This window comes from Amycolatopsis albidoflavus (assembly GCF_039525725.1).
Taxonomy (GTDB): domain Bacteria; phylum Actinomycetota; class Actinomycetes; order Mycobacteriales; family Pseudonocardiaceae; genus Amycolatopsis; species Amycolatopsis albidoflava.
Genome location: NZ_BAAAHV010000007.1, coordinates 171,162 through 221,773 on the forward strand (window position 1 = coordinate 171,162; position 50,612 = coordinate 221,773).

Consider the following 50,612-nt stretch of genomic DNA (forward strand, 5'->3'; position numbering starts at 1 on the left):
TCGCCGTGCACGGTGACGAGCAGCTTGTGCGAGGCGGACATCAGCGTCCCGGGGCGGCTCGCGAACTGGCCGCTGGGCAGCATCGACGAGAAGACGTGCAGCCCGTACGCGGCGTCAACGCGTCGGCCAGCAGCGTCGAGCACACCTTCCTTCAGCATCACGCCCGCGCCGTCCCAGCCTTCTTCGCCGGGCTGGAACATCAGGACGACGTCGCCGTTGATCCGGTCGCGATGTGTGTGCAGCAGCCGGGCCGCACCGACCAGCGACGTCGTGTGCAGGTCGTGGCCGCACGCGTGCATCGCGCCGTTGGTAGCGGCGAAGTCGAGCCCGGTCGCCTCCTGCACCGGGAGCGCGTCCATGTCGGCGCGCAACAGGACCGTGCGCGGCTGAGCCGAATCACGGGCCGAGCCTTCGCCGCGAAGCACCGCAGTCACCGACGTCGTGCCGGTTCCGGTGGAGATCTCCAGACCGAGACCGTCGAGTTCGCGCAGCACGCGTTCCTGGGTGCGCGGCAGGTCGAGGCCGATCTCGGGCTCGCGGTGCAGGTCGCTGCGCAGCCGGGCCAGGTCGTCCTGCTGGCTGCGGGCGTCTTCGTGGAGGTCCACCGGCTCGGCTCCTCTTCGTTGGGGAACGGGCGTCTTGGTGGTCGAGTGTGCGAACTGACGCCCGATATCGGGTTAGAGTTGTCGGAATCGCTCGCCGGATGGCCCTCTGGAGAAGAAACAATGATCGACTCACTGGAGGAGGAAGACTTTTCGCTCATCCACGCACTGCAACTTCGCCCCCGCGCCACCTGGACGCAACTGGCCGCGGCGCTCGACTCCTCCCCGGTGACGCTGGCGCGGCGCTGGGAACGGCTGCGCGACGGGGGAGCGGCCTGGGTGACGGCGTATCCGCACGTGCCCGGGCTGTACCAGGTGCAGGCCGCGTACGTGGAAATCCGCTGCGCGAGCGGCCAGGTGCGCGAGCTGATCCGGGAACTGTCGACGTGGCCCTCGGTGGCCAGCATCGAGGAGGCTTCGCGCGAGTACAGCCTCGTGCTGACGGTCTTCGGTCTCGGCCTGCGCGACCTGTCCGCCCTGCTGCTGGACGCGATCCCGAGCCTGCCCGGCGTGCTGAACACCCGCTCGCACCTGGCGTCGCGGCTGCACGTCGAAGGCAGTTCGTGGCGAGTAGGCGCGCTGGACCGGCGTCGCGTGCAGGCACTGTCGCAACTACCGTCCATCGGCGGCGGGCGGCTGGCCAAGCTGCAGCCGTGGGAAGAGCCTTACGCCCCGCTGACCGTCGCCCTGGGCGAGGACGGCCGGCGCAGCGCCGCGGACCTGGCGCGGATCACCGGACGCCCCGTGTCGACTGTCCGGCGTCAGCTCGGACACCTGCTGAGCGCCGACGCGCTGACGTTCCGCTGCGAGATCGCACAGGGGCTGACGCCGTCGCCGATTGTCGTGAACTGGTGGTGCCAGGTGCCGGTGGCGCACGTGTCGACGTGCGTGGATCGGTTGCGGGCCAACCCGACTGTGCGGCAGATGGCGAGTTTGCCCGGCCCGGCGAATCTTTTGGTGACCACGTGGATGCGCTCGATCGAGGAGTCGATGCGGATGCAGGAGCATCTGGAGCAGGATCTGGCGCCGCTGTCGGTGGTGGATTCGGCGTTGATCCTGCGGACGGTCAAGCGGATGGGCTGGCTGCTGGACGATTTGGGGCGGAGTACGGGGTTTGTGGTGACTATGCCTGCTCCAGCTCGGAGGGAAGCGCCTTAGGCCAGCCGGAACGTCGCGCGGTATTCGGACGGTGAGACGCCGAGTGCGTCGCGGAAGTGGCGGCGGAGGGTGGCGGCGCTGCCCATCCCGCAGCTGGCGGCGATCTGCTCGACCGGGGAGTCGGTGCGTTCGAGCAGTTCCTGTGCGCGGGCGAGGCGTTGCCGGTGCAGCCAGTTCAGCGGAGCGGACCCGAATTCGGCGCGCATCCGGCGGGCGAGCTGCCGGGAACTCAGACCGGCGTGGCGCGCGAGATCGGCAACCGTCAGCGGTTGGTCCAGCCGGGACCGTGCCCACTCCGCGGTGCGTGCCAGGCCGGAACCGTCCGGAGACGGCGGAGGGGACACGAATTGCGCCTGGCCGCCGTGCCGGTGCGGCGGAACGACCAAGCGGCGGCCGAGATCGTTGGCGACTGCGGCACCCAGGTCGCGGCGCACCAGGTGCAGGCACAGGTCCAGTGCGGCCGTCTTGCCCGCGGAGGTCAGGATGTCGCCCTCGTCGACGTAGAGCACGTCGGCGCGCACTTTCACGCGCGGATAGCGGCGGGCCAGATCGTCGGCGTGCATCCAGTGGGTGGTCGCGATCCGGCCGTCCAGCAGTCCGGCCTCGGCCAGGACGAACGAGCCGGTGCACAGGGCCGCGATCCGGACGCCGTTCGCGTGCGCCTCCCGGAGAGCGGCCGCGAGCGCCGGATCGATTTCCTCGCCGGGCGAATCCGTGGAGGGGACCACGATCAGGTCGGCGGCGGCTTCGCCGATCTCCGAGACGCCGATCGCGGGCAGATGCGGCAACCAGTGTCGCGGCGACCGCTCCGGGCAGGCGACGACGACGTCGTACCAGGCACCGCCGGGGGAGAGCTCCGATCGGTCGACGCCGAAGACTTCGGCCGCGATCGCGACCTCGTACAGCATCGCGTGCTCATGCAGGACGAGCGCCAGTCGAGGCATGTCCGATACTGTACGCAACTCGTCCTTTCAGACACTCACCAGCGGCACGCGAGAGTGTCCAGAATCAGCCTCATGGCAGATTCCCAGCGTGTCCTGGTCTACGGTGCCAGCGGCCACACCGGAAAGTTCGTGGTCGACGAGTTGCTGCGACGCGGTCTTCAGCCGATCGTCGCGGGGCGCAGCCTCTCGCGGCTCACTCAGTTCGCGGAGCTGGACCGGCGCGCGGCAAGCATCGACGACGGCCCCGGTTTGCGGGCGCTCCTCAACGACGCGGCGGTGGTGATCAACTGCGCCGGCCCGTTCCTGGACACCGCGCTCCCGCTCGCGACGGCAGCCGTCGAAACCGGTGCTCACTACTTGGACGTCACCGCTGAACAGCCCGCCGTCCAGCAGCTCTACCGGGAACTCGACGCATCCGCCCGCTCGGCCGGGACAGTCGTAGTGCCCGCCATGGCGTTCTACGGCGGGCTGGCCGATTTGCTCCTCACCGCGGTGCTCGGCCCCGAGACGTCCGCTGACGAGGTCGAGATCGCCATCGGACTGGACCGGTGGTGGCCCACGGAGGGAACCCGGGTCACCGGCGCCCGCAACACCGCGACCCGGCTGGTCATCCGCGACGGCGCCCTCGTCCCGATCTCCGACCCGGCGACCGGCGAATGGGACTTCCCGGAACCGATCGGCGCACAGTCCACTGTGGAGCTGCCGTTCTCCGAGGTCGTCACGATCGACCGGCATCTCAAGGTGGGAACCCTGCGCTCCTGGCTGAACACCGCCCCGCTCGACGACCTCCACGATCCGGACACCCCGGCCCCGCAAGCCCACGACGAGCACGGACGTTCGGCGCAACGCTTCGCTGTCGAAGTCACCGCCGGCTCAGGTTCGCGGACTCGCCGCGGCACCGCGACCGGGCGCGACATCTACGCCACGACCGCACCGATCCTGGTCGAAGCCACTGCCCGGCTCCTCGACGGCCGGTACCAAGGCGCGGGCGCGCTGGCACCAGGCGAGGCATTCGCCGCTGCCGACTTCCTGACGGCGATACCGGACGCCGATTTCACTGCCGTGTGGCGATAGACGGTTAAACGGACGGGCCGAGCGAGCCGGTGAACTCTTCGAGGCGGACGTCGGTGCCGCGGAGCTGACGGAGGAATTCGACTGCTTCAGCCAGCAACACGCGGCCGGAGATGGTGAGGGCGGCCAACTGGGGGAGGCGGTTGCCGGAGGCGAGGAGGCGGGTGAGCTGGCTGGCGTCGAGGGTGAGGACGCGGAGGCCTTTTAGGCGGGCGAGCTGGTCGATCGCCGGGATGTCCAGGCCGTTGACGGTGAGCCGGGTGAGGTTCGGGAGAGTGGCCAGCGGGGTCAGGTCGACGGGGTGGGCGAGACCGCTGAGGGTGAGGTCCCACAGGGTCGGATGCCCGGAGAGCGCATTGAGGTCGGTCTGTTCGGCGGTGATGGTGAGGGATTCCAGGAGCGGCAGCCCGGCGACGTTCGGGACGACGGTTTTCATGCGATGGGCACCGACCTCGCGCAGCCCGTCCAGCCGTTCGAGCACGGCCAGATCGACGTCGATGCCGTCGCTGAGATGGCAGGATTGGATCGCTTCCGGATCCTCGGCGCCGATCTCGGCGGTCAGGTCCAGTTTCGCGACATCGCGGACGAGAAGCACGTGGTTCTTGTAGGGGACGTCGTGGAATGCCGCTTGGACTTCGAGCCGGGGATCGCCTTCGTGCCGGGTGAATCTGCCCGCGCGAAGGGCGGTCACGACGTCGGTGAGCATTTCGGTGACCGACGACGCGATCAGCTGAGCCACCTCATCGCCGTGTTCGATCACTTGCCCGGACCGGCCGCCCTCGGCGGGATCGAGATCGACCGCGATCCACTGGTCGCTGTGATTCCCGCCGAAGGAAACCCACCAGTCGTTGCGGGAGACGCGTTTGATCCGCCCCGGTGGCACTGCCTCGAACACCACGCCCGCTCTGTACTGCGGTTCGTCGCAGGCGGCTCCGCGGTAGGCGCCGGGCCAGCTGTAGTGGTAGTCCTCGACCACCGTGTCGAGGGAGTCGTGGGCGAAGTAGCCGAGCAGCCCGGTTTCGCCGGAGTCCCGGCCGATCAGCCGGTAGAGCGCTCGCAGGTCTTCCGGCAGCCGCGCTTGGATCCGCGCCTCGGCGGCCGCGATCTCCTCCTCGCTCCGCCCCGGTTCCCAGTCCGGCGCGTGGCCGGTGATCGCGGTGTACCGCTCGGCGAATTCCGCGACAAGCGCACTGACTTCCCGCAGCACCGCCGGGTCGGTCGGCGCACTGGTCGGTTCGGCTCCCGCCGGTCGCGGCATCCCCGGAGACGGGCGTTGCGGGCAGCGGAAATCCGGATCGAACACGCGCCGGGCCGGGGACAGGCGGTCGACGTCGGGGCTGGTCGTGAAACGGTAGGCGCCGTCGGCGCGCAGCCGCACCTCGTACACCGCCGGAGGATGGTCTCGCGGGTAGGCCCCGTGCATCGCATCGAGGAGATCGCGCCCATTGCCTCGATCCGATCCGTCAGTCCACGCCTCGACGGACCCCCAGGCGCCCATCGAAATCTGCAACACCGCTTCGGACCAGCCGTCGCCTGCCCAGTCTCGGAGCCGTTCTGCCAGAGTCCGCCCGATCTCCCCCAGATCCATGCCGTCAGCGTAGCGAGAAACCCGTACGCACAGCACGAAATCGGATCAAGCGCGCAACCCGTCGAACGCCATCTTGCACACCGCGTCCGCCAGTTCCTCCGGAGACGACCCTCGCCGCGGCCGGTACCACTCGATCAGCGAGTTCACCGTGCCGAAGAGCAATCGCGCCGCGATCGCCGGGTCGATGTCCGGCCGGACATCTCCCTCCGCCTCGGCCTGTTTCACCAGATCCGTCACCAGATGATCGAACTCGCGCCGCCGCGCCAAAGCCGCCCGCTCGGCCTTCGTATTGCCTCGCACCCGCAGCAGCAACGTCACGAACGGCAGCCGATCCGCCAGCACCAGCACACTTCCGCGCACCAGATGCTCCAAGCGGTCGATCGCGCGCCCGTCGAGCGCCTCCGTCGACTCCGCGACCTCGAACAGTCCGTCCAAGGCCCGGCCGACTGCCAGCCGCAGCAGTTCTTCCTTGCTCGGCACGTGGTGGTAGATCGCGGATTTCGTGATGCCGAGCTTGCGCGACAGGTCCTCCATGCTGGTCCCGTCGTAGCCGCGGTCGTTGAACAGCTTGACCGCGACCTGGAGAAGCGACTCCAGGTCGTAGCCGGGACGGCCGCGGCGGGCGGGGGTTGTCACGAGCGTTCGTCCAGCACGCGGCGCATTTTACCGAGCGAGCGTTCCAGCGTGTCCGGGTCGACGATCTCCACCGAAACGCTTACGCCGACGCCGTCCTTCACCCCGGCGGCAACCGCGGAGGCCGCCGAAGACCGGCCCTCGGCAGTCGTGTCCGCGCGGGCTTCGACGCGCACGGTGAGGTGGTCCAGGCGGCCGCGGGTCGAGCGGACCAGCTGGAAGTGCGGGCTCAATCCCTCGGTGCGCAGCACGATTTCCTCGATCTGCGTGGGGAAAACATTGACGCCGCGCAAAATAATCAGATCGTCGCTGCGGCCGGTCACCTTCTCCATCCGGCGGAAAGCCGGACGCGCGGTGCCGGGCAGCAGGCGGGTCAGGTCGCGGGTGCGATAGCGGATGATCGGCAGCGCCTGCTTGGTCAGCGACGTGAACAGCAGCTCGCCGCGTTCGCCCTCGGGCAGCACCTGGTCGGTGAACGGGTCGATCACCTCGGGGAAGAAGTGGTCCTCCCAGATGTGCAGGCCGTCCTTGGTTTCCGCGCATTCCTGCGCGACGCCGGGGCCCATCACCTCGGACAGGCCGTAGATGTCGACCGCGTCCAGCGCGAAGCGTTCTTCGATCTCGGACCGCATCTGCTCGGTCCACGGCTCCGCGCCGAAAATGCCCACCTTCAGCGAACTGGCGCGCGGGTCCACGCCCTGGCGCTCGAATTCGTCGAGCAGCGTCAGCATGTACGACGGCGTGATCATGATGATCTCCGGCTTGAAGTCGGTGATCAGCTGGACCTGCCGGGCGGTCATCCCGCCGGACGCCGGAATCACCGTGCAGCCGAGCTTTTCCGCGCCGTAGTGCGCGCCGAGCCCGCCGGTGAACAGGCCGTAGCCGTAGGCCACGTGCACCTTGTGCCCAGGACGGCCGCCCGCCGCGTGGATCGAGCGCGCCATCACGGTGGCCCAGGTGTCGAGGTCGTCCTCGGTGTAGCCGACGACGGTCGGCTTCCCGGTGGTGCCGCTGGAGGCGTGCAGCCGGCGGATCTGGTCCTGCGGCACGGCGAACATGCCGAACGGGTAGTTGTCGCGCAGGTCGGCCTTGGTGGTGAAGGGGAACTTCGCCAGGTCGCCCAGCTCGCGGCAGTCGTCGGGATGCACGCCGGCTTCCGCGAACTTCTTGCGGTATAGCGGGACGTTCTCGTACGCGTGCCGCAGGGTCCACTGCAGCCGTTCCAGCTGGAGCGCGGCCAGCTCGTCGGCGCTGACGTTTTCGGCGAGGTCTGCAGTCACTGTGTTTCCCGGGTCTTCTCGATGACGCGGCTGCGGCCGCGGAATTCGGCGACGACCTCGGGCCCGCCGGGGGTTTCCCGGTGCACGGTGACGTCGTAGATGCCGTTGCGGCCGTAGCGGGTGCGCTCGGCGGCCGTCGCGACGAGATGGTCGCCCAGTTTTCCGGCGGCGACGAACGAGATCTCCGCGCCCGCGGCGACGGTGACCGGCCCGTACGTGTTGCAGGCGAGGGCGAAAGTGGTGTCGGCGAGCAGGAACACGTAACCGCCGTGGGCGATGTCGTGGCCGTTGACCATCGTCTCGGTGACCTTCATCGTGGCCACCGCGCGGCCGTCGGCCGCCTCGACGAGTTCGATGCCGAGCGAACGGGACGCCTCGTCGGTGTCGAACATGGCGTGCGCGGCGTTGCGGGTCACGAGTTCGCCCTCCGGAATGGTGACTTACTGACCGAACGGCCGGTAATCCTGGCTGGAGCCCAGTAAAGGCCGCGCCTGGCGCGGTGTCAAGCAACGCGGGGGTTCCGATCAGCGGGGAGAACGGCTATCCTGCGAATTACTGAACGTCCGGTTGGTAATTCGGCGAGAGGGTCGGCATGGTTCTGCTCCGCAGCTACGTCTCCGGGGGATGGCACACGGCGCCGGGCGAGGGCGCCCCGCTGCACGACGCGGCGACCGGGGAGGAAGTGGCCCGGATTTCGTCGGAGGGGATCGACTTCGCCGCCGCGCTCGACTACGGCCGCACTGTCGGCGGTCCGGCGCTGCGGAAGCTGACGTTCCATCAGCGGGCGGCGCTGCTGAAGGCGCTCGCCTCGCACCTGCGCGAGCACCGCGAAGAGCTGTACGCGCTGTCGGCGCGCACGGGCGCGACGCTCGGCGACTCGAAGTTCGACATCGACGGCGGCATCGGCGTCCTGTTCAGCTACGGCTCGAAGGGCAAGCGCGAACTGCCGAACGACACCGTGTACGTCGACGGCGCGGTCGAGCCGCTGAGCCGCGGCGGCACGTTCGTCGCGCAGCACATCGCCACGCCGCTGCAGGGCGTCGCGGTCCAGATCAACGCCTTCAACTTCCCGGTGTGGGGTCCGCTGGAGAAGTTCGCGCCCGCGTTCCTCGCCGGGGTGCCGAGTTTGATCAAGCCGGCCAGCCAGACCGCCTACTTGACCGCGCGGCTCGTCGAGCTGATCGTCGAATCCGGCATCCTGCCCGAGGGCACAGTGCAGTTCGTCGCGGGCAGCGTCGGCGACCTGCTCGACCACGTCACGGCGCAGGACCTGGTGTCGTTCACCGGTTCCGCGTCCACCGCGCAGAAGCTGCGCGCGCACCCGGCGATCGTGCGGAACTCCGTGCGGTTCAACGCCGAGGCCGACTCGCTGAACTGCTCGATCCTCGCCCCGGACGCCCGGCCGTCCACGCCGGAGTTCGACCTCTTCGTCAAGCAGCTGACCACCGAGATGACGGTGAAGGCGGGCCAGAAGTGCACCGCGATCCGGCGCGCGTTCGTCCCGGCGGAAATGCTGGACGACGTCGCCGAAGCGGTCAGTGCCAGGCTCGCCAAGGTGACTGTCGGCAACCCAAACGCTGAGGGTGTCCGCATGGGCGCGCTGGCCAGCCTGGAGCAGCGCGAGGAGGTACGCCGTTCGCTGAAGGCGCTGCTCGACGCGGGCAGCATCGTCTTCGGCGACCCGGAGCACGTCGACGTCGTGGACGGCGACGAGGCGACCGGCGCGTTCATCTCGCCGATCCTGCTCAAGGCCGACCCGGAGCGCGCGGAGCCGCACGAGGTCGAGGCATTCGGCCCGGTGTCCACGCTGATGCCGTACACGTCGGTCAAGCAGGTCATCGAGTTCGCGGCGCGCGGCGGCGGCAGCCTGGCCGGCTCGGTCGTGACTGGTGACCCGGTGTTCGCGCGCGAGATCGTGCTGGGCGTCGCGCCGTATCACGGTCGGCTGCTGGTGCTGGACAGCGAAGACGCGAAGGAATCCACCGGACACGGTTCGCCGATGCCGCAGCTGGTGCACGGCGGCCCGGGTCGCGCGGGCGGCGGCGAGGAAATGGGCGGTATCCGCGGCGTGCTGCACCACATGCAGCGCACGGCCGTGCAGGGCAGCCCGACAGTGCTCGGCGCGGTCACCGGCCGGTGGGTCGAGGGCGGCCCGCGGATCGAGGACGACGTGCATCCGTTCCGGAAGTCGCTGGCTGAACTGAAGGTCGGCGACTCGGTGGTGGCTGGCCCGCGCACCGTCACGCGCGCCGACATCGACCACTTCGCCGATTTCACCGGCGACACCTTCTACGCGCACACCGACGAAGCGGCCGCTGCGGCGAACCCGCTGTTCGGCGGCATCGTGGCGCACGGCTACCTGGTCGTCTCGTTCGCCGCGGGCCTGTTCGTGTCGCCCGAGCCGGGTCCGGTGCTGGCCAACTACGGCCTGGAGAACCTGCGCTTCCTCACGCCGGTCAAGGTCGACGACGCGCTGACGGTCACCTTGACGGCCAAGCAGATCACGCCGCGGATCGACCAGGAGTACGGCGAAGTCCGCTGGGACGCCGACGTCACCAACCAGGACGGCGACTCGGTCGCGAAGTACGACGTGCTCACCCTCGTCTCGAAGGAGCAGCCGTGACCGCTGCGGCAGAGCCTGAATTGGAAGCCCTGTTCGAGCACACCATCGAACGGGACCAGCGCATCGAACCGCGCGACTGGATTCCCGAGGGCTACCGCAAGACGATGATCCGCCAGATCGCGCAGCACGCGCATTCGGAGATCATCGGAATGCAGCCCGAAGGCAACTGGATCACCCGCGCGCCTTCCTTGCGGCGCAAGGCGATCCTGCTCGCGAAGGTGCAGGACGAGGCCGGGCACGGGCTGTACCTGTACTCCGCGGCGGCGACGCTCGGCGCGGACCGCGCGGACCTCACCGACAAGCTCATCACTGGCCGGCAGAAGTACTCGTCGATCTTCAACTACCCGACGCTGACCTTCGCCGACGTCGGCGTGATCGGCTGGCTGGTGGACGGCGCGGCGATCTGCAACCAGGTGCCGCTGTGCCGGTCGTCGTACGGGCCGTACGCGCGGGCGATGATCCGGATCTGCAAGGAGGAGTCCTTCCACCAGCGGCAGGGCTACGAGCTGCTGATGACCATGATGCGGGGCACCTCTCAGCAGCAAGAGATGGTGCAGGAGGCGGTGAACCGCTGGTGGTGGCCGTCGCTGATGATGTTCGGCCCGCCGGACGCGGATTCGCCGAACACCGCGCAGTCGATGGCGTGGAAGATCAAGCGGCACACCAACGACGAGCTGCGGCAGCGCTTTGTCGACATGTCCGTGCCGCAGGCCGAGGCGCTCGGCGTGACTTTCCCGGACCCGGAGCTGAAGTGGAACGCTTCGCGCGAGCACTACGACTTCGGTGCCGTCGACTGGGACGAGTTCAAGAACGTGCTCAAGGGCAACGGCCCGTGCAACGCGGACCGGATCGCCCATCGGCGGCGCGCCCACGATGATGGCGCTTGGGTTAGGGAAGCCGCTGCGGCGCACGCGGCCAAGAAAGAGGTTTCGGCATGAAGCACGATTGGCCGTTGTACGAGGTTTTCGTCCGCGGGAAGCGGGGGTTGAACCACGTGCACGTGGGTTCGCTGCACGCGGCGGACGACGAGATGGCGCTGCACCACGCGCGCGATCTCTACACGCGTCGCAACGAGGGTGTGTCGATCTGGGTCGTTCGCGCCTCGGACATCACGGCGTCGTCGCCGGACGAGAAGGACCCGTTCTTCGCGCCCAGCGGGGACAAGGTGTACCGGCACCCGACGTTCTACGACATTCCCGACAACGTTCCCCACATGTAAGGGATGTCTTGCTGTGTCCTTCGATAACGTCTACGAAGCCATCACCGAGGACAACGACGCGCGGTGGGCCTTCGGCACCGGATTCGCTGACCCGCTGTCCGGTGTGGACACTTCTGTTCCGTCCGGAGTGGACGGTGCGCAGCTGGCCGCGTACTGCCTGATGCTGGGCGACGACGCGCTGATCTTCTCGCACCGGCTGCAGGAGTGGGTCAGCAACGCGCCGGAACTGGAGGACGAGGTCGCGATCGCGAACGTCGGCCTCGATCTGCTCGGCCAGGCGCGGTTGCTGCTGGCTCGGTCCGGCAAGGCTGACGGTACTGATCGGTCCGAGGACTCGTTCGCGTTCTTGCGCGCCGAGAACGAATTCCGGAACGTTCGGTTGGCGGAGCTGGGTGGCGGGCACTTCGGGCATCTGATCGCGCAGCTGTTCTTGTTCTCGACTTGGCGGCTCGCGTTGTTCCAGCAGTTGGAGTCCAGTGTGGACCCGGTGCTGGCGGCCATTGCGGCCAAGGGTGTCAAGGAATTGGCTTATCACCGGGATTACGCCGCGCAGTGGTTGGTGCGGCTGGGCGACGGGACACCGTTGTCGCGGGAGCGGATGGCCGAGGGGCTGGCTGCGGCTTGGCCCTATGTCGAGGAGTTGTTCTCGACGCATCCGGTTGAGCTGGTGGATGCTGCTTCGTTGCGGCCGGAGTTCGACGCTGTGGTGGATGAGGCGTTGGCCGCGGCGACCTTGGAGCGGCCAGAGATCGGGGCTATTGCCGGGGTTTCCGGTCGGACCGGGCGCGACGGTGTCCACACTGAACAGATGGGCTTCCTGCTGGCTGAGCTGCAGAGTGTGGCTCGGGCGATGCCTGGGGCGTCGTGGTGACCGCGGTCGCGGTGGCCTCGACGGTCACTGATCCGGAGCTGCCGATGCTGACACTCGCGGATCTGGGTGTGTTGCGCGAGGTGTCCGAAGAGGACGGTCGGGTTACGGTTTCTATTACGCCGACTTACACCGGTTGTCCGGCCATGGACACTATGCGGGACGACCTGGAGCATGCCTTGCGTGGTGCGGGGTATGTCGAGATTGACATTCGCACTGTGCTGGAACCGGCTTGGACTTCGGACTGGATCAGCGAGGACGGGCGGCGGAAGCTTGCTGAGGCTGGGATCGCTCCGCCGGGGTCTGCTCCTCAGCGGGCGGCTGGGCCGATTCCGTTGACACTGGGGCCTTCTGTGCGGCGGGTGGCTTGTCCGCATTGCGGGTCTTTGGATACGGAGGAGCAGTCTCGGTTCAGTGCCACCGCGTGCAAAGCGTTGCGGCGGTGCCGGTCTTGCTGGGAGCCGTTCGAACACGTCAAGGAGATTTGAGTGACTGCCACCGTTTCCCGTCGTACCGGGTTCCATCCGTTGCGGGTGGCTGAGGTTGAGCGGCTTTGTGATGACGCTGTGGCCGTTACCTTCGACGTGCCTTCTGAGCTTGCGTCGGTTTATGCCTTCGCGCCTGGGCAGTCGCTCACGCTGCGGCGGATGGTGGACGGGCGGGATGAGCGTCGCTCGTACTCCATCTGTGCTGCGGTGGGGGAGCGGCCGCGGGTCGGGGTGCGTCTCGTGCCGGACGGTGTCTTTTCGACGTGGCTGGTCAATGAGGTCCAGCCTGGGGACACTGTTGAGGTTTCCGCGCCGACTGGGTCGTTCACACCGGATCTCGCCGGTGGCGGTCACCATGTTCTGATCGCTGCTGGTTCCGGTATCACGCCGGTGTTGTCTATTGCGGCCTCGCTGCTGGCTACTCCGGATGCTTCGGTCACCGTGCTGTATGGGAATCGTCGGACTGACACGGTGATGTTCGCTGATGATCTGGCTGATTTGAAGGATCGGTATCCGGCTCGGCTGGAACTCGTGCATGTGTTGTCTCGGGAGCCTCGTGAGGCTGAGTTGTTCACTGGGCGGTTGGATGCGGACAAGCTGAGTGCGTTGTTCGGGTCGATTGTGCCGGTGGACGAGGTGGATCACTTTTGGCTTTGCGGGCCGTTTGGGATGGTCACCTCTGCGCAGGATCTTCTTGGTTCGCTGGGGGTTCCTGGGGAGCGGATTCATCAGGAACTGTTCTATGTGGACGATGTGCCGCCGGAGCCGGTTAAGCATGTTGATCCTGCGGTGGCTGGTGCTTCGTCTGAGGTGACTCTGGTTCTTGACGGTCGGTCTACGACTATGAATTTGCCGCGTGAGTCTTCGGTGTTGGATGGGGCGCAGCGGTTTCGGCCGGATTTGCCGTTTGCTTGCAAGGGCGGGGTTTGCGGGACTTGCCGGGCGCGGGTGACTGAGGGTTCTGTTGATATGCGGCGGAATTTCGCGTTGGAGAAGGCGGAGGTGGAGGCTGGGTTTGTGCTGACTTGTCAGTCTCATCCGGTTTCTGAGCGGGTTACTGTGGATTTTGATGCTTGATTGCTCGTCGCCTGGCGGCAACATCGCTGGTGGTTGCGTGGGGCACCCCGAAGCTTGATTGTGCTGACGGTCTGGGGGTGCTTGTCAAGGCGGGAAAGATGCCTTGACAAGCACCCCCAGACCGCAGGAGAGCTTCGTATCGGGGTGCGGGGGAGGGGCTGGGTGCCTCGAAGGTTGGGTGCACCGGTGCGGTTTGGGGGCGGGGTGCCTCGAACGTTGGGTGCAGTGGTGCCGGTGTGGGGCTGGGTGCCTCGATAGTTGGGTGCACTGGCGCGAGGGTGGGGGCTGGGTGCCTCGTGCGTTGGGTGTGTCGGCGGCGGTTGGTGGGTGGGGCTAGCGCCCCAATGTGGCGTTGGGTGCATGCGACGCAACCAATGCCGCATTGGGTGCGTGGGATGCACCGAATGCCACATTGGGTGCATCGCGGGGGTGGGGGCGGTCCGTGAAGGGCCCCTTGAGGGAATCTAAGTCCGTGAAGGGGTCCCTCACGGACCGCCGCTGGTCGTGAGGGGAACCCTGAGGGAATCAGAGTCCGTGAGGGTTCCCCTCACGGACGTTTAGCGGCGTCGGCGGCGTTTGCGTGGAGCAGCGGGGGGCGGGAAGTCGTCTTGCTCCGGGGTTTCGGGTGGAGTGGGGTCGCCTAGGCCTAGCATCTCCGCCGCCAGTTGCTGGGAAGACGCGAAGCGGCCGGTGGGTTTGTCCTTCGCCCGCCGTAGCGCCGATGGGCGCAGGCGGTTGTAGCCGCGTACTGCGATGGGGCGTCTGGTGCGTAGGTCGAATTCCGGCAGCGACTCCAGCTGCCCGGCCAGTTCTCGGTCTACCAGCACGGTTCCGGGGCGGGCGGCTGACGTGAGGCGGGCGGCCAGGTTCACCACGGAGCCATAGACATCCCCGAAGCGGGAGAGGACCCGGCCCGACGCCATTCCGGCTCGGACTGCGGGTAGGTCGCCGTCTTCGCCGGTTCGTTCGGCTAGCGTCAGGGCGATTTCCGCGCCGTCGGCGGGGGAGTCGGTGACGAAGAGGACTTCGTCGCCGATCATCTTCACCACTCGGCCGTGGTGTTCTGCGATGACTTCGGTGGCCAGGGATTCGAAGCCGTCCAGGACCTGGGTTAGTTCTTCCTCGTCGGCTTCTCTCGTGAAGCGGGTGTAGCCGACCATGTCCACGAAGCCGACGACTAGCGCGCGCGTTTCCAGGTCCTCGTCTGGGCTGGCGAAGGCGCGGCCGGCGAAGGCGGCCAGGTGGCGGCGCCAGACGTAGTTTTGTACTTGCTCCAGTTCCGGGAGCAGGCGTTCCACCAGGCGAGTCACTTGGCGGTCGTTGCGGGCCAGTTCCGGGTTTTCGGTGATCAGTGCCCACAGCATGTGGACCTGCCACTCGGCCAGCCGGGAAAGGTGCTGGCCGAGGGCACGGGTCACCGCGACTTCCATGCCGGGCGCGACTAAGCCGGAGCTCACCAAGCCGTCGGCGATGCGCATGGCTTCGACGTCCGCGTCGGTGAACACCATCTCGTCGTCTTCGACGGTGGCGAAACCCAGCGCCCGCCACAGCCGGCGCGAGCGTTCTTCGGGTACGCCGGCCCGTTTCGCTACTTCGAGCCGGGTGTAGCGGCGAGGCCCGCCGAGCAGGGCGCGTTCCAGGCGCTGCTGCAGGTCCCTGGAGGAATCAGCCACGGACTCAGGTGGTGTGCACGATCAGCACGTCGACGCCCGACTTCCGGGCCACTTCCGCCGGGACCGAGCCCAGGATCCGTCCGGCGAGGGTGTTCAGGCCGCGGTTGCCGACCACCAGCAGATCAGCCTTGCGGTCCTTCACGACCTTCCGCAGCATGTCGACCGGCTGGCCTTCCAGCGCGACCGTTTCGATGTTCGCGGCGCCGGCCTTCGCCGCGCGGTCCCGTGCGGACTGCAGCGTGTCCTCGGCGGGCGCGGACCCGACCACCTGGTAGGCCTCGTCGCCCAGCTCGTCCTGCGCGCGTTCCACGTCTTGGCGGCTGGCCGGGTGGTACGCGCAGACGACGACGAGCGTCGCTCCCGCGTCGGCAGCCACCCCGGCGGCCTTGTCCACCGCGGCGAAGGACGAGTCGGACCCGTCCGTGCCCACCACCACAGTCCGATAGACAGCCATCCACAACCTCCCGGCGATCGGTCAGCGGGGCGGCGCGGCCCCTTCGCGGGGGAAGGTTACTCGCCAGTCGGTTTTCCCGCCGGACGCGGTTGCGGCTGCGGCTTGGGCACGTCGGACGTCCGCAGCCGGACGGTCTGCTCGACGTCGCGGCTCACCGCGGGCTTCGCGCTGTTCGCGGGGGCGTTCTTGGCGCTCTGACCAGCGGAATTCTGGCTGGCGTCGCCCGTGCCCGACGCGGTGGCGCCGCTTGCCTGGGTGCCGTTCTTGCCGGACTTCGGCCCGGACCCGTTGGCTTCGTCGACCGCGGCCTTGATGTCCGCGGGAACGGCCCCGTCGGTCTCGCCGAGCACGTGCTGCGCCTCGGCCAGCACGGTGCGCGCCGACCGGACCTGCTCGGCCAGGCTCGCCCGGACCGTGCGCAGGGCCTCGACCCGCTCGTTGGCCTGGGTGATCCGGCGGTTGGACTCGTCGGTGGCCGTGCGGACGCGGCGACGGGCCTCGTCGGCGGCTTCCGCGAGGCGCGCGTTGGCCTCGGTGATCGAGTCCTGGCGGCGCTTGTTCGCGTCGGCGACCGATTCGCGCTGGCGACGGTCGATGTCGGCCTTCGCCGCCGTCTCCTCTTCGAGCACCTTGGCGCGGATCGCGGCCGCGTCCTCGGCGGCCTCGCGGACCCGGCGCTCGGCTTCCGTCTTGCTGGCCGCCTCCTGCTCGGCCAGCACGCGCATCGCCTCGGCGCGGCGGGTGGCCATGGCGATCTCGAAGTCTTCCTCGACCTGCGTGCGGCGGGCCTCGGACTCCGCGTCGAGCTTCTTGCGCTCGGCCTCGGCCTCGTCGGTGATCCGCTTGGCCTCGGCGCGCGCGTCCTCGAGCACCTTGCGGTGCTCGGCTTCCATCTCCTTGCGGCGCAGGTCGAGCTCGGTGAGCAGCTGCTCGTACCGGGCGCGCATGGCGCTGGCGTCGGTCTCCGCCTTGGCCCGGATGTGGCCCGCTTCGGCCTCGGCGCGGGCCCGCGTGTCGGCGGCCTCGTCCTGCGCCAGCCGCAGCATCCGCTGGAGGCGCTCGGACAGGCCCTCGACGCTCGTCGGCGGCTGCGCGAGCCGGTCGACCTGACCGCGGAGATCGGCGATCTCGCCGCGCGCGACTTCCAGCTGCCGGGCCAGGTCGCCGGACTGGGCGATGGCGGCGTCGCGATCGGCGGTGAGCATCTTCAGGTCGCCGTCGAGCCGTTCGAGGTGCTCGTCGACCTGCGCTCGGGCGTACCCCCGCTTCGCTACGTCGAAGCCGGCTCCCAGCGGCACGAGTTCGCGTTCATCGCCAAGACTCATGACACCACCGTAGTCGCTCCGCGGTCACGGACGGGTGAGCACCCACGGGGTCCGGCCGCTCGTGCGGCGAGCGGCCGGACCGAAGGGGCAGGTGGTCTGCCCTCACGCGCCGCGGAACGCGTTGATTCCGTCGAGGTGCTTGGCGCGCAGTTCCTCGTCGCGAACGCCGAGCCCTTCTTCCGGGGCGAGGGCGAGCACGCCGACCTTGCCCTGGTGCGCGTTGCGGTGCACGTCAAGGGCGGCCTGGCCGGTCTCTTCGAGCGAGTACGTCTTCGACAGCGTCGGGTGGATGAGGCCCTTCGCGATCAGCCGGTTGGCCTCCCACGATTCGCGGTAGTTCGCGAAGTGCGAGCCGATGATCCGCTTGAGGTTCATCCACAGGTACCGGTTGTCGTACTGGTGCATGTAGCCCGAGGTGGACGCGCAGGTGACGATGGTGCCGCCCTTGCGCGCGGCGTAGACCGACGCGCCGAAGGTCTCGCGGCCCGGGTGCTCGAACACGATGTCCGGGTCCTCGCCGCCGGTCAGCTCGCGGATCTTCGCGCCGAACCGCTGCCATTCCTTCGGGTCCTGCTCGTTCTCGTTCTTCCAGAACTTGTAGCCCTCGGCGGTGCGGTCGATGATCAGCTCCGCACCGAGCTTCCGGCAGATCTCGGCCTTCTCCGGGCTGGACACGACGCACACCGGGATCGCGCCGCCGTTGAGCGCGTACTGCGTCGCGTACGAGCCGAGCCCGCCGGACGCGCCCCAGATCAGCACGACGTCGCCCTGCTTCATGTCCGCGCCGTTGCGCGACACCAGCTGCCGGTACGCGGTCGAGTTCACCAGGCCGGGGGAGGCGGATTCCTCCCAGGTCAGGTGCGCCGGCTTCGGCATCAGCTGGTTGGCCTTGACCAGCGCGATCTCGGCGAGCCCGCCGAAGTTCGTCTCGAAGCCCCAGATCCGCTGCTCGGTGTCGAGCATCGTGTCGTTGTGCCCGTCCGGGCCTTCCAGCTCGACGTTCAGGCAGTGCGCGACGACCTCGTCGCCGGGCTTCCAGTTGTGCACGCCCGCGCCGGTGCGCAGCACGACGCCGGACAGGTCCGAGCCGACCACGTGATACGGCAGGTCGTGCCGCTTGGCCAGCGGCGAGAGCTTCCCGTACTTGCGCAGGAACTTGAACGTCGGGATCGGCTCGAAGATCGACGTCCAGACGGTGTTGTAGTTGATCGCGCTGGCCATCACCGCGACCAGCGCCTCGCCGGGGCCGAGCTCGGGCGTCGGGACGTCGTCGACGTGCAGCGAGCGGCGCGGGTCCTTGTCCCGGCTTTCGAGGCCCTCGAACATGTCGACCTCGTCTGCGTGCACGGTGACGCCCCGGTAGCTCTCGGGCACGGGCAGCTCGGCGATCGCGTCGAGGCGGCCGTTCAGGATCGCCTGCTGGATCTCGTCGAGGTGCGACATCGGGAACCTCCAGGGGGTCGGTCGCGGCACGCGACAGCACGAAATTACTCGTCGGTAACCGGGGGGCCTCACTGTACGAGACACACACCCCTTACACGAGTCGAAGTGTGACGCACGAATCTTGACCGGCTGGCCAGTCAAGGCGCATAGTCGGCAGTGGGAAATCTCCCTGAACGGCTCTTTTCCGGCGGAGGTGAGCACGAATGAGTGAAGTCTCGACGCGCGCCTGGACGCGGCCCTACGACTGGGCCGAGGTCGTGATTGGTGTTGTCGCCGCTCTTTCACCCCTTTGGCTGAGCACGAACACCACGATGGTGTGGACGATGGTGGTCCTCGGTGCGCTGATCGCGATCGACGGCCTGGTGTCGCTCGCGACGCCGAGCATGGTTTACGGCGAGGGCGTGCAGATCGTCCTCGGCGCGTTGCTGTTCATCGCGCCGTGGGTGATGGGGTATACGGAATTCAACGGGGCGTCGTGGACGTCCTGGGTCGGCGGTGCGCTGACGATCATCGCCGGCGCGGCCGCGATGCCGGAGGCCAACGCCGCCCACCGGATGGCGGGCCAGCACTGATCGAGGCAGCGGAGCCTCGACGAGGAAGGTGACATGACCGACGACTCGGCGAAGGAACGGATCCTGTGCGCGGCGGAGGAGCTGTTCGCCGAGTCCGGCTTCGAGGCGACCCCGACGTCCCGCATCGCGGAGCGCGCCGGGGTCCCGAAGGGCCTGGTCCACTATTACTTCCGCCGCAAGTCCGACCTGCTGGCCGCGTTGGTCGACCGGCTGCCGGACGAACGCATCGAACCCGCCGCGGTCGTCGTCCCCGGCGACCTGGCGGGTTCCCTGCGCAGACTGGTCGGCGAACTCGACCGCCGGTTCACCGGTTCGCTCGGGCTCTCGCACCTGCTGTGGCGCGAAGCCGACACGCATCACGTTGTCCGCGACGCGCTGTCCGAACGCTTCCAGCAACTGGTCCGGCTGATGCGATCGGTGATCGTGGCCGCGACCGGCGGACGGCTCGCCGGGGCGGACATCGACAACGCGTCCGGGCTTTTGGCCCGCGCTGTCACGCACCGGCACGCGACGGCTCGGCACACCGGGGACGACCGGCCTGCGGAGTTTGACGGCGAGTTGACGTTTGTGGCGAACGCGTTGTCGGCCCGGGCGGTTAAGGGAAAGCCGCCTGCTTCGGCGGTGTGAGCGTTAGTGCGAGGCGGCAGGCTCCACCAGTTCGACCAGAACCCCGCCAGCATCCTTCGGGTGCACGAAGTTCACCCGGCTGTTCGAGGTCCCGCGCTTGGCCGCGTCGTAGAGCAGCCGCAGGCCCTGCGCCCGGAGCGCCTCGGCCGCAGCGTCCACATCGGACACTCGCAGCGCGAGCTGCTGCAGGCCCGGCCCGTTGCGGCCGATGAACTTCGCGATCGTCGAATCGTCGCGGGACGGGGCGAGCAGCTGGATCATCGTCTCGGTGCCCGCGGTACCGGGGGCGCGCAGCATCGCCTCGCGCACGCCCTGCTCGTCGTTCACCTCCTCGTGCGCGACCTCCAGGCCGAAGTGGTCGCGGTGGAAGGCGATGGCCGCGTCGAGGTCGGGCACGGCGATGCCGACGTGGTCGATCGCGGTCACGAACGGCTTGAGCACGGATGCGCTGGGCTCGGTGTCCATACCGGGGAGGATAAGCCCCGCGCGGCCGCGCGGAACCCCGCGTGCGCCCCCTCACACTGGCTCCATCAAGACGCGCCGGGAACCCGGTCCAGGCCGTATCGTGGGAACACTGCCAGTGCACCGATGCTTTGGAGGACGTCGTGTCCGGTTCCGTGATCCTGGGCGCTGCCCGTACCCCGATCGGGCGGCTGCTCGGCTCGTTGAAGGACTTCTCGGGAGCCCAGCTGGGCGGGATCGCGATCAAGGCCGCGCTCGAACGCGCCGGCGTCTCCCCGGACCAGGTCCAGTACACGATCATGGGCCAGGTGCTCACCGCAGGCGCGGGCCAGATCCCGGCGCGCCAGGCCGCGGTCGCCGCGGGCATCCCGATGGACGTTCCGGCGCTGACCGTCAACAAGGTCTGCCTTTCCGGCCTCGACGCGATCGCGCTCGCCGACCAGCTGATCCGCGCGGGCGAGTTCGACCTCGTCGTCGCGGGCGGCCAGGAGTCGATGACGCAGGCGCCGCACCTGCTGCCGAAGTCCCGCGCGGGCTTCAAATACGGCGACACCACGCTGGTCGACCACATGGCCTACGACGGCCTGTTCTGCGCGTTCGACCAGGTCGCGATGGGTGTTTCGACGGAGAAGCACAACGCCCGCTACAGCGTCACCCGCCAGCAGCAGGACGCGTTCTCCGCGCGTTCGCACCAGCGGGCCGCGGCCGCGATCGACGCCGGGTTCTTCCGCGAGGAGATCGCGCCGGTATCGATCCCGCAGCGCAAGGGCGACCCGGTCGTCTTCACCACCGACGAGGGCGTGCGCGCGGACACCACCGGCGAGAGCCTCGCGAAGCTGCGTCCGGCGTTCGCCTCGGACGGCACCATCACCGCCGGTTCGGCGTCGCAGATTTCCGATGGTGCGGCAGCGGTGATCGTGGCCAGCCCGGAGAAGGCGGCCGAGCTGGGCATCACGCCGCTGGCCGAGATCGGCGCGCACGGCGTGGTCGCCGGTCCGGACGCGAGCCTGCACGAGCAGCCGTCGAACGCGATCCTCGCCGCGCTGAAGAAGGCGAAGCTGGAGGTCGGCGACCTGGACCTGGTGGAGATCAACGAGGCGTTCGCCGCGGTCGGCCTAGTGTCGAGCGAGAAGCTCGGGCTGGACGAGTCGAAGGTGAACGTCAACGGCGGCGCGATCGCGCTCGGCCACCCGATCGGCGCGTCCGGCGCGCGGCTGGCCGTGCACCTGGTGCACGAGCTGCGCCGTCGCGGCGGCGGTCTCGGCGCGGCCGCCCTGTGCGGTGGCGGCGGCCAGGGCGACGCGCTGCTGATCCGCGTCCCGTCGGCGTAAGTTGGCCGGCCCGGACCTCGATGAGCTGGTCGGCCGCGCGCGGGAAGGACAACCGCGCGCGGTCGCCCGGCTCATTTCTCTTGTAGAGGATTCCTCGCCGCGCGTGGCGGATATCGCCCGCGCTTTGACGCCTTACACCGGCCGCGCTCGCGTCGTCGGGCTCACCGGCCCGCCCGGGGTCGGGAAGTCGACCTCGACCTCAGCGCTGCTCACCGCGTTGCGCGGCGAGGGTTTGCGGGTCGGGGTGCTGGCGATCGACCCGTCGTCGCCGTTCTCCGGCGGCGCGCTGCTCGGCGACCGGATCCGGATGACTGAGCACGCCACCGATCCCGGCGTGTTCATCCGCTCGATGGCCACCCGGGGCCATCTCGGCGGGTTGTCCTGGGCGACCCCGCAGGCGGTGCGGGTGCTGGACGCCGCCGGGTTCGACGTGGTGCTGATCGAGACTGTCGGGGTTGGACAGTCCGAAGTGGACGTTGTGAAACTGGCGGACACCACGGTGGTTTTGCTGGCCCCGGGAATGGGCGACGGCATCCAGGCGGCGAAAGCGGGAGTGCTGGAGATCGCGGATGTGTTCGTGGTCAACAAAGCCGACCGCGACGGCGCCGACGCGACGGTGCACGACCTGAAGCAGATGATCACCTTGGCCCGCCGCGAATTGCGCGGGCCGAGCTGGCGGCAGCCGATCGTCCGCACGGTCGCGGCGAAGGGCGAGGGCGTCGACGAGGTGGTGTCGGCGTTGCGCACGCATCATGAATGGCTTGTCGCGCATGGGGAATTGGACCGCCGCCGCGCCGCTCGCGCCCGCGAGGAAGTCGCCGCGATCGCGTTGCGGAGGTTGCACGCGGAGCTGGCGGATCTCCGGCACGGCGATCGGCTGGGCGAGTTGGCGGCGCGAGTGGTGGCGCGGGAGCTGGACCCGTTCGCGGCGGCGGACCGGTTGATCGGGGAACTAAAGGACTCGTGAGCGGCAATCCCGGTTAGAACCGGATTTGCCACTCACGACGACTGTGCCGCCTCATACAGCGGCTTGGTTACCTTGCCGCTGAACTGCGGTCCCACCAAGTACCGCGTGCAGCCCGCATCGCGCTCGCACGGCTTCCCGTCCGCGGCAAAGAATCCAGCGTGCGTGTTGTCTCCGACGACCGTGCCCAATCCGGTCGCCGGGTTGAAGTCGCGCAATCGGGGGCCGCCGCTGGAACCGCCGCCCATGACGCATGCCGTGCCCCACTGATCGGGAGAGTCCGGGTCGGTGGCGGTGCCGCTCCACTGCCGCGCGGTGCCAGTGCAATAAGCCAACTGCGCCCCGGTGTACTCCGGCAGGCCCTCGCGAGCCGGGTCCGAAGCCGCCCGCGGGTAGCCGAACTGGGTCACCTTCGCCGCGCCAGGCCGGTCGAAGCCGATCTGCTGCGCGCCGACCACGTCCTGCACCAGGTGTCCTGATTCGTTCGGCCCGAGAACCGCGAAGGCCTGGTCGTAGGTGTCGAATTTCCGCGCGTTCTGCTGATCGTTCGCGAGCCAAGTGCGGTCGGCGACGCCGAGGCGGGCGGCGAACTTCCCGTACGGGGCCTGGCCGTCGTAGTAGCCGGGGACGAACATGATGTGCGCGTTCCAAGCGTTGTGCTCGCCAATGAGATCGGTGTCGTTGACGCAATGCCCGGCGGTGACGATCGTGCTGCGGTTCTTGCTGCGGACGACGGTCGCCGTGCAGCTAGCGTCCTCGCCGTGGTCGGTGTAGAAGAGCCGGCCGACCGTCTTCGGGAGCGGTCCCGGCCACGGGGCACCGTCGGGACCGCTCTTCGGCGGATTCTGCGACGACGGTTCGGTCAGCGCGGCGAGCCGTTGCGGGGTCCAGTAGGCGAACACCGCCTGCTGTTCGGCGGCGGAGGACGCGAGCGGTTGCTGCACGGGACCGGCGGGGACGGCCAGGAGCCCGGCGACGGCCAGTCCTGCGACGAGGGGAGTGATCATGAAACCGCACGGTAGGAGGCGGGTGTCAGGAACCGGTCAGGATGCGACTTTCGCCGGAAGCGCGGGCAGTTTCCCGTCCCTATACTGCGATCCTCCGTGCACTGGGAGGGAACCGGAATGAAGAAACTGCTCGTGTCCGTGCTGACCGCGTTGTCGCTGGTCGCCGTTGCGGCTTCGGCGGAGGCGGCGCCGCCGAAGGTCACGTCGGGGCCGTGCCAGTACACCTCGACGCCGGACGACCCCGCGGTGCGCCCGGTTTCGCTCCCGCGCGATCCGAAGCACACGCCGAACCACGGCAGCGTTGACGTCGCGGTGTTTTCCAACCAGGGTCTGCTTCCGCTGAAGCTCAACCGCGCGCAGGCGCCGTGCACCGTGCAGAGCTTCCTGCACCTGGCGGCCAACGGCTTCTACAACCAAACGACCTGCCACCGGCTCACCGCGTACCCGACGCTGAAGGTCCTGCAGTGCGGCGACCCGTCCGGCACCGGCGAGGGCGGCCCGGGCTACAAGTTCCGCGACGAACTGCCGACGACGCTCCCGCCCGCGCCGTCCGACCCGACCGGCAAGCGCCGGACGTACGCGCGCGGCCTGCTGGCCATGGCGAACGCCGGACCGGACACGAACGGCTCGCAGTTCTTCGTGGTGTACGGGGATTCCAGCCTGCTGCCGAACTACACGGTCTTCGGCACGGTCGGCTCGGCCGGACTGCGCACCCTGGACCGCGTCGCGGCGGGCGGCATCCAGCCCGACGCGGACACCCCGCCGGGGAAGACGCCGGTGGACGGGAAACCGGTGCGGAAGACGGATCTTGAGCTGGTTTTGCCGCTCTGCCTGTTCTGCGGGCGCTGATCGCGCAGTAGAACAGGGGGATGCGACCCGAGCCTGGCCAGGTGCTGCATTTCTCCGAAGACCCGGGGATCACGCGCTTCGTGCCGCACGTCGCGGCAACCGCGCGGCAGCGGGATCCGTACGTCTGGGCGGTCGATGCCGCCCGCTGTCCGGACTACTGGTTCCCGCGCGGATGTCCCCGGGCGATGGCTTGGGCCACGCCGTCGACCACTGACGTCGATCGGGAACGGATCCTCGGCGGCGACGAACGGGTTCATGCCGTCGAATACCGCTGGCTGGAGGCGCTCCGGACGGTGAAACTGTTCGCCTACCGGCTTCCCTCGGCCAGTTTCCGGCCGTTCGGCGAGCATGCCCACGTCGCCACCGAACCGGTCGAGCCGCTAGGCCCGGCGGAACCGGTCGGCGATCTCCTGCGCCTGCACGAGGAGGCCGGAATTCAGCTGCGAGTGCTCGCGAACCTCTGGCCCTTCTGGGACGCGGCGGCCGCCAGTACGGCGGGGTTCAGCGGAATCCGGCTCCGCAACGCTCGTCCGCGGGCCTGACTGGCCCACGCCACCCACCGCGAACTGGACCACCCCGCTAGGCCAATCCCGATTAGCGTGGACGGCATGACGAAGCGAATCCCGCTCGCCACGGGCGGGTTGTATCAAGCGATGTCCCACCTGCAGGGCGAGGTGAAGAAGGCCAGCGCGAACGCCGGGCTCGACGGGAAGCTCATCGAGCTGGTCAAGATGCGCGCGTCGCAGATCAACGGGTGCGCCTACTGTCTCGACATGCACGCGGCCGAGGCCGTCGCGGCTGGGGAAGCGCCGCGGCGGCTTTACGTGCTCGAGGGGTGGCGCGAGACCGAACTGTTCACCGAACAGGAACGCGCCGCGCTCGCCTACACCGAGGCGATGACCCTGATCTCGGACCACAAGGACGTCCCCGAAGACGTCTACGCCGAGGCAGTCCGCGTGTTCACCGAGGACCAGTACCGCGCGCTGGCGTGGTGCGTGGTCGCCATCAATACCTGGAACCGGCTCATGGTCGCGAGCCACGCCCCGCTACCGGAGCGTGCGGAGTGAGCGCCGAGAAGCTGCGGGCGCTGCATGTGCCCGGCAAGCCGTTGATTCTGCCGAACGCTTGGGACGCGGACACTGCGCAGGCGGTGGAAGCGGCCGGTTTTCCCATCGTGGCAACGAGTTCCGCGGCGGTCGCGGCGGCGCTCGGGCAGACGGACCACGAGGGCGCGTCCGCGGACGAGATGCTCGCGGCGGCCAAGCGGATCGTGGACGCGGTGTCGGTGCCGGTGACCGTCGATGCCGAGGCTGGGTATGGCTTGGCGCCAGCCGATCTTGCGGCCCGGCTGAACGAAATCGGTGCGGTCGGCTGCAATATCGAGGACACCGACCACGGCAAGGGCAGTCAGCGGCCGGCGGCGGAGCAGGCGGAGTGGCTCGCCGGGTTGCGTCGGGCGGCTGGCGACGGGCTCGTGGTCAACGCGCGGGTGGATTCGTTCCTCGGGGCACCGGACGAGCAGGCTGTGCTCGACGACGCGGTGGCTCGCGGGCGCGCGTACCTCGAGGCTGGCGCCGATTGCGTGTACCCGATTCTCGTGCGTTCGCCGGAAGTGCTGGCCGAATTCGTCCGTCAGGTGGGCGGTCCGGTCAATGCTTCGGCGCTTCCCGGTGGTCCGGGTCTGGCCGGGCTTGCCGAACTGGGGGTAGCCCGGATTTCGCTGGGGGCCGGGTTGTGGCGGTATCTGCGCCGCGTCCTGGAAGGCACTCTCGACGGGATCGCGCAGGGGAAGCTGCCGTATTGAAAAAACCGCTGGGTGCCGCGGCAAAGCGGCTCCCAGCGGTTTTCCCGAGGCAAAAAATCAGTGCTGCACGGCCTTTTCCGCACCGGCACCGGTGAGCGCCCGTACTTCCATTTCGGCGTATTTCGCCTTGTCGTGTTCCTTCGACAGGATCGTGCCGAGCCAGCCGAGCACGAACGCGATCGGAATGGACACCAGGCCCGGGTTGTCGAGCGGGAACCAGTGGAAGTCGACGCCCTGCAGCATCGACGCGCTCTTGCCCGTCTTCGGGTCGACCGGCTTCCCGGAAACGGCGGGCGAGAACACGATGAGCACGATCGTCACGATCAGCCCGCCGTAAATGCTCCACAGCGCGCCCTGGGTGTTGAACCGCTTCCAGAACAGCGAGTACAGGATCGTCGGCAGGTTCGCCGAAGCCGCCACCGCGAAGGCCAGCGCCACCAGGAACGCGACGTTCTGCCCATTCGCCAGAATGCCGCCGAGAATCGCGACAATGCCGATCACCACGGCGGTGATCCGGGCGACCCGGACCTCCGAACCGGTGTTGGCCTTGCCCTTCTTCAACACGTTCGCGTACACGTCGTGGGCGAACGAAGCGGACGCGGTGATCGTCAATCCCGCGACCACGGCGAGGATCGTGGCGAACGCGATCGCCGAGATCAGCCCGAGCAGCACCGGACCGCCGAGGTTCAGCGCCAGCAACGGCGCCGCGGAGTTCACGCCGCCCGGAGCCTTCTTGATCGCGTCCGGTCCGACCAGCGCGCCCGCGCCGTAGCCGAGCACCAGCGTGAACAGGTAGAACACGCCGATCAGCACGATCGCCCACACCACCGAACGACGCGCCTCGCGCGCGGTCGGCACGGTGTAGAAGCGCATCAGCACGTGCGGCAGGCCCGCGGTGCCCAGCACCAGAGCGATGCCGAGGGAGAAAAAGTCCAGCTTCGTCGTGCCGTTGGTGCCGTACTGCTTGCCCGGCCCGAGCAGCGCCTCACCGGCGTGGCCGGCCTTGTCGACCGCGCCCTGCAGCAGCGCGGAGAAGTTGAAGCCGTACTTGCCGAGCACCCACAGCGTCATCGCCAGCGCGCCGATGATCAGCAGCGCCGCCTTGATGATCTGGACCCAGGTGGTGCCTTTCATGCCGCCGATGAGGACGTAGGCGATCATGATCACGCCGACCACCGCGATCACCAGCGACTGCGCGGCCTTGCCCTCGATGCCCAGCAGCAGCGCGACCAGGCCGCCCGCGCCGGCCATCTGCGCCAGCAGGTAGAAGAACGACACCACGAGCGTCGAAACCGCCGCCGCGGCGCGCACCGGACGTTGCTTCATCCGGAACGCCAGCACGTCGCCCATGGTGAACTTGCCGGTGTTGCGCAGCAGTTCCGCCACCAGCAGCAGCGCGACCAGCCAAGCCACCAGGAAGCCGATCGAGTACAGGAACCCGTCGTAGCCGTACACCGCGATGGCGCCGGCGATGCCGAGGAACGACGCCGCCGACAGGTAGTCGCCGGAGATCGCGATGCCGTTCTGCGGCCCGGTGAACGCGCGGCCGGCCGCGTAGTAGTCGGACGCGGTCTTCGTGTTGCGGCTCGCGCGGAACACGATCACCAGGGTGATGACCACGAACAGCGCGAAGATCGTGATGTTGAGCGTCGGGTTGCTGCCCTCGACGCTCGCGGCGAGCGTGCTCACGCGCCCTCCTTCGCCGGGTTTTCGATGTCGTCCTTGATCCGCTCAGCAAGCGGGTCCAGCTTCTTATTGGCGTAGCGCACGTACAGCCACGTGATGAGGAACGTGGAGACGAACTGCAGCAGCCCGAAGAGCAGGCCGACGGTGAAGTTGCCGGTGATCTTCGTGCTCATGAAGCCGTGCGCGTAGTCCGCGAGCAGGACGTAGAGCAGGTACCAGGCGAGGAACAGTCCGGCCATCGGGAACACGAACCGGCGCAGCCGGCCGCGGAGTTCGCGGAACTCGGCGCTGTCGTGCGCCTGCTCCCAGATCGTGTCCGGCGGCGCGCCGGACGGGTCGCCTGCGCTCATGGGATCTCCCTTGTGCGACGCTGCGGATGTGGTGCGCGACACAGTAGGGAGGACTCCGAGCCAGCGGAACCGTCAGCGGCTCAAACGCCTCGCCGCACGACGAACGGTTGACGAACGGTCACCGGGCGTGGACGAAGGGCGCTCGTCGAGGTGCAGCCGCAGCATCGCGGCCCCGGCCCAGGACGGTGGGCGCCCGCGCAGTGACACCGTGATCATCACGCCGAACGCGAGCGGTACCGACCAGGGTGCCGGTTGCGAGACCAAGATCGCCACCCAACCATGCATCGTCGGCCCGGCCAGCGCAAACAGGATCGACCCGGACGAGGCGGCCAGCCCGGTCAGCACTCCGGCGATCGCGCCCGACGCGGTGAGCCGCTGCCACCAGATGCCGAGCACGAGCAGCGGGCAGAACGTGGACGCGGCGACGGTGAACCCCCACGTCACGAGCACTCCGGCGTCGAGCCGCGCGGACGGCAGCGCGAACAGCACCATCGCGATCGCGGCGAACACGACCGTGACCCGCAGACGACGCAGGCCGCCGGGCATCAGGTCGTAGGCGAGCGCTCCGGACATCACCAGCAGCAATCCCAGTGACGTCGCCAGAAACGCCGCGAACGCGCCCGCGGTGAGCAAAGCGGTGAACAACTGCCCGGCCCAGCTGTGATCGACTTGCGAGGGCAGCGCGACGACCACGGTGTCGGTGTTGCCGGACAGGTACAGCTGCGGCACGAGCACCCGGCCGAGCACGCCGTAGATCCCCGGGAAGAGGTAGAAGACTCCGAGCAGCGCCACGGTGATCGCGGCGGTGCGGCGAGCGGCGCGGCCGTCTGGGCTGGTGTGGAAGCGCATCAGGACGTGCGGGAGGCCCATGGTGCCGAGGACGGTCGCGATGAGGACCGCCCACGTGCCGAGCAGCGGGTACCCCTTGTCGATCTCCAGCAGCGGACGCTGCCACTCCGGCCCGCCGAGCGCGACCTCTCCGCTGACGCCGGGAACCTGCGCACCGGCGGCGAAGGTGAGCTGTTCTCCCTTGTGCACCACCAGTTGTCCCGGTGGGACCGTGCCGCGGTCCTCGATCGCGGTGGGTTCGCGGAAGGTGAGCGTGACGTCGTGGTCGAACTGCACCGGGGTGGCGTGCGAGAAGCGGGTGAACTCGACCGGCGTGAGGCTGGCGTCGCGGGTTTCGGAACCGATGTGGAGCACCAGCCACAGCGCGGGGACGAGGAACAGCACGAGTTTCAGGAAGAACTGGAACGCCTGGACGTACGTCGCTGCGCGCATCCCGCCGAGGGCGAGCGTGACGCTGACCGCGGTACCCGCGATGACCACGCCGACCCAATACGGCGTTCCGCCGACTGCTGTGAGCACGAGCCCGGCTGTGCGGAATTGCGGGACTACGTAGATGGTCCCGATCACCAGCACGACCACGGCGGCGAGGCGGCGTAACGCGGGGGAGGCGAGGCGGGCTTCGGCGAAATCGGGGACGGTGAGGGCTCCGGACCTTCGCATGGGCGCGGCGACGAGGACCAGCATCGCGACGTATCCCGCGGTGAAGCCGACCGGATACCAGAGCGCGCCGACGCCGTCCTTCACCATCAGCCCCGCGACGCCGAGGAACGACGCCGCGGACAGGTATTCGCCGGAGACCGCGGCGGAGTTGACGAAGGGCGAGATCCGCCGGGATGCCACGAGGAAGTCGGACGTCGTGCGCATGGCGGCGACCCCGCGCACGCCGATGAGCAGCGTGACGAGGACGACCGGGGCTACCGCGAGCGCGATGTCCATTTCACCGATCGTCCTCGATCTTCTCCGCGCGGCGCAGCTGCCACCACGAGAGTCCGGCGAGCACCGGGTACGGCAGGACCGCGATCAGCAGCCAGGACAGCGGAATTCCCCACAACCGCACGCTGTCGAGCGACGGGGCGAGCGAAAACAGCACCGGCAAACCCAGCACCAGCACGAACATCGCCACCAGCGCGGGGATTCCGCGTCGGCGCTGGATCCGGTACAGGACGGCCGCGCGTTCCGCTTCCGGCGCGCGCAGGCGGGGCATGCGCCAGCGGCCGCGTTCGAGGCGTCGCGAGCGGGCGAGCCTGGTCTGCGGGCTGGTGACGGCGACGCGTTTGGTGCGGCTCATCGGGTGCTCCCGAGCTGCCCGCGCTGTGCCGCTTCCAGCAACCGGTCCCGAAGATCCCGCGCATGTCGTCGGCTGACCGGCACATCGCCAGCCTCGGTGTGCGCGAGCAAGCCGCCCGTCGTGTCGCTCCGCAGCTCCAACACCGCACTCACCGCGAGCAGAAACCCCCGATGCACCCGGGTAAACCCAGTGCCTTCCCAATACTCTTCGAGCCGCGAGATCGGCATCCGCACCGGATGCACGCCGCCGCGCGTGTGGAGTCGGACGTAATCGCCGTTGGCTTCGGCGAACAGCACGTCGTCGCGGCGGACGTAACGAGTGCGGCCGCCGGAATCGACTGGCAGCGCGGCCATCGCGTCCGGCGAGGACTTCCGACGGCCACTCGGGACCAAACGGGTCACCTTCGCCAGCGCGGCGGAAAGACGTTCCGTACGCACCGGTTTGAGCAGATAGTCCACCGCGCCAATGCCGTACGCGGCCACCGCGTGTCCGTCGTGTGCGGTGACGAACACGATCACCGGAGGCTCGGACAGTTTCGCCAGCAGCGTCGCGAGTTCCAGCCCGTCCAAACCCGGCATGGAAATGTCGAGGAAGACCGCGTCGAAATGGTCTGCCTGCAACAGTTTCAGTGCCTTCAACGCATCGCTGGCACCGACGACCTCGCCGACTTCCGGCGCTTCGCGCAGCATCCGGCACAGTTCGTCCAACGCCGGCGCGAGATCGTCGACCGCCAGCACCCGCAGCCCGCTCACGGCAGCACCCCCGGCTGGAACCGCGGTACTCGCAGGACGACCCGGGTGCCTTCGCCGACCGCCGTCTCCACCGTCAGCCCGTACCAGGCCCCGTAGACCGTGCGCAGTCGTCTGTCCACATTGGCCATTCCGAGCCCGGTGCCGTCGCCGCTGCCCGCGAGGATGGCGGCGGCGCGCTCGGGCTCCATGCCGACCCCGTCGTCCTCGACGCTGATCACGCAGTCGTTCCCTTCCGCCTGTCCGTGCACCTGGACGAGCCCGGTGCCCGACCGCGGCTCGATGCCGTGCCGGATCGCGTTTTCCACGAGGGGTTCGAGTACCAGGTACGGCACCGCCACCGCAAGTACCTCCGGTGCGACCCGCACCTGCACCTTGAGTCTTTCTCCCAGCACCGCCCGCTGCAGCGCGAGATACGTTTCCACCGCGCGGAACTCCTCGGCGACGACGGTGTACTCGCCGTGCCGCGACAGGCTGTAGCGGGTGTAGTCGGCGAAATCCAGCATCAGATCACGCGCGCGGTCCGGTTCCGAGCGGACAAACGAGGCGATGACGGTGAGCGCGTTGTAGACGAAATGCGGCGACATCTCCGCCCGCAGCGCCCGGAGTTCGGCTTGCGCGGCCTGATCCGCCGAAGCTTCGAGCCGACCCCGTTCCAAAGCCTGTACCACCAGGTCGGAAGCCTGCCGGGTCACCGCGCCGGGAACCTCGCCGACCAGCAGCAACGCGCCCGCCAGTTCGTCGTGCACGTGGAGGGGGACCGCCGTCACGCCGCCCGCGGTGATCGGTTCTTCCTGGTGCAGCACGTCGTCCAGAATTCGGGACACCGCGTCGTCGGCACCGGGCCGGCCGGACCACATCAAGGTGCCGGACAGATCGGAGAGCCCCAGCCCGGCGACGCCGAACAGCCGCCGCAACCCGTGCGCGGCGCGTCGGGCGCGGACTCCGGACAGACCGTCCTTCAGGTCGTCGGCGACCTTCCGCGCCGCGCCGAGCACGCCGACGGCGTCCGGGCGGGAGCGCCACGGCAGCCGGGCACTCTCGGTCATCGACGGCCTCCCCTCGGGTACCTGGGGGAGTAGATACTAGCCCGTAACACGAAGAAGGGGACTTTCCACGCGGAAAGTCCCCTTCGGTCGGTCCAGAGGCTAGCACTTCTGCTTGTAGAAGTACTGGGAATTCGCGTCCAGGTCGTCCTTGGTGATCGAGTGCAGCTGCGCGGTCAGGTCCCGCTCGGTCGGCTTGCCCTCCAGCGCGGCCACCGCCTGGTCGACGCCCTTGGTGCCGATCTGCGCCGGGTCCTGCGCGATGAGCGCCTGGTACTCGCCCTTCTTCAGACCGTCCACTTCGGACGGGCTGGCGTCGAAGCCGACCAGGTTGACCTTGCCGATCTTGCCCGCGTTGCGCAGACCGGTCGCCGCGCCCTCGCCAGTGTTGAGGTTGGTGGCGAAGATGCCGACGAGGTCCGGCGTGGAGACCAGCGCCGCGGTCACCTTCGACGCTGCTTGCTCCGGCTCGTTCTGAGTGAACTGAATGCCCGTCGACTTGAGGTTCGGGTGGTTCTTCAGTTCGTCCTCGAAGCCCTTCGCACGGGCAGCAGTGGTGGAGGTGCCCGCGATGGTGTCGAGGATCAGCACTGAACCCGGCTTGTCGCCAACGAGCTTCGCCATGGTCTGCGCGGCGAGCTTGCCGCCCTCGGCGTTGTCCGAGGAGACCGACGACACCGCGACGCTCTTGTCCTTGAGCGAAGTGTCGACCTCGACGATCTTCGCGCCGCGATTCTTCACCTGTTGGATCGGTGCGAGCATCGCCTGGTCGTCGGTCGGGGCGACCAGCAGCGCGGCGGGCGGGTTGGAGCCCAGCGAGTTGACGATGGACGTCTGCATGGTGGCGTCGAACTTCTGCGGTGCCTGCACGGTCAGTTCGTAGCCGAGCTTCTTCGCTTCTTCCTGCGCGCCGCACTGCATCGAGATATAGAACGGCTCCGCCTGCACCCCTGGTACCAGCGCCAGCTTCTTGCTGTTCGCGGAGTTGCCGCCGGACTCGGACCCGCTCTGCCCGATCTGCCCGGCGCCGCACGCGGCCACCAGCATCGCCGCGGACGCGAGCGTTCCCGCGGCGAGGACGGTTTTGCTGAACTTCATCGTAAGCACCTCTTTGTACTCGGGGACCGATTCAGCGGGAGTTGCGCTTGCGGCGCTGGCGCTGGTCGAACCACACCGCCGCGATGAGGACCGCGCCGACCGCGATCTGCTGCCAGTAGTCCTGCACGTGCGTGATGTTGAAGCCCTTCTTCAGCACGGCAGGGATGAACACCCCGATCACCGTGCCGAGCATCGAGCCGACGCCGCCGAAGAGGCTCGTGCCGCCCATCACCGTCGCGGAGATGGAGTTGAGGTTGTCGGTGGCGTGCGCTGAGATCGTGGTCGACGTGTAAAACGCCAGCGACAGGAACCCCGCGAGCCCCGCGAGGAAACCGGTGAGCAGGTACACCTTCAGCAGGTGCGCGGTCACGCCGATGCCTGACCGCCGCGCAGCCTCCGCGTTCGAGCCGACGGCGAACGTGTAGCGGCCGAACCTCGTGGTGTGCAGCAGCCACGCGCCGATCAGCGTGATCACCACGGCCACCAGTACGAGGTTCGGGATCCCGCCGAACGAGGTGCCGTATCCGAGCACTTTGTTCAGCTCGGTGGGCACGCTGTGCACGTCCGACCCGTTGTTGAGCAGGTATGCCACGCCGAGCGCCGCGCCCATCGTGCCGAGCGTGACGATCAGCGGCGGGATGCCCGCCACCGCGATGAGGAATCCGTTGATCAAGCCCCAGAGCGTGCCCGCGAGCACCGCCGCGACGAGTCCGGCGGTGATGACGCCCCACCCGGCGTGCGAGGCGTCGCCGCCGCTGAGCGCTTCCATCGTTTTGCCCGCGACCATGCCCGCGAAGATCAGCACCGACCCGACGGACAGGTCGATGCCGGAGGTGATGATCACGAACGTCATGCCGACCGAAAGCACCAGCAGCACGGACGTTTCGTTCAGCAGCATCTGGAAGGTGAACACCGTCGCGAACTGGCCCGGGGCGAGTACGGTGAACACCGCGATCAACGCGACCAGCACCAGCGAGATCCAGAAGGTGTTCGCCCCGACGAGCCGTTTTCCCAGCGGCGGCTTGACGAACTCGCCGTCCACAGTGGTCTGAATGTCCTTCGCCGGAGCGCTCATGCCACCTCCTCCCGCACGAGGGCCCCGGTCATCGCCGCGACCAGATCCTCGAGTTTCGTGTCCGCCCCGGCGAACCGGGCGACGCGCCTGCCCTGCAGCAGCACCTCGACCCGGTCCGAGACTGACAGCACCTCGGGCATGTTGTGGCTGATCAGCACCACCGCGATGCCTTTGTCCCGGACCTTCTTGATCACGTCCAGCACGCGCCCACGCTGCCGTACGCCCAGCGCCGCGGTCGGTTCGTCCATGAACACGACCTTCGACGCCCACGCCACCGACCGGGCCACCGCGACGCTTTGCCGCTGCCCGCCGGACAACGAGCCGATCGACACGTCGGTGCTCTGCAGCGTGACGCCGAGCTTTTCGAACTCGACCACCGCCTGGCGGCGCATCTCCGCCTTGTCCAGCATGCCGAGCTTGCCGAGGATGCCCTTGCGCGGGATTTCCCGGCCGAGGAACAGGTTCGCCGCCGGATCGAGGTCCGGCGCGACGGCGAGATCCTGGTACACCGTCTCGATGCCTGCCCGGCGCGCGGCCACCGGAGAATCGAGGTGGACCTCTTTCCCGTCGAGCAAGATCCGGCCCGACGTCGGCTGTTCAGCCCCGGACAGGCACTTCACGAGCGTGGATTTGCCCGCGCCGTTGTCGCCGATCAAAGCGGTCACCTCGCCCGCACGCGCCTGGAAAGACGCGCCGCGCAAGGCTTCCACCGATCCGTAGTGCTTGGTCAGGTCCACCGCGTCGAGCAGGATCTCGCTCATCGGCGCTAACTCCTTTCCGGGGCGGGCGGACGGCAGCGGATGACGGTGAGCGAACCGGACAGCTCGGTCTGGCCCGCGGAGAACGGCACCGCGTAGGTGTCGCCCTTGGCCACCGGGAACTCGCCGCCGTGCTCGGTGCGCAGGATGCCCTCGCCGTCGAGCGCGACGAGCACGCTGAACGACGGGTCGAGGGAGAACGCGTTGCCGGACAACTGAATCCGGTCGGCGCGGAAGAACTCCGCCGAGTCCGGCGCGAGCAAGTCCACTGTGGTCGCTTCGTCGCCGGAGGTGTGCTTCACGATCGTCTTGAGCCGGTCGTCGTCCCAGCCCGAGGTGTCGAGCGTTTCGATCGCGGTGTCGAAGCCGATCCCGAGGTGGCCCTTTTCCGGGGAGGCGAGGAAATCACGCCATTCCAGGGTCAGCGAGAAGTCCGTCGGCTGCTGCAGTTCGACCACGAACACGCCTTCGCCGATCGCGTGCGGCAGCCCGGCCGGGATGTAGACCGTGTCGCCCGCCCGCACCGGGATGCTGTTGAGCGCGCCCAACATGCTCGGCGCGTCCTGCTCGCGGGTCCATTCGGCGACGGTTTCCTTGCTCAGCGTCTCCCGGAAACCCGGGTACACGCGCGGGTCGTCGCCGTAGGTGCCGACCACGATCCACGCCTCGGTCTTGCCGAAGTGCGAGTCGAAGTGCTTGCGGGCGAAGGAATCCGACGGATGGAAGTGCACCGGCAGCCGCTGCCCGGCGTCGAGCAGCTTGACCAGCAGGCCGGTCGAGTCGCCGAGTTTGGCGACGTGCGCCGCGCCCAGCCACGCGTCCGGGTCGCCGCCGACCGCGTCGCGCAGCCAGATCCCGCTGGGCAGCTTGGTGAGACCGTTGGTCTCCTGGCCGAACATGGTCGTGACGGAACCGACCCAGTCCTCCGGCCCGAATTTCGAGTCGGTGCCGGTCGCGCCGCGCAGCGCGGCGATGGCGTCGCCGCCCCGGTAGAACTGCGGCGGCTGGTTGGCCGGGAGCGCGACCGGCTCGAGGTGCTTGGTCACAGGGCGGCCTCACCGGAACCGCGGGCGACTAGGTGCACGGGCAGAACTACCTTTCTCGGGGCGGACTGGTCTCCCTGGATCCGGGCGAACAGCAGCTCGGCCGCTGCGTGCCCGAGGGCGCTGACGTCGTGGGCGATCACGGTGACCGGCGGGTCGAGCAGGTCCGCCAGTTCGAAATCGTCGAAGCTCACCAGCGCGGGCCTGCGCTCGGAATGCGCGAGCGCGCGCAGCAGGTGCACCGCGACCCGGTTGTTGCCCGCGATCACGGCGGTGGCCGGATTCGGCCCGCCGATCAGCTTGCGCACGGCGTGGCCGACGGTTTCCGGAGTCGGCGTCTGCATCGCCACGAGGCTCTCGTCGTAGGAGATCCCGTTGCGCACACAGCCTTCCCGGAATCCGCGGAGCCGTTCGGCGGCGGTGAAGATGTCCGGGCTGTCGCCGAGGAACGCGATCCTGCGGTGGCCGTGGCGCACGAGGTGGCCGACCGCCTCGATGGTGCCGCCGAGGTTGTCGACGAGCACGGTGTCGGCCACGATGTCGCCTGCCGGGCGGTCGAGGAACACCACCGGCGTGCCCGCGCGCATTTCCGGCACGAGATACCCGTGCTGCAGCCCGGCGGGCACGATCAGCAGCCCGTCCACGCGCCGCGCGCAGAACTCCAGCGACAGCTCGCGCTCGCGGTCGGAGTTCTCGCCGGACGACCCGGTCAGCACGTGTCTGCCGAAGGACGTCGCGATCCGTTCCACCGCGCGGTTCAGCTCGGAGTAGAAGGGGTTGCCGACGTCCTCGACGACCAGGCCGATGGTGCCGGTGGTCGAGCCGCGGCGCAGGTTGCGGGCGCCGAGGTTCCGGCGGAACCCCAGCTGTTCGATCGCGGCCACCACGCGCTCGGCGGTGTCCGGATGCACCGCGGGCTCGTCGTTGACGACCCGCGACACCGTTTTGATGCTGACGCCGGCCAGCCGGGCCACATCGCTCATCGTGGCCCGCCTGCTGGCGGGGCGGGGAAGTCCGTCCGCGTCCCGGCCCGAGTGAGACAACGTTGTCATAATGCGGGGGATTGGACACCATCCGGCTTGTCGCTGTCAATGCTTGCCGGTTCGTCTTGCCCGCTTCGACGAATCCGCTGGTGCGGATGGTGGACATCGTTGTCTCGAATCGGACAGGCTCTCACCGCGGTCTTGACGATCCGGTGAGCCATTGCCGAAGGTAGCCCGCATCGACGGTGCGCGACAAGGTTGTCATCGATGCCTCGAGGTCGGTGACGCGGCTCGCGCCGGACAACTGGAGAGGCGATGGCGATGGCGCGAGCGCGCTGGAGAGCCGGACTGATCTTCCTGACATCCGCGGTCGTGGCGGCGGTAGCACCCGTCGCCCCCGCACTGGCCGATCCCGCGGCGAGCGCCGCGAAGACCGCCGACCTGGCGAAGTGGGTGAACCCGTTCGTCGGCACCCGGCCCGGCGGCGCGGACCACGGGACCGGCGGCGGCGCGGGCAACACCTTCCCCGGCGCGGTGGCGCCGTTCGGGATGGTGCAGTGGAGCCCGGACACGAAGAAGTCCCAGCCGGGCGGCTATTTCTACGACGACAACACGATCACCGGGTTCAGCCTCACGCACCTTTCCGGCGCGGGCTGCACCACGTATCAGGACCTGCCGTTCATGCCGTATGTCGGCGAGATCAGCACGTCGCCCGCGACCGATCCGGGCCACTACACCTCGACGTTCTCGCATCAGAACGAACACGCGACGGCCGGCGCCTACGACGTCGCCCTCGACAACGGCGCGAAGGTCGAACTGAGCGCGACGCAGCGCACCGGTTCCGGCCGGTTCACTTACCCGGCGGGCGCGGCGTCCACGTTGCTGGTCAACACTTCCGGCTCGGTCAACGGCACGGACGACGCGTCGATCAGCATCGGCAAGGACACCATCAGCGGCTGGGCGACCAGCGGCCGGTTCTGCGGCGCGAAGGACTCGTACCGGGTCTACTTCTCGGCGAAGTTCGACACTCCGTTCGAGTCGGTCGGGACGTGGAAGAACGGCGCGGTGACGCCGGGCAAGACCGCGGAGACCGGCGGCGCCAAGGCGAAAGTCGCGCAGCCCAACGGCATCGGCTCGTCGATGGCGCGCCCGGCGGCGGCGAAACCGCAAGACACGACGGTGAGCGGCCCGGGCAGCGGCGGCTACGTGACGTTCCCGAACCTCAACGGCGCGCAGGTCAACGTCCAGGTAGGACTGTCCTTTGTGTCCGTCGACGGGGCGAAGGCGAATCTGAAGGCGGAGAACAACGGCAAGAAGTCGTTCGACGCCGTGGCCGCGTCCGCGCGGAAGGCGTGGAACGACCAGCTCGGCAAGATCCAGGTCAGTGGTGGCAGCGACGCCGACACCACGACGTTCTACACCTCGCTGTACCACTCGCTGATCCAGCCGAACGTCTTCTCCGATGTGGACGGTCGCTACCCAGGCTTCGACGGCCGGATCCACCAGGCCGAACGCGGGCACGCGACGTACACGAACATCTCCGGCTGGGACATCTACCGCTCCGAGGTCCCGCTGCTGGCCACCATTGCGCCGAAGGAGACTTCGGACCTCGTGCGCTCGATGATGGCGTTCGCCGAACAAGGCGGTTCGTGGGACCGCTGGACGGTGGCGAACGACTACACCGGCGTGATGAACGGGGATCCGTACCACATCATCGTTTCCAGCGCGTACGCGTTCGGCGCGCGTGACTTCGACGCGCAGAAGGCGTTGCTGCTCATGATCAAGGGCGCGACGCAGCCGACGCAGGGCTACACCGAACGCCCCGGTCTCCAGGATTACCAACGGCTCGGCTACGTTCCCGGCGCGGCGGCGGACACCCTGGAGTACACGAGCGCGGACTTCGCCATTGCCCAGTTCGCGAAGCGGCTTGGCGACAGCGCCACGTACACCACGTTCATGAAGCGCGCGCAGAACTGGCAGAACCTTTACAACCCGGGCAGCGGACACCTGCAGCCGCGCAACTCGGACGGCTCGTTCTCCGCGAACTACGACCCGGCCAGTTCGCAGGGCTGGGTCGAGGGCAACGGCGCGCAGTACGACTGGATGGTTCCGTACGACCTCGGCGGTCTCGTGACCGCGTTCGGCGGCAGCACCGCCACGCAGTCGCGTTTGGACACTTTCTTCACGAAGCTGAACGCGGGAACCCATGAGCCGTATGCGTTCCTGGGCAACGAGCCGAACTCGAACGCGCCCTACGTGTACTCGTTCGCGGGTGCTCCGGCGAAGACGCAGAACATCGTGCGCCGGGCGATGGACGAGCTGTACAACCCGCGTCCGGAAGGCTTGATCGGCAACGACGACCTCGGGCAGATGTCGTCCTGGTACGTCTGGTCCGCGCTCGGTGTCTACCCGGAGATCCCGGGCCGCGCCGAAACCGTGCTGACCACGCCGCGCTTCGCGCACGCCGAGGTGACCACCGGGGCGGGCAAGAAGATCACCGTCAACGCTCCCGGCACTGGCGAGTACACCAGCAGCCTGAAGGTGAATGGTGGCGCGGCCAACAAGGCGTGGCTGTCGGAGGGGCTCATCTCGCAGGGCGGCAAGCTGGACTTCACCCGGTCGGCGACCGCGACCGCGTGGGGTTCCGCTCCGGCTGACGCGCCGCCGTCGTTCCGCGAGCAGGAAAAGCCGAGCTTGTCCTTTGTAGACCCGGCACGCGCGGTGGTGCCCGCTGGCACGACCTCGACCGCTTCGGTGGGCGTGCAGGATCTGTCCGGCACCGCGAAGACCTGGACCTACTCCGCAGGTAGCGCCGACGGCATCACGCTGTCGCCCGCGACCGGTTCCGTTCAGGTCCCGGCTGCAGGCAAGGGCCACGCGCAGGTGACGGTGAGCGTTCCGGCAGGCACTTCCGACGGTCCGCGCCGGATCCCGGTCACCTTCTCCTCGCCGGGCCTCGCGGACGTACAGGCGGTGCTGACCGTCCTGGTGGCGAAGCCGAACAGCTGGCTGGCCACAGTGGACAACACCGGTCTCTCGCCGGACGCGAACTCGGCCGCCGGGAACTTCGACGGCGGCGGCTGGAGCTACTCGGCGGACGCGCTGGCCAAGGCCGGGGCCAAACCGGGCAGCACGGTGTCGAGCGACGGGCTGAACTTCACCTGGCCGTCGTACCCGGTCGGCGACCCGGACAACGTCGTGGCCGCGGGGCAGACGATCACCGTGTCCGGTTCGGGACGGCTCGCGCTGCTCGGCTCCGCCAGCAACGGCAACGCACAGGGCACGCTCACCGTCACCTACACCGACGGCAGCAAGTCCACCGCCGCCGTCGGATTCTCGGACTGGACCCTGGGCGGAGGCGGAGCGCAGCCGGCGTTCGGCAACCGGATCGTCCTGTCCACCCCGTACCGCAACTCCGCGGGCGGCGACCCGCAGCAGATCCGCACGATGGTGTTCGCCACCGCGCCGATCACGCTGGACGCGGGCAAAACCGTCGCGAGCGTGACGCTGCCGAGCGGCGTCAGCGGCGGCTCCATGCACGTGTTCGCCATCGCCGCGGGCTGATCCAGTCGTTCCGTGAAGGGCTCCTTGAGGGAATCTGATTCCCTCAAGGAGCCCTTCACGGACTTTCCCAGAGGAGTCCCATGAGGAGCAGGGTTTTGGCGAGTGCGGTGGCGCTCGCTGTCACCGCGGCGGCGCTGACGCCGGTCGCGGCGCAAGCGCGTCCGGCAGATCCGCTGGACGCGGTGAACACGTTCATCGGCACACAGGACGAGGGCAACACTTTCCCCGGTGCGTCCGCGCCGTTCGGCATGGTGCAATCCAGCCCGATCACCACGCATTACGCGGGCTATCTCTACACCGACACCGCGATCCGCGGCTTCGGCCATTTCTTCCTGTCCGGCGCGGGATGCTGGGAACAGGGCGGCCTGGTGTCGATGCTGCCCACCACGGGCGACATCGGCCCGGGCGCGGCGTTCGACACGAGCAAGCCCGCCACCTTCGACCAAGCCAAGTACGCCGCGCCGTACACGCACGAAGGCGAAGTCGGGAAGCCCGGCTACTACAAGGTGCATCTCACCGGCTACGGCGGCATCGACGTCGAAACCACCGCCAGCACGCGCAGCGGCGTCGAGCGATACTCCTTCGACAAATCCGGCCCAGCCAACGTTTTCGTGAACGTCGGGCAGGCCAATGCGAAGGAACCGGTCAGCGGCAGCAGCGTCCGGATCGTCGACGACCACACCATCGCGGGCACCGTCGAATCGCAAGCCTTCTGCGGCGGCAAGCCGTACACCACTTACTTCACCACGAAATTCGACCAGCCCTTCTCTTCCTACGGCACCTGGTCACCAGACGGCGGTACGCCCGGAAGTCGCTCGGCACAAGGCGGTGCGGGCCTGCGCGGCGCGTGGCTGACCTTCCCGAAGGGCGGCCAAGTCACTGCCACCACGTCGATTTCCCAAGTGGACGCTCGTGGCGCGGACACCAACCTCGCCGACTCGCGCGTGCGTCCCTTCGACGCGGTGAAGAACGACGTCCAGCGTGCCTGGCGCCGTGAACTGTCCAGTGTGGACATCACCGGCGGCACCCCGGACGACCGCACAGTCTTCTATACCTCGCTCTACCACGCCTTCCTGCAACCGTTGACCGCGAACGACGCCGACGGCCGGTACTACGGCTTCGACAAGAAGATCCATCGCGCCATCGGCTGGACGTACTACGACTTCTTCTCCCTCTGGGACACCTACCGCTCGCAAAACCAGTTGCTGGCACTGCTGAAACCGGACCGGGCCAGGGACGTCGCGAAGAGCATTCTCGCGATCCACGATCAAGGCGGCTGGCTCCCGCGCTGGGCGTACGCGAGTCAGGAAACGAACACCATGACTGGAGATCCAGTCACGCCATTCCTGGTCGACCTGTGGCGTTTCGGTGCGTTGAGCGGCGACGAAATGCACGCCTACCAAGCGTTGCTGCAGAACTCGCGCGAAATCCCGCCCGCGTCGTCACCGTTCCAAGGACGCTCCGGCAACGCGAGCTACCAGGCCGACGGATTCGTCCAATACGACCCGAACTTCCCGAAGAAGGGCCAAGACACCGACCCGGCACACGGTGCGTCGGCGACCCTCGAATACGCCCTCGGCGACTGCTCCCTCTCGGTGATGGCCTCCGCGCTCGGCCGCAAACAGGACGCGAAACAGCTGGCAGCCAAGAGCCGGACATACGCGACGCTGTGGGATCCGTCGGTGACCGACCGCGGCTTCACCGGCTACTTCCGACCGAAGGTGACCGGCGGCAGCTGGTACACCCCGGCCGACGGCCCGTACAGCCCCCAAGGCCAGGACGGCTTCCACGAGGGCACGGCGTGGCAGTACCAGTGGCTGGTGCAGCAGGACGTGCCCGGCCTGGTCGCGAAGATGGGCGGCGCGGCCAACGCGGGCAAGCGGCTCGACGACTTCTTCGCCTACGACGACCTGGTGAAGGACCCGGCGAAGACCGCGCACGAGAAGTGGGTCGTCGGCCCGTACGACTACTACAAGCAGTTCCGCTACAACCCCAACAACGAGCCCGATCTGCATTCGCCGTGGATGTACACGCTCACCGGACAGCCGTGGAAGACCTCCGCGGTGGTGCGGGCCGCGCACACGCTGTTCACGAACGCCCCCAACGGCGTCACCGGAAACGACGACCTCGGCACCATGTCCGCCTGGTACGTCTTCAGCGCGCTCGGCCTCTACCCGGCCGTCCCGGGCACCGGCGACTTCGTGCTCAACGCGCCGCGGTTCGCCAAGTCCGTGCTGCATCTGCCCAACGGCCGCGATTTCACCGTCAACGCCCGCGGTGCCAGCGGGGCGCAACTGCAGTACGTCTCCGGGCTTCGCGTCAACGGCACGGCGTCGGACAAAACGTTCGTCAGTCTCGAACAACTGCGCCGCGGGTCCACTCTGGACTTCTCGCTGACCGGCGACGCGCCCAAGGCCACGTGGGGAACGTCACGCTCCTCCGCGCCGGCTTCTCCTTGTGCCGGTTAGTGATCGCTGCGGGACAGTCAGTGAAGGCCGCCTCCCGGATCTTGGGATCGGGAGGCGGTCTTTCCCGTTAACCGGGCATTTCCCGCCCGTTTCCGCCCGTCGTCCGGAATTGGTGCAGACCAATGACCGGTGTGCTCGTGACCAGAGTCACGGGCCCCGGTGTTCCGGTGAAGCGGGTCACGCCTCACACTGGTCTCATACCCGTTCGACAGCGCTGTTGACGCCAGGCGGTTCCGTCCGCCTTGGACAGTCGCGTCGGACGTGTTTTTTGTGTGTGCAGTCAGCACGCACCAGGTGACGCACAGGAGGATGTCGTGTCCAGCAAGGCCGCTCTCGTGTTCCGCGTGGCCGCAGTCGCCGAGGCCCTGTCCTGGCTCGGCTTGCTGATCGGGATGTTTCTCAAGTACGTCGTCGGCGCCTCTAACGAGGGCGGCGTGCCCGTCCTCGGCATGGTGCACGGCGTCGTCTTCGCCCTGTACGTGATCGTCTCCCTGTCCGTGGCGAAGCCGCTGGGCTGGCGGGGCAAGACCCTGGTGCTGGCGCTGCTCGCGAGCATCCCGCCGCTGTTCACCTGGCTGTTCGAGAAGTGGGCGCTGCGCAACGGCAAGCTCGACGGCCCGCAGCGGCTCACCCACGGCGGCGTCGGCCTCTTCGTCCGCGCGCAGGAGCCGGTCGGCGTCTGATCTTCCGCTTTTCCCGAAGGGCCCGTGCGAGCAGCGCGGGCCCTTCGTGCGTTTACGCGGTGAAGTCGCCCGCGGACTTGCGGACCTTGGTGAGCAGTTCGGTCAACTGCTCCACCTGCCGCTCGGTGAGCCCGGTGAGCCCGAAATCGATGCCGGTCACCGCGGCGGTGGCGGTTTCCCGCAGCGCGCGGCCGTCGTCGGTGATCTCGACGAGCGTGGTGCGCCGGTCGGTCGGATGCGGCACGCGCTTCACGAGCCCGTCGCGCTCGAGCCGGTCCACTATGTTGGTGACGCTGGTGGGATGCAGCTGCAGCCGTTCGCCCATCACCCGCATCGGCAGCCGCGCGTTGCGGGAGAAGGTGAGCAGCACGAGCGCCTCGTAGCGGGCGAAGGTGAGGCCGTGCGGCTTGAGAGCGCCGTCGACCGCCGACTGGATGATCTGCTGCACCCGCATCACACCGGTGACCGCGGCCATGGTTCCGGCCGGGCCGATCCGGTCTTCCCACAGCTGCGCGGCACGGGCGATCGGATCGAACGGCAGCGGACGGTTCATGGCAACCGAAGCTACCAGCGGGTACCCCGGTCGTGGGGGTCGCCCTGCGAGAACAGGGAAGGAAAGCCACATGATCGTCGCGTTCAGCGTGAGCCCCTCGGCGGGAGAGCCGGACGGCGGTGTCAGCGAGGCCGTCTCGCGCGCGGTGAAGGTGGTGCGCGAATCGGGGCTGCCGAACTCGACCAGCTCGATGTTCACCGAGATCGAAGGCGAGTGGGACGAGGTCATGGCGGTGGTGAAGAAGGCGGTGGAAGCCGCGGGCGAGGGCTCGGCGCGCGTCGGGCTGGTGCTGAAGGCCGACATCCGCCCCGGCTACTCCGGGCAGCTCGCCGCGAAGGTCGAGCGGGTCGAGGCGCACCTGCGCGAGGACTGAGCCAAGGGCCGCGGGCGGGCCCGGGCTCTCGGGCTACGGAATCGGCGGCGTGAACGCGATCGTCCAGCGCCCCTTGGAGCTGGTCACCGCGAGCCGGTAGCTGAACTGCTCGCCCGCCCCGGTCTTCCCGTGCACGACGGCCGCGGTGGGGGAGTGCTCGTCCGGCGACAGCTGCACGGAGATGTCACGTGCGTTGCCGTCCTTGAGGACGCCGACGTAGTCCTTGGCGAGGTCGCCACCGCCCGAACCAGGGACGTCGAAGAGCCCGGCGAGCGCGTCCGCGTCCCGGCCGCTCAGCGCGGCGGTGAGCTCGGTGCGCAGCTCCGGCGGGGACGCCGCACCGGGCGGGTCCTGGTGCGCGACGGTCACCGTGATGCTGGCGATCCATGCCACCGCGACCACGACGGCGGCGGCCACCGTGGCGTTGCGCCGGCTCAGCATTCTCGGCCTCCCTGTTGTCCTCGCGGAGAGCATGCCTCAGGGGAGTGCGCATGCCAAAAGCGAACCTCGGGCCTGCCGCTGAACTCTCGCGGCGAGGCGTGCCAGGATGGAGGGCGTGACACACCCACGCGGATCTGCAGCGAACTCAGCGGCCATGTCCGCCGCGTTGTCCGGCGCGGTCGACCTGTCCGCGCTCAAGGCAAGGGCGGAAGCGAGCCGGAACCAGCCGCCTTCAGGCGCCGGGCAGCCGGACGGCGCTCCCGCCCCGTCGTCGGACGCGGTGCTCGAAGTCACCGAGGCGACCTTCCAATCCGTCGTCGAACTCTCGCTCAACCAGCTCGTGGTCGTCGACCTGTGGGCCGGGTTCTCCGAGCAGTGCCAGCAGCTGACCGCGGTGCTGGAGCGGCTGGCCGGCGAGAGCGGCGGCTCCTGGGTGCTCGCGAAGGTCGACGTCGAGGCGAACCCGCGCATCGCGCAGGCGTTCGGCGCGCAATCGGTCCCGACCGTGGTCGCGATCGCCGGCGGCCAGCCCGTGGACGCCTTCTCCGGCGCGCTGCCGGAGCCGGAGATCCGCAAGTGGCTGGGCTCCCTGCTCGACGCCCTGCGCGACCGCCTGCCCGGCATCCGCGCCGCCGAGGAGGCGCGCGGCCCGGTGGAGGAGCCGGAAGACCCGCGCTTCACCGAGGCGGAGGACGCCTTCGAGCAGGGCGACTACGCCGCCGCGCAGGCCGCGTACGAGCGCATCCTGGACGCCGAACCGGCCAACGAACTGGCGAAGAACGCCCTGGCGCAGGTCAAATTCACCGCCCGCGCCGAAGCGGCCGACCCGAGCGCCCGCGAGAAGGCCGAAGCCGACCCGAAGGACATCGACGCCCAGCTCGCGGCGGCCGACCTGGACGTCGCCGAACAGGACGTGGAAGGCGCGTTCCGCCGCCTGGTCGACGTTGTCCGCCGCACCGCGGGTGACGAGCGCAACCGCGTCCGCGAACACCTGGTCGCCCTGTTCGAACTCTTCGACCCGGCCGACGAGCGCGTCGCGAAGGCTCGCCGCGACCTGGCGAGCGCCCTTTTCTGAGCCCCCGCTTCAAGTCCGTGAAGGGCTCCTTGAGGGAATCAGATTCCCTCAAGGAGCCCTTCACAGCTTTTCAGCCCGCCCGGACCCCTTCGCCCGGCCTCGCCCGCGAGACGTCCGTGAGGGCCACCTTCAGGGACTCTGATTCCCTCAGGGTTCCCCTCACGACCCACGCGACCACCTTCGAGCGCAAACCTCAGGGGTATTGCTTGGAGCAGGAGGACGACCCCTCGAGGTACCCGCGCCGCAGCGCCTCGACCCGGTCGAACCCGCTGTCCGGCCGCTCCCCGTTCACGTTCGCCGACACCAGCCCGTCCGGCCGGAGCAGGTCCGCGATCGCCTCGTCCAGGTCTCCGGACGACAACTTCAGGTTCACCCCGCCCGTCGGATGATTCGAGAACGCCGCCCAAGCTCCCACCAGGCACGCGGTCCGCAACCCGGCATTAGGCGTATCGATCGACGCCCCCACGCCCTTCTGGACCCCGATCGCGTACCGCGACGCCAACTCGGCGAAGGCAGCGAAGTCGCCCAGCCCGCCCCCGGCCCGTCCGGCCATCTCGGCTTCCTGATCCACCGGCTCGGCCAGCTTCTCCAACGCCCGCTGATCGAAATTCACCGTGTTGTCGTTCGGGCAGTAAGACGCGGGCGGCGTGCTGGGCCCGCCGGAGCAGCTGCCGGAACCCGCCGTGAACCGAGGCCCCTGCACTCCAGCGCCCTTGAACGCCTCGTCAAGGCTGGCCTTCAAATCCGTCACCGTCTTCTCGCTGAACCGGGCGTCGCCCTTGCCCGTGTCCTTCGCGTCGAACGGCCGCTCAGTCAACCGCTTCTGCACGTTCTGCGCGTTCATCCCCGCGCATTCCTTCGGTCCCTTCTCGAACCCGGCCTGGAACGCATACGTCCGGTCGAACGCCGTGCCGTGCGCCTGCCGATCAGTCGCACTCGTCCCGGCCTGGTCGCGGATGAAGAACATCGCCGCCAGGATCTGGTCCAGCCCCTCGGCCGTCGACACCCGGTAGAACTTGCTCTTGTCCTCGGCGACCCAGCGGAAATACCCGCCGGCGAAACAGTCCGCCTGCTGTTCCTTCACGACCGTCGGCGTCGACTTCGAAATCCCCGCCGTGGCCCCGAGCCGGTACTGGATCGCGTGGCCGAACTCGTGCGCCAGCACGGTCACCACCGACATCGGCCCGAACCGCTTGCGCAGCATCGGCAGCAGCACGCCGCGGTCCCACGCCACCGAATCGTCGCCCGCGCAGTAGAACGCGTTCACCAGCTGCTTGACGCTGCCGCACGCGGTGTTCTGGGTGTCGCGCTTCGAGTCGTACGACAGCAGCGACTTGACCGGCTCGAACCGCTTGCCGCCGAACTCCGCGGGCAGCGCCTCGCTCCAGTAAGCCTGCACGTCGGCGATCGCGGCGGTGGCGAGCTGGTCGTCCTCGCCGCCGCTGGCGTTCTTCACCGGAAGATCCGGCCGCGGCGCGTCGGCGCGCAGCCCGCTCTCGAAATGCGTGACCGGCAGGCCGGCGACGTTCCCGGCGCCCGGCGTCGCCGGAGGAGTCTTGTCCCCGCACGCGGCTGTCCCCAGCACGGTCGCCGCGACCAGCGCGACCAGCGCGTACCGGCGTCCCCCTCGGCTCATGTTCCCTCGTTCCCCATCCGCGTCCGACAACGAACCGGGACATTACTGACCCGGATGGCGGGGCGCGCGGACAATCCCCGAAGTGGGGTGCGAGCGCGCGCGGAGCGGGCCGGATATCGTCGCTGACCATGCGTGCAGTCCGCCGGTTCACCGTCCGCGCCAGCCTGCCCGAGCCGCTCGCCGGGCTCGGAGCCCTCGCGACCAACCTTCGCTGGACCTGGCATCCGCCGACGCGCGACCTGTTCGCCTCGATGGACGCCGAGCTGTTCGACAAGATCCGCGACCCGCTGCGCATGCTCACCGCGCTGCCGCCGGAGCGGCTCGAGGAGCTGGCGAAGGACGAGGACTTCCTGAACCGCACCCGCGAGGCCGCGGCCGGGCTGGAGCGCTACCTCAGCGAACCGCGCTGGTATCAGCGGCGCAGCGACGACGGCCTGCCGCGGGCGGTCGCGTACTTCTCGATGGAGTTCGGGGTCACCGAGGCGCTGCCGAACTACTCCGGCGGCCTCGGCGTGCTCGCCGGCGACCACCTCAAGGCGGCCTCGGACCTCGGAGTGCCGATGGTCGGCGTCGGCCTGCTCTACCGGTCCGGCTACTTCCGCCAGGGCCTGTCGCTCGACGGCTGGCAGGTCGAGCACTACCCGGTGATCGACCCGAACGCGTTCCCGCTGGAGCTGGTCACCGAGGACGGCCGCCCGGTGCTGGTCGAGGTCGCCATGCCGGGCGGGCGCGACCTGCGCGCGCAGATGTGGCGTGCCCGGGTCGGCCGGATCCCGCTGCTGCTGCTCGACACCGACATCGAGGCCAACGACGAGGACCTCCGCTCGGTCACCGACCGGCTGTACGGCGGCGACGCCGACCACCGGATCCGGCAGGAGATCCTGGCCGGCATCGGCGGCTTCCGCGCGGTGCGGAAGTTCTGCGAGCTGACCGGGCATCCGCAGCCGAAGGTGTTCCACACCAACGAGGGCCACGCCGGATTCCTCGGGCTGGAGCGCGCCCGCGAGATCATCCAGTCCGACGGGCTCGCCTTCGACGAGGCGCTCCCCGCGGTCCGCGCCGGCACCGTCTTCACCACGCATACACCGGTCAGCGCGGGCATCGACCGCTTCCCGGTCGACCTGGTGCAGCGCTACTTCTCCGATGGCAGGCTCGTCCCGGACGTCGACGTGCGCCGCGTGCTGCAACTCGGCGCGGAGGACAACCCCGGCCTGTTCAACATGGCGCACATGGGACTGCGTCTCGCGCAACGTGCAAACGGCGTCTCCGAGCTGCACGGCCGCGTCACGCGCCGGATGTTTTCCCGGCTGTGGCCCGGTTTCGACGACGCCGAGGTGCCGATCGCGTCCATCACCAACGGCGTGCACGGGCCGACCTGGGTGGCGCGCGAGCTGAGCGCGCTGCTCGGCGGCAACCACGAGGAGTTCGGTCACGAAGGCCGCACGCCGGACAGCTCGCTGCGCGACGGCGTCAGCGACCAGCAGCTGTGGGAGCTGCGCCGGGAACTGCGGGGAAAGCTCGTCGGCGAGGTCCGGCGGCGGGTGCGGGCGGCGTGGATGCAGCGCGGCGCGTCAGCGCTGGAACTCGGCTGGACCGACCGCGTCTTCGACCCGGACGTGCTGACCGTCGGCTTCGCCCGCCGCGTCCCGACGTACAAACGGCTCACGCTGATGCTGCGCGACCCGGACCGGCTGCGCGCGCTGCTGCTGGACGAGAAGCGGCCGATCCAGATCGTGATCGGCGGCAAATCGCATCCCGCCGACGAGAACGGCAAGCAGCTGATCCAGCAGATCGTGCGCTTCGTCGACGATCCCGCGGTGCGCCACCGCATCGTCTTCCTGCCGGACTACGACATGTCGATGGCCCGCTACCTCTACCGCGGCTGCGACGTGTGGCTGAACAACCCCGTGCGGACGCTGGAAGCGTGCGGTACGTCCGGGATGAAGTCGGCGCTCAACGGCGGCTTGAACCTGTCCATCAAGGACGGTTGGTGGGACGAGTGCTACGACGGCTCCAACGGCTGGGCCATCCCCACCGCGGACGGCGTCACCGACCCGCTCCGGCGCGACGACCTCGAAGCCGCCGCGCTGTATGACCTGCTGGGCCAGCAGATCGCGCCGCTCTACTACGACACCGGCGCGGACGGCGTGCCGACCGGCTGGCTCGCGATGGTCTGGCACACCTTGGAAACGCTGGGCCCGCGCGTGCAGGCGTCGCGGATGGTGCGCGAGTACGTCGATTCCGGCTACCTGCCCGCGTCGCGGATGGTCGCCGCCGCCACCGACAACAGCCATCAGGGCGCGCTTTCACTGGCGGACTACCGGACCAAACTGGAAGTCGCCTGGCCGCGCGTGCGGATCTTCGACGCCGAACTCCAGTACGACCACACCGGACGGCTCGTGGTGGGCGCCGAGGTCACCATCCGCGCCCGGATCGACCTCGCCGGGCTCGAACCGTCCGAAGTGGACATTCAAGCCGTGGTGGGCCAGGTCGGCGACGGGGACGAACTCGCGGAGTCGGTGCAGGTCCCGATGACGCCGGACGGAATCGGCGCGTTCGCCGCGACCCTGCGGCTGCCGCGCGCGGGCTCGGTCGGCTACACGGTGCGAGTGCTGCCGAAACACCCGCTGCTGGCCAGCCCGGCGGAGCTGGCGCGCGTCGTACTCGCCTGATCAGCGAGCGCCCCAATGCCACATTGGGTGCATGCGACGCACCCAATGTGGCATTGGTTGCGTGGGACGCACCCAATGTGGCATTGGTTGCGTGGGACGCACCCAATGCCACATTGGGGATTTTTCATCCTGTTGGTGCTGGTCAGGTGGGATTGACGGT

At 68.7% G+C, this 50,612-nt stretch carries 48 protein-coding genes (1 of these 48 only partly in view); 22 read left to right on the forward strand and 26 right to left on the reverse strand.

The features are described from left to right. Positions 1-605 carry the beginning of a M20 metallopeptidase family protein gene (locus tag ABD156_RS10095; protein ID WP_344269644.1) on the reverse strand. 622 nt of this gene lie to the left of the window's left edge, so only the first 605 of its 1,227 coding nucleotides appear in the window; its start codon is at positions 603-605; the stop codon falls past the left edge of the window. 120 nt (positions 606-725) lie between these two features. Between ABD156_RS10095 and ABD156_RS10100 the strand changes: the two genes are divergently transcribed. Beyond that, the gene (locus tag ABD156_RS10100; protein WP_344269647.1) at positions 726-1,760 is read left to right on the forward strand and encodes an Lrp/AsnC ligand binding domain-containing protein; all 1,035 of its coding nucleotides are present in this window, start codon (positions 726-728) and stop codon (positions 1,758-1,760) included. On the opposite strand, the gene ABD156_RS10105 is transcribed toward ABD156_RS10100, so the two are convergent. Further along, on the reverse strand, positions 1,757-2,704 hold the full coding sequence (locus tag ABD156_RS10105; RefSeq protein WP_344269650.1) for a GlxA family transcriptional regulator: 948 nt from the start codon (positions 2,702-2,704) through the stop codon (positions 1,757-1,759). The genes ABD156_RS10100 and ABD156_RS10105 overlap by 4 nt on opposite strands. Positions 2,705-2,776: 72 nt before the next feature. Between ABD156_RS10105 and ABD156_RS10110 the strand changes: the two genes are divergently transcribed. Further along, positions 2,777-3,778 carry a saccharopine dehydrogenase family protein gene (locus tag ABD156_RS10110; protein WP_344269653.1) on the forward strand — a complete coding sequence of 334 codons (1,002 nt, stop codon included), beginning with the start codon at positions 2,777-2,779 and terminating at the stop codon, positions 3,776-3,778. Between the two features lie 4 nt (positions 3,779-3,782). Here ABD156_RS10110 and ABD156_RS10115 read toward each other — a convergent pair whose 3' ends face one another. Genes ABD156_RS10115 through paaI form a run of 4 tightly spaced genes read right to left on the reverse strand, consistent with a single transcriptional unit; the run spans position 3,783 to position 7,668 of the window. Beyond that, positions 3,783-5,363 carry an SMI1/KNR4 family protein gene (locus ABD156_RS10115; protein WP_344269655.1) on the reverse strand — a complete coding sequence of 527 codons (1,581 nt, stop codon included), beginning with the start codon at positions 5,361-5,363 and terminating at the stop codon, positions 3,783-3,785. A gap of 45 nt (positions 5,364-5,408) precedes the next feature. Beyond that, the gene (locus tag ABD156_RS10120) at positions 5,409-5,999 is read right to left on the reverse strand and encodes a TetR/AcrR family transcriptional regulator (protein WP_116206018.1); all 591 of its coding nucleotides are present in this window, start codon (positions 5,997-5,999) and stop codon (positions 5,409-5,411) included. After that, positions 5,996-7,276: a phenylacetate--CoA ligase PaaK gene (gene paaK, locus ABD156_RS10125; protein WP_344269660.1), complete on the reverse strand. Its 1,281-nt coding sequence runs from the start codon at positions 7,274-7,276 to the stop codon at positions 5,996-5,998. Before paaK ends, ABD156_RS10120 begins: the two co-directional genes overlap by 4 nt. After that, positions 7,273-7,668 (reverse strand): hydroxyphenylacetyl-CoA thioesterase PaaI, encoded by a 396-nt coding sequence (paaI, locus tag ABD156_RS10130; protein ID WP_344269804.1) that lies wholly within the window; start codon positions 7,666-7,668, stop codon positions 7,273-7,275. The genes paaK and paaI overlap by 4 nt, the downstream gene beginning before the upstream one ends. Before the next feature lie 200 nt (positions 7,669-7,868). Here paaI and paaZ point away from each other — a divergent pair, with 200 nt between their 5' ends. From paaZ to paaE, 6 genes are read left to right on the forward strand one after another with little or no spacing between them, the layout of a single operon-like run. Next, positions 7,869-9,899, forward strand: coding sequence for a phenylacetic acid degradation bifunctional protein PaaZ (gene paaZ, locus ABD156_RS10135; protein WP_344269663.1), 2,031 nt, complete (start codon positions 7,869-7,871; stop codon positions 9,897-9,899). After that, positions 9,896-10,837 (forward strand): 1,2-phenylacetyl-CoA epoxidase subunit PaaA, encoded by a 942-nt coding sequence (paaA, locus tag ABD156_RS10140; RefSeq protein ID WP_344269666.1) that lies wholly within the window; start codon positions 9,896-9,898, stop codon positions 10,835-10,837. Before paaZ ends, paaA begins: the two co-directional genes overlap by 4 nt. Then, the gene (gene paaB, locus ABD156_RS10145) at positions 10,834-11,118 is read left to right on the forward strand and encodes a 1,2-phenylacetyl-CoA epoxidase subunit PaaB (RefSeq protein WP_009073848.1); all 285 of its coding nucleotides are present in this window, start codon (positions 10,834-10,836) and stop codon (positions 11,116-11,118) included. Before paaA ends, paaB begins: the two co-directional genes overlap by 4 nt. 13 nt (positions 11,119-11,131) lie before the next feature. Continuing rightward, a complete protein-coding gene (gene paaC / locus ABD156_RS10150) occupies positions 11,132-11,989 on the forward strand; it encodes a 1,2-phenylacetyl-CoA epoxidase subunit PaaC (protein WP_344269684.1) in 858 nt (285 codons plus the stop codon). Beyond that, positions 11,983-12,474 (forward strand): 1,2-phenylacetyl-CoA epoxidase subunit PaaD, encoded by a 492-nt coding sequence (gene paaD, locus ABD156_RS10155; protein WP_344269687.1) that lies wholly within the window; start codon positions 11,983-11,985, stop codon positions 12,472-12,474. Before paaC ends, paaD begins: the two co-directional genes overlap by 7 nt. Further along, positions 12,475-13,551, forward strand: a complete 1,077-nt coding sequence (gene paaE, locus ABD156_RS10160) for a 1,2-phenylacetyl-CoA epoxidase subunit PaaE (protein WP_344269690.1) — start codon at positions 12,475-12,477, stop codon at positions 13,549-13,551. Between the two features lie 557 nt (positions 13,552-14,108). Here paaE and ABD156_RS10165 read toward each other — a convergent pair. The 4 genes from ABD156_RS10165 to ccrA form a co-directional block, all read right to left on the reverse strand. Continuing rightward, positions 14,109-15,224, reverse strand: a complete 1,116-nt coding sequence (locus ABD156_RS10165; RefSeq protein WP_344269693.1) for an adenylate/guanylate cyclase domain-containing protein — start codon at positions 15,222-15,224, stop codon at positions 14,109-14,111. Between the two features lie 4 nt (positions 15,225-15,228). Then, complete coding sequence (locus tag ABD156_RS10170; protein ID WP_344269696.1) at positions 15,229-15,678, reverse strand: universal stress protein; 450 nt, start codon at positions 15,676-15,678, stop codon at positions 15,229-15,231. A 56-nt stretch (positions 15,679-15,734) separates the two neighbouring features. After that, entirely contained in the window at positions 15,735-16,976 is a 1,242-nt protein-coding gene (locus ABD156_RS10175; RefSeq protein ID WP_344269807.1) for a chromosome segregation protein, read from the reverse strand. 129 nt (positions 16,977-17,105) lie between these two features. Continuing rightward, positions 17,106-18,446, reverse strand: a complete 1,341-nt coding sequence (gene ccrA / locus ABD156_RS10180; protein ID WP_344269699.1) for a crotonyl-CoA carboxylase/reductase — start codon at positions 18,444-18,446, stop codon at positions 17,106-17,108. Between the two features lie 203 nt (positions 18,447-18,649). Between ccrA and ABD156_RS10185 the strand changes: the two genes are divergently transcribed. Next, positions 18,650-19,018: an SPW repeat domain-containing protein gene (locus ABD156_RS10185; RefSeq protein ID WP_116206640.1), complete on the forward strand. Its 369-nt coding sequence runs from the start codon at positions 18,650-18,652 to the stop codon at positions 19,016-19,018. Positions 19,019-19,051: 33 nt separating this feature from the next. Continuing rightward, positions 19,052-19,645: a TetR/AcrR family transcriptional regulator gene (locus ABD156_RS10190; RefSeq protein ID WP_344269704.1), complete on the forward strand. Its 594-nt coding sequence runs from the start codon at positions 19,052-19,054 to the stop codon at positions 19,643-19,645. A 3-nt stretch (positions 19,646-19,648) separates the two neighbouring features. Here ABD156_RS10190 and mce read toward each other — a convergent pair whose 3' ends face one another. Continuing rightward, positions 19,649-20,110, reverse strand: coding sequence for a methylmalonyl-CoA epimerase (gene mce, locus ABD156_RS10195; RefSeq protein WP_037811910.1), 462 nt, complete (start codon positions 20,108-20,110; stop codon positions 19,649-19,651). A 140-nt stretch (positions 20,111-20,250) separates the two neighbouring features. Between mce and ABD156_RS10200 the strand changes: the two genes are divergently transcribed. Together ABD156_RS10200 and meaB are read left to right on the forward strand one after the other, a co-directional pair. Continuing rightward, complete coding sequence (locus ABD156_RS10200; RefSeq protein WP_344269708.1) at positions 20,251-21,438, forward strand: acetyl-CoA C-acetyltransferase; 1,188 nt, start codon at positions 20,251-20,253, stop codon at positions 21,436-21,438. A gap of 1 nt (position 21,439) precedes the next feature. Next, positions 21,440-22,405, forward strand: coding sequence for a methylmalonyl Co-A mutase-associated GTPase MeaB (gene meaB / locus ABD156_RS10205; protein WP_344269711.1), 966 nt, complete (start codon positions 21,440-21,442; stop codon positions 22,403-22,405). Positions 22,406-22,437: 32 nt separating this feature from the next. Here meaB and ABD156_RS10210 read toward each other — a convergent pair whose 3' ends face one another. Continuing rightward, positions 22,438-23,409 carry a trypsin-like serine peptidase gene (locus ABD156_RS10210; RefSeq protein ID WP_344269714.1) on the reverse strand — a complete coding sequence of 324 codons (972 nt, stop codon included), beginning with the start codon at positions 23,407-23,409 and terminating at the stop codon, positions 22,438-22,440. Positions 23,410-23,526: 117 nt separating this feature from the next. Between ABD156_RS10210 and ABD156_RS10215 the strand changes: the two genes are divergently transcribed. The 4 genes from ABD156_RS10215 to ABD156_RS10230 all read left to right on the forward strand — a co-directional run bounded on the left by ABD156_RS10215 (position 23,527) and on the right by ABD156_RS10230 (position 26,062). Beyond that, on the forward strand, positions 23,527-24,258 hold the full coding sequence (locus ABD156_RS10215) for a peptidylprolyl isomerase (protein WP_344269717.1): 732 nt from the start codon (positions 23,527-23,529) through the stop codon (positions 24,256-24,258). A 20-nt stretch (positions 24,259-24,278) separates the two neighbouring features. Beyond that, positions 24,279-24,800, forward strand: coding sequence for a DUF6886 family protein (locus ABD156_RS10220; protein WP_344269720.1), 522 nt, complete (start codon positions 24,279-24,281; stop codon positions 24,798-24,800). Positions 24,801-24,866: 66 nt separating this feature from the next. After that, on the forward strand, positions 24,867-25,325 hold the full coding sequence (locus tag ABD156_RS10225; protein ID WP_344269723.1) for a carboxymuconolactone decarboxylase family protein: 459 nt from the start codon (positions 24,867-24,869) through the stop codon (positions 25,323-25,325). Then, positions 25,322-26,062, forward strand: coding sequence for an isocitrate lyase/PEP mutase family protein (locus tag ABD156_RS10230; RefSeq protein WP_344269726.1), 741 nt, complete (start codon positions 25,322-25,324; stop codon positions 26,060-26,062). Before ABD156_RS10225 ends, ABD156_RS10230 begins: the two co-directional genes overlap by 4 nt. A 57-nt stretch (positions 26,063-26,119) precedes the next feature. Here ABD156_RS10230 and ABD156_RS10235 read toward each other — a convergent pair whose 3' ends face one another. From ABD156_RS10235 to ABD156_RS10285, 11 genes are all read right to left on the reverse strand, one after another. After that, positions 26,120-27,751, reverse strand: coding sequence for a solute symporter family protein (locus tag ABD156_RS10235; RefSeq protein WP_344269729.1), 1,632 nt, complete (start codon positions 27,749-27,751; stop codon positions 26,120-26,122). Next, positions 27,748-28,098: a DUF485 domain-containing protein gene (locus ABD156_RS10240; protein WP_344269732.1), complete on the reverse strand. Its 351-nt coding sequence runs from the start codon at positions 28,096-28,098 to the stop codon at positions 27,748-27,750. The genes ABD156_RS10235 and ABD156_RS10240 overlap by 4 nt, the downstream gene beginning before the upstream one ends. 72 nt (positions 28,099-28,170) lie before the next feature. Continuing rightward, positions 28,171-29,883, reverse strand: a complete 1,713-nt coding sequence (locus tag ABD156_RS10245) for a sodium/solute symporter (protein ID WP_344269735.1) — start codon at positions 29,881-29,883, stop codon at positions 28,171-28,173. A gap of 1 nt (position 29,884) precedes the next feature. Beyond that, on the reverse strand, positions 29,885-30,235 hold the full coding sequence (locus ABD156_RS10250) for a DUF485 domain-containing protein (RefSeq protein ID WP_067583425.1): 351 nt from the start codon (positions 30,233-30,235) through the stop codon (positions 29,885-29,887). After that, positions 30,232-30,987 (reverse strand): LytR/AlgR family response regulator transcription factor, encoded by a 756-nt coding sequence (locus tag ABD156_RS10255; protein ID WP_344269743.1) that lies wholly within the window; start codon positions 30,985-30,987, stop codon positions 30,232-30,234. Before ABD156_RS10255 ends, ABD156_RS10250 begins: the two co-directional genes overlap by 4 nt. Continuing rightward, positions 30,984-32,033 (reverse strand): sensor histidine kinase, encoded by a 1,050-nt coding sequence (locus ABD156_RS10260; RefSeq protein ID WP_344269747.1) that lies wholly within the window; start codon positions 32,031-32,033, stop codon positions 30,984-30,986. The genes ABD156_RS10255 and ABD156_RS10260 overlap by 4 nt, the downstream gene beginning before the upstream one ends. A 99-nt stretch (positions 32,034-32,132) precedes the next feature. Next, on the reverse strand, positions 32,133-33,128 hold the full coding sequence (locus tag ABD156_RS10265; protein ID WP_344269749.1) for an ABC transporter substrate-binding protein: 996 nt from the start codon (positions 33,126-33,128) through the stop codon (positions 32,133-32,135). A 31-nt stretch (positions 33,129-33,159) separates the two neighbouring features. Then, positions 33,160-34,203 carry an ABC transporter permease gene (locus ABD156_RS10270; RefSeq protein ID WP_344269750.1) on the reverse strand — a complete coding sequence of 348 codons (1,044 nt, stop codon included), beginning with the start codon at positions 34,201-34,203 and terminating at the stop codon, positions 33,160-33,162. Beyond that, positions 34,200-34,964, reverse strand: a complete 765-nt coding sequence (locus tag ABD156_RS10275; protein ID WP_344269753.1) for an ATP-binding cassette domain-containing protein — start codon at positions 34,962-34,964, stop codon at positions 34,200-34,202. Before ABD156_RS10275 ends, ABD156_RS10270 begins: the two co-directional genes overlap by 4 nt. Before the next feature lie 5 nt (positions 34,965-34,969). Then, positions 34,970-36,007: a class I mannose-6-phosphate isomerase gene (locus ABD156_RS10280; protein ID WP_344269756.1), complete on the reverse strand. Its 1,038-nt coding sequence runs from the start codon at positions 36,005-36,007 to the stop codon at positions 34,970-34,972. Continuing rightward, complete coding sequence (locus tag ABD156_RS10285; protein ID WP_344269759.1) at positions 36,004-36,987, reverse strand: LacI family DNA-binding transcriptional regulator; 984 nt, start codon at positions 36,985-36,987, stop codon at positions 36,004-36,006. The genes ABD156_RS10280 and ABD156_RS10285 overlap by 4 nt, the downstream gene beginning before the upstream one ends. Positions 36,988-37,302: 315 nt before the next feature. Between ABD156_RS10285 and ABD156_RS10290 the strand changes: the two genes are divergently transcribed. The 3 genes from ABD156_RS10290 (at position 37,303) to ABD156_RS10300 (ending at position 43,702) form a co-directional block, all read left to right on the forward strand. After that, entirely contained in the window at positions 37,303-40,551 is a 3,249-nt protein-coding gene (locus ABD156_RS10290; protein WP_344269762.1) for a GH92 family glycosyl hydrolase, read from the forward strand. 80 nt (positions 40,552-40,631) lie between these two features. Continuing rightward, the gene (locus ABD156_RS10295) at positions 40,632-43,019 is read left to right on the forward strand and encodes a GH92 family glycosyl hydrolase (protein WP_344269765.1); all 2,388 of its coding nucleotides are present in this window, start codon (positions 40,632-40,634) and stop codon (positions 43,017-43,019) included. A 314-nt stretch (positions 43,020-43,333) separates the two neighbouring features. Next, positions 43,334-43,702, forward strand: coding sequence for a DUF3817 domain-containing protein (locus ABD156_RS10300; RefSeq protein ID WP_344269768.1), 369 nt, complete (start codon positions 43,334-43,336; stop codon positions 43,700-43,702). Positions 43,703-43,754: 52 nt separating this feature from the next. On the opposite strand, the gene ABD156_RS10305 is transcribed toward ABD156_RS10300, so the two are convergent. Beyond that, entirely contained in the window at positions 43,755-44,255 is a 501-nt protein-coding gene (locus ABD156_RS10305; RefSeq protein WP_344269771.1) for a MarR family winged helix-turn-helix transcriptional regulator, read from the reverse strand. A 70-nt stretch (positions 44,256-44,325) separates the two neighbouring features. Here ABD156_RS10305 and ABD156_RS10310 point away from each other — a divergent pair, with 70 nt between their 5' ends. Continuing rightward, positions 44,326-44,628, forward strand: coding sequence for a thiamine-binding protein (locus ABD156_RS10310; RefSeq protein ID WP_344269774.1), 303 nt, complete (start codon positions 44,326-44,328; stop codon positions 44,626-44,628). Positions 44,629-44,661: 33 nt separating this feature from the next. On the opposite strand, the gene ABD156_RS10315 is transcribed toward ABD156_RS10310, so the two are convergent. Next, positions 44,662-45,069 carry a hypothetical protein gene (locus ABD156_RS10315; RefSeq protein ID WP_344269777.1) on the reverse strand — a complete coding sequence of 136 codons (408 nt, stop codon included), beginning with the start codon at positions 45,067-45,069 and terminating at the stop codon, positions 44,662-44,664. 154 nt (positions 45,070-45,223) lie between these two features. Between ABD156_RS10315 and ABD156_RS10320 the strand changes: the two genes are divergently transcribed. Beyond that, complete coding sequence (locus tag ABD156_RS10320; RefSeq protein ID WP_344269780.1) at positions 45,224-46,144, forward strand: tetratricopeptide repeat protein; 921 nt, start codon at positions 45,224-45,226, stop codon at positions 46,142-46,144. A 193-nt stretch (positions 46,145-46,337) separates the two neighbouring features. Here ABD156_RS10320 and ABD156_RS10325 read toward each other — a convergent pair whose 3' ends face one another. Next, positions 46,338-47,780 carry a neutral zinc metallopeptidase gene (locus ABD156_RS10325; protein WP_344269782.1) on the reverse strand — a complete coding sequence of 481 codons (1,443 nt, stop codon included), beginning with the start codon at positions 47,778-47,780 and terminating at the stop codon, positions 46,338-46,340. Positions 47,781-47,908: 128 nt separating this feature from the next. Between ABD156_RS10325 and glgP the strand changes: the two genes are divergently transcribed. After that, entirely contained in the window at positions 47,909-50,452 is a 2,544-nt protein-coding gene (gene glgP / locus ABD156_RS10330) for an alpha-glucan family phosphorylase (protein WP_344269785.1), read from the forward strand. Positions 50,453-50,612: the final 160 nt, after the last annotated feature.

What these genes read in the sequence shown, in the direction of transcription:
- ABD156_RS10275 (WP_344269753.1), bottom strand. Translation starts at nt 34,964, where the DNA reads ATGAGCGAGATCCTGCTCGACGCGGTGGACCTGACCAAGCACTACGGA.
- ABD156_RS10110 (WP_344269653.1), top strand. Translation starts at nt 2,777, where the DNA reads ATGGCAGATTCCCAGCGTGTCCTGGTCTACGGTGCCAGCGGCCACACC.
- paaI (WP_344269804.1), bottom strand. Translation starts at nt 7,668, where the DNA reads ATGTTCGACACCGACGAGGCGTCCCGTTCGCTCGGCATCGAACTCGTC.
- ABD156_RS10295 (WP_344269765.1), top strand. Translation starts at nt 40,632, where the DNA reads ATGAGGAGCAGGGTTTTGGCGAGTGCGGTGGCGCTCGCTGTCACCGCG.
- ABD156_RS10305 (WP_344269771.1), bottom strand. Translation starts at nt 44,255, where the DNA reads ATGAACCGTCCGCTGCCGTTCGATCCGATCGCCCGTGCCGCGCAGCTG.
- ABD156_RS10105 (WP_344269650.1), bottom strand. Translation starts at nt 2,704, where the DNA reads ATGCCTCGACTGGCGCTCGTCCTGCATGAGCACGCGATGCTGTACGAG.
- ABD156_RS10270 (WP_344269750.1), bottom strand. Translation starts at nt 34,203, where the DNA reads ATGAGCGCTCCGGCGAAGGACATTCAGACCACTGTGGACGGCGAGTTC.
- ABD156_RS10315 (WP_344269777.1), bottom strand. Translation starts at nt 45,069, where the DNA reads ATGCTGAGCCGGCGCAACGCCACGGTGGCCGCCGCCGTCGTGGTCGCG.
- ABD156_RS10220 (WP_344269720.1), top strand. Translation starts at nt 24,279, where the DNA reads ATGCGACCCGAGCCTGGCCAGGTGCTGCATTTCTCCGAAGACCCGGGG.
- ABD156_RS10170 (WP_344269696.1), bottom strand. Translation starts at nt 15,678, where the DNA reads ATGGCTGTCTATCGGACTGTGGTGGTGGGCACGGACGGGTCCGACTCG.
- glgP (WP_344269785.1), top strand. Translation starts at nt 47,909, where the DNA reads ATGCGTGCAGTCCGCCGGTTCACCGTCCGCGCCAGCCTGCCCGAGCCG.
- ABD156_RS10285 (WP_344269759.1), bottom strand. Translation starts at nt 36,987, where the DNA reads ATGAGCGATGTGGCCCGGCTGGCCGGCGTCAGCATCAAAACGGTGTCG.
- ABD156_RS10210 (WP_344269714.1), bottom strand. Translation starts at nt 23,409, where the DNA reads ATGATCACTCCCCTCGTCGCAGGACTGGCCGTCGCCGGGCTCCTGGCC.
- ABD156_RS10100 (WP_344269647.1), top strand. Translation starts at nt 726, where the DNA reads ATGATCGACTCACTGGAGGAGGAAGACTTTTCGCTCATCCACGCACTG.
- ABD156_RS10290 (WP_344269762.1), top strand. Translation starts at nt 37,303, where the DNA reads ATGGCGATGGCGCGAGCGCGCTGGAGAGCCGGACTGATCTTCCTGACA.
- ABD156_RS10215 (WP_344269717.1), top strand. Translation starts at nt 23,527, where the DNA reads ATGAAGAAACTGCTCGTGTCCGTGCTGACCGCGTTGTCGCTGGTCGCC.
- ABD156_RS10325 (WP_344269782.1), bottom strand. Translation starts at nt 47,780, where the DNA reads ATGAGCCGAGGGGGACGCCGGTACGCGCTGGTCGCGCTGGTCGCGGCG.
- ABD156_RS10185 (WP_116206640.1), top strand. Translation starts at nt 18,650, where the DNA reads ATGAGTGAAGTCTCGACGCGCGCCTGGACGCGGCCCTACGACTGGGCC.
- ABD156_RS10225 (WP_344269723.1), top strand. Translation starts at nt 24,867, where the DNA reads ATGACGAAGCGAATCCCGCTCGCCACGGGCGGGTTGTATCAAGCGATG.
- ABD156_RS10260 (WP_344269747.1), bottom strand. Translation starts at nt 32,033, where the DNA reads ATGACCGAGAGTGCCCGGCTGCCGTGGCGCTCCCGCCCGGACGCCGTC.
- paaZ (WP_344269663.1), top strand. Translation starts at nt 7,869, where the DNA reads ATGGTTCTGCTCCGCAGCTACGTCTCCGGGGGATGGCACACGGCGCCG.
- ABD156_RS10320 (WP_344269780.1), top strand. Translation starts at nt 45,224, where the DNA reads ATGTCCGCCGCGTTGTCCGGCGCGGTCGACCTGTCCGCGCTCAAGGCA.
- ABD156_RS10245 (WP_344269735.1), bottom strand. Translation starts at nt 29,883, where the DNA reads ATGGACATCGCGCTCGCGGTAGCCCCGGTCGTCCTCGTCACGCTGCTC.
- ABD156_RS10310 (WP_344269774.1), top strand. Translation starts at nt 44,326, where the DNA reads ATGATCGTCGCGTTCAGCGTGAGCCCCTCGGCGGGAGAGCCGGACGGC.
- ABD156_RS10265 (WP_344269749.1), bottom strand. Translation starts at nt 33,128, where the DNA reads ATGAAGTTCAGCAAAACCGTCCTCGCCGCGGGAACGCTCGCGTCCGCG.
- paaB (WP_009073848.1), top strand. Translation starts at nt 10,834, where the DNA reads ATGAAGCACGATTGGCCGTTGTACGAGGTTTTCGTCCGCGGGAAGCGG.
- ABD156_RS10190 (WP_344269704.1), top strand. Translation starts at nt 19,052, where the DNA reads ATGACCGACGACTCGGCGAAGGAACGGATCCTGTGCGCGGCGGAGGAG.
- ABD156_RS10250 (WP_067583425.1), bottom strand. Translation starts at nt 30,235, where the DNA reads ATGAGCCGCACCAAACGCGTCGCCGTCACCAGCCCGCAGACCAGGCTC.
- ABD156_RS10115 (WP_344269655.1), bottom strand. Translation starts at nt 5,363, where the DNA reads ATGGATCTGGGGGAGATCGGGCGGACTCTGGCAGAACGGCTCCGAGAC.
- ccrA (WP_344269699.1), bottom strand. Translation starts at nt 18,446, where the DNA reads ATGTCGCACCTCGACGAGATCCAGCAGGCGATCCTGAACGGCCGCCTC.
- mce (WP_037811910.1), bottom strand. Translation starts at nt 20,110, where the DNA reads ATGGACACCGAGCCCAGCGCATCCGTGCTCAAGCCGTTCGTGACCGCG.
- ABD156_RS10240 (WP_344269732.1), bottom strand. Translation starts at nt 28,098, where the DNA reads ATGAGCGCAGGCGACCCGTCCGGCGCGCCGCCGGACACGATCTGGGAG.